Origin of the sequence: Streptomyces sp. NPDC021012 (genome assembly GCF_044333355.1) — a bacterium.
GTDB lineage: Bacteria > Actinomycetota > Actinomycetes > Streptomycetales > Streptomycetaceae > Streptomyces.
In genome coordinates this window covers 563,997-619,163 of sequence record NZ_JBIRQU010000002.1, presented here as the reverse complement: position 1 = coordinate 619,163, position 55,167 = coordinate 563,997, and the positions used below count along the sequence as shown (strand labels likewise).

Below are 55,167 nucleotides of genomic sequence, written 5' to 3'. Positions count from 1 at the left end.
GGACATCTCCCGCCAGGACATGGAGGAGTTCGCCCTGCGCTCGCACCGGCGGGCCGCCCGCGCCATCGACGAGGGCCGCTTCGACCGCGAGATCGTCGCGTACGGGGACGTCACCACCGACGAGGGACCGCGCCGCGACACCACCCTGGAGAAGATGGCCGGCCTGAAGCCGCTGGTCGAAGGCGGCCGGCTGACCGCCGCGGTCTCCTCGCAGGTCTCCGACGGCGCCTCCGCGATGCTCATCGCCTCGGAACGCGCCGTACGCGAACACGGACTGACGCCGCGCGCCCGGGTCCACCACCTGTCCGTCCGGGGCGAGGACCCGATCCGCATGCTGTCCGCCCCGATCCCGGCGACGGCGTACGCCCTGAAGAAGGCCGGGATGACGCTCGACGACATCGACCTGGTCGAGATCAACGAGGCCTTCGCCTCGGTCGTCCTCGCCTGGCTCAAGGAGACCGGCGCCGACCCGGAGAAGGTCAACGTCAACGGCGGCGCCATCGCCCTCGGCCACCCCCTCGGCGCGACCGGCACCAAGCTGACCACCACCCTCCTCCACGAACTGGAGCGCACCGGCGGCCGCTACGGCCTGCAGACGATGTGCGAGGGCGGTGGTCAGGCGAACGTGACGATCATCGAGCGCCTGTGACGTTCCCGAAGTCGGAGCCGAAGAGCTTCTGCCACACCGCGTGATCGGTGCGGGGACCGCCGGGGGTCTCCGCACCGTACTCGGCGATCTCGGCGTCGATGTCCAGCGGGAGGGTGGGGGAGGTCATCGTCGACAGCTCCTTGGCCACCGCGTGGTCGGGGACCAGCCAGCACACCTCGAACTCGATGCCGTCGGGGTCGCGGGCGTACAGCGCCTTGGTGGAGGCGTGGTTGCCGGCCCCGGTCAGGGCCCCCGCCTCCGCCAGGCGGGTCCGCATGCGCCGCAGCTCGGCGAGGGTGTCGACCTCCCAGGCCAGGTGGTACAGGCCGACGCGCCCGGTGGTGTGCCCGGCGCCGCGCTCGGGGGACTGGAACAGGCCGAGGTCGTGGTCGTTGGCGGAGCCCGACGCCTGGAGGAAGGCGGCCCCGGGGAAGGCCTGCGGCAGCGGCCGGAATCCGAGGACGTCGCGGTAGAAGGCGAGGCTGCGCTCCAGGTCGGAGACGAAGAGGACGGCGTGGTTCAGCCGCTGGACGGGCATGGCGGTTCCGTTCGGGTCGGATGCGGGTGGATCGGGTGGAGACGGATGTCCGCCGGGGTGACGGTACCCCGGCGGACATCCGTGTGAAGGGTCAGTCCACGGCGGGCAGGGCGCGGAGCGCGGCCCGTGCCTCGGCCATGAGGCGGTCGACCAGTTCGGCGCAGGACGGCAGGTCGTCGATCAGGCCCGCGACCTGCCCGGAGGCCATCACGCCCAGATCGGTGCGGCCGTCGACCATGGACGCCTTGAGCAGCATCGGGGTGTTGGCCGCCAGCAGGATCTGGCTCCAGGTCAGGTCCTTGCCGTGCTTCATGGCCAGGCCGTCCCGGACCATCTGCGGCCAGCTCATGCCGGACTCGCGCCGGAAGGCCGCCGCGTGCCGGACCGCGCGAAGGAGCGAGGAGGTCCGGCCCGAGCGCTCCAGCGCGTCGACGAGCTCCGTGCGCAGCATCCGGTGCGGCAGTCCGTCCACCTTCGTGGTGACGGTGACGTCCGTGACCGCCGCTTCGAGGTAGCGGGCCTTGACCGCGTCGGGGACGGTGCTGTCGGAGGTGAGCAGGAAGCGGGTGCCCATGGCGATTCCGGCGGCGCCGTAGGCCAGGGCCGCGACCAGGCCGCGTCCGTCGTGGAAGCCGCCGGCCGCGACGACCGGGATGTCCACGGCGTCCACGACCTGCGGGAGCAGGACGGTGGTGGCGACGCTGCCGGTGTGGCCGCCGCCCTCCCCGCCCTGCACGATCACCGCGTCGGCGCCCCAGGCCGCGACCTTCTCGGCATGCCGCCTGGCCCCGATGGAGGGGATGACGACGACCCCCGCGTCCTTGAGCCGGGCGATCAGCTCGCGGGACGGGGCGAGCGCGAAGGAGGCGACCTTCACGCCCTCGTCGATGATGATCCGCACGCGCTCGGCCGCGTCCCCGGCGTCCGCGCGCAGGTTCACGCCGAACGGCGCGTCCGTACGGGACTTCACCTCGCGCACCGCCGAGCGGAGCTGGTCGACGGTCATCGTCGCCGAGGCGAGGATCCCGAGCGCCCCGGCGTCGGCCGTGGCCGAGACCAGGCGGGGACCGGCCACCCATCCCATGCCGGTCTGCACGACGGGGTGGCGCACCCCGACGAGTTCGGTGAGCGGCGTCGCGAGGGTGGCGTCGCTCATGAGGGGACCTCCCGGTCGCGCAGCCCCTTCGGGTCGATCTCCTCGCGGATCAGCCGGAGTTCCTCGGCGGTGGGCTCGCGGGTGTACGGCACCTCGTCGGGCACGGTCAGCGCGAAGCCGGTGGCCGCCAGGACCTCCTCGACCGTGACGCCGGGGTGCAGCGAGCGCAGCCGCATGGTGCGGTCCGGGGTCTCGAAGTCGAAGACGCCGAGGTCGCTGATGACGTCCGGGAGCCGGTGGAAGCGGGTCGCGGAGGGGCCGGCGGCGGCCGCCCGGTCGTAGCCGACGCCGGAGACCATGTCGACCCGCTCGACGAAGACGCGCGTCGAGTGCTTGGGGACCCAGTAACTGGTCGGGTTGTTCAGGGTGTTGACCGGTGCGCCGCGCACGCCGAGGAGCTGGCGCTTCGGCCGCGCCCAGTCGCCGATGCAGCTGATGTTCTGGTTGCCGTACCGGTCGAGCTGGCTCGCGCCCATCATCACGTGCCGGCGCCCGGTGGAGACCAGGGCCAGGTGCTGCCGGTACGGCAGCCAGCCCTCCACCACCCGGGGCGCCGCGCCGACCGCCGGCACGTCGGCGACGAGGAGCGCCTCCCCGTCGGTCAGCAGCAGGTCGGGGGAGAAGGTGAGCTTCGCGAGGCGGGCGCCGATCATCGGGACGGTGCCCATGGGGCTGGCCAGGACCTCGCCCGCGTCCCGCCACGCCTCGGCGCAGGCGACGACGCAGTACTCGGCCCGCGTCGCGTTCGTCAGGGTGCCGCTCACGCTTCCTCCTTCTGGAAGGCCGCGACCGCGGCCTGGTAGGCGTCCTCGTCGCCGGACAGGAACCGGGCGGTGAACTCCCGCCAGGCCTCCGGGTCCTTGGCCGCCTTGACGTAGGCGCGCTGGAAGGCCTCGTCCCGGTCGTAGTCGGGGGCGCAGGAGGTGAAGTGCGCGCCGTTCGGGGTCTCGACGACTCCGTCGACGAACGCGCGCTTGAGCAGCAGCGACTGCGGCCCCGCGTCCTTGAGCAGCTCCGAGGTCTCCACGATCCGCTCGCAGGAGACGTACGCGGCGTCCGCGGCCTCGCAGAACAGGTCGTCGAAGTACGGGTCGGGGCCCAGGTACTGGCCGTTGCCCTGCGCGTCGGCGCGGTTGAGGTGGACGAGCGCGGCGTCCAGGTGCAGGGCGGGCACGGCGACGAGCTCCTCGCGGTCGTCGTACGGGGACGTGACCGTCCGCAGCGAGGGGTTGACGGTCATCACGTCCGAGGCGAGCCCGGCCCGGATGGGCATGAACGGCAGCCGGTGCACGGCAGCGGTCAGGCCCCACATGACCATCGCCTCGTCCAGCTCCACCAGTTCGAAGTCACCGCGCTGCCGGGCCGCGCCGAAGTGCGGCTCCAGCGGTATGGAGTCGAGGGTGGCGAAGGCCGCGACCAGCTTGCGGATCTTCCCGGCCGCGGCGAGCAGCCCGACGTCCGGGCCGCCGTACGAGACCACGGTCAGATCGGTGAGGTCGGAGCGCAGCAGCGCCCGGACCAGCGCCATCGGCTTGCGCCGCGAGCCCCAGCCGCCGATGCCGATGGTCATCCCGCTGCGGAGGCGGCCCACGACCTCCTCGGCGGTCATCGTCTTGTCCCTGCTCACGACTGCTGCTCCTTGTCCTCGCCGGAGGTGTCTTCCTTGCCGAAGGCGTCGCGGACCCGGTCGGCGACGCCGCTGAGGTTGGCCTCGAAGGTGAAGCCCTGCTCGAAGCGGTAGCTGCGGTGGACGTCCACCGGGTCGATGCCGTTGATCGCGGCCTTGGCGAGCCGGATCAGCTGTCCGTCCTTGGCGGCGATCTCCCGCGCGAGTGCGAGCGCCGCGTCGAGCAGCCGCTCGCGCGGGACGACCCGCCAGACCGAGCCGTGCCGGTGCAGCTCCTCGGCGGTGACCGTGCGCGAGGTGTAGTACAGGGCCCGCATCAGCTGCTGCGGGACGAGCCGGGCCAGGTGCGTGGCCGCGCCGAGCGCGCCCCGGTCCAGCTCGGGCAGGCCGAAGGTCGCGTCCTCGGAGGCGACGATCGCGTCGGCGTTGCCGACCAGGCCGATGCCGCCGCCGAGGCAGAAGCCGTGCACGGCGGCGATCACCGGCACCTCGCAGTCGTAGACGGCGGCGAAGGCCTCGTAACAGCCGCGGTTGGCGCCCAGGAGGGCGTCGTGCCCGGCCGTGCGCTGGATCTCCTTGATGTCGACGCCGGCGTTGAAGCCGCGGCCCTCCGCGGTGAGCACGACGCAGCGCACCTCGGGATCGGCTCCGGCGGTGCGGACCGCGGCGGCGAGGTCGTACCAGCCCTGTACGGGGAGGGCGTTGACCGGGGGGAAGTCGACGGTGACGACGGCGATGCCCTTGTCCGGGGCGGAGGTGGAGACACCCATGAGCAGATCAGCTACCTTTCCACCAAACGTTTGTTAGGTGGAAGATAGCAGCGGTTCGCGCGCTGCGGGAGGTGTCCCTTGCCAGTCACCATCGATCTGACGGGTTCGGTGGCCGTCGTCACCGGCGGCACGCGGGGCGTCGGCGCCGGGATCGCCAGAGCCCTGCTCGACGCCGGCGCGGAGGTCGTGACCTGCGCGCGCCGGGCCCCGGAGAAGCCCGTCGGGGCGGGCGGGCGCACGGCCCGCTTCCACCCCGTCGACCTGCGCGACCCGGCCGCCGTCGCGGACTTCTTCGCCGGGGTCCGCGACGAGCACGGCAGGCTGGACGTCCTGGTCAACAACGCGGGCGGAACCCCGTTCCGGATGCTCGGCGAGGGGAGCGCCGAGCAGCAGGCACGCGTCCTCGAACTGAACCTCGTCGCCCCGCTGACCGCCTCCCTCGCCGCGTACGAGGTGATGCGCCATCAGCCCGGCGGCGGCTCGATCATCATGATCGGCAGCGTCAGCGGCACCCGCCCCTCACCGGGCAGCGCCGCCTACGGGGCCGCCAAGGCGGGTCTGGACAACCTCGCCCGCTCCATGGCCGTCGAATGGGCACCGCGGGTACGCGTCAACACGCTCGTCCCCGGCATGGTGCGCACCGAACTCTCCCACCTGCACTACGGGGACGAGGACGGCGTCGCCTCCGTCGGCCGCACCGTGCCCCTCGGCCGGCTCGCCGAGCCCGAGGACATCGGCGACGCCTGCGTCTTCCTCGCCTCCGACCGGGCCGCGTACATCACCGGCGCCAGCCTGCTCGTGCACGGAGGCGGGGAGCGCCCGGCCTTCCTGGACGCGGCCACGGTCAACCACTGAACCCCCTCTCCCTCCCCCGATCCCTCACCGAAAGGCTCACACCATGACCGGACTGTGCAACGGACGCGTCGTCATCGTCACCGGGGCGGGCCGCGGGCTCGGCCGCGCCCACGCGCTCGCCTTCGCCGCCGAGGGCGCCAAGGTCGTCGTCAACGACCTCGGCGTCGGCCTCGACGGCACCGGGGGCGGCGCCGGGCCCGCCCAGCAGGTCGTCGACGAGATCATCGCGGCGGGCGGCGAGGCGGTCGCCCACGGCGGCGACATCGCGACGACGGAAGGCGCGGCCTCCCTCGTCACCACGGCCCTCGACGCCTTCGGCCGCCTCGACACCCTCGTCAACAACGCCGGCTTCCTGCGCGACCGCATGCTCGTCAACCTCGACGAGGACGACTGGGACGCCGTCATGCGCGTCCACCTCAAGGGCCACTTCCTGCCCCTCAAGCACGCCGCCGCGCACTGGCGGGCGGAGTCCAAGGCGGGCCGCGAGCCGATCGCGCGGGTCATCAACACCAGCTCCGGCGCGGGCCTGCTCGGCAGCGTCGGCCAGGGCAACTACGCGGCGGCCAAGGCCGGCATCGTCGGCCTGACCCTCGTCTCCGCGGCGGAGATGGGCCGCTACGGCGTCCAGGTCAACGCGATCGCCCCCGCCGCCCGCACCCGCATGACCGAGCAGACCTTCGCCGAGACGATGGCCGCGCCCTCGGGCACCGCCTTCGACGCCATGGCCCCCGAGAACGTCTCCCCCCTCGTCGTCTGGCTCGGCTCCGCCGCCTCCGCCGGCGTCACCGGCCGCGTCTTCGAGGCCGAAGCGGGCCGCATCACCGTGATGGAGGGCTGGCGCCCCGGCCCCACCGCCGACAAGGGCGCCCGCTGGACCCCGGCAGAGGCCGGCGAGACGACCCTGAAGCTCCTGTCCTCCTCCGAGCCCCCGCAGCCGGTGTACGGCGCCCGCTGACGCCGCCGCACGATCCCCACCCCGGCCGGACGGCGCCCTGAGCGGGCGGGCCCGGCCGGGTTTCCCGCTCAGCGGGAGCGGGCGCTCACGGGGCGCGGCGGCACCGGCCTAGCCTCGCCGGACAGCCGCAACCGCCCGCAGGAGGGACCCGCCATGCTCACGGACCGCCAGAGAGAAGAGGCGGCCGAGCTGCTCCGCTGCGCCGAAGAGGACGTCGTGCCGATCGCCCCGCTGACCGAGGCGTTTCCGGGGATCGACACCGAGGACGCGTACGAGATCCAGCTCGTCAACATCCGGCACAGGATCGCGGCCGGGGCGGAGGTGCGGGGTCACAAGGTCGGCCTGTCGTCGCCGGTCATGCAGCGGATGATGGGCGTGGACGAGCCGGACTACGGTCATCTGCTCCAGGAGATGGAGCTGAGGTCCGACCTCCCCGTCCGCGCCGCCCGCTACTGCCACCCCCGCATCGAGGTCGAGGTCGGCTTCGTCCTCGGGGACGACCTGCCGGGCGAGGGCTGCACCCCGGCGGACGTCCTCGCGGCCACCGAACGCGTCGTGCCCGCCCTGGAGCTGATCGACAGCAGGATCCGCGACTGGCGGATCACCATCGCCGACACGATCGCGGACAACGCCTCCTCCGCCGGATACGTCATCGGGGAGGGGCGGGACCCCCGCGAGCTCGACCTCGGGGCCATCGACGCCCGGCTGAGCAGCGGCGGCGAGCTCCTCGCCGAGGGGCGCAGCGACGCCGTGCTCGGCGATCCGGCCGTCTCCGTCGCCTGGCTGGCCCGTACCGTCGCCCGCTTCGGCGTGCCCCTGAAGAAGGGGCACGTGGTGCTGCCCGGCTCGTGCACCCGGGCCGTCGACGTGACGGCCGGGGCGACCTTCACCGCCGAGTTCGGCGGCCTCGGCTCCGTCTCCCTCTCGTTCATCTGAGGTGATCATGACCATCAAGACAAAGGCGACCGCCGCCATCGTCGGCTCCGGCAACATCGGCACCGACCTGCTGTACAAGCTCCTCCGCTCCGAGCACGTCGAACCCCGCTGGATGATCGGCGTCGACCCCGCCAGCGAGGGCCTCGCCCGCGCCGCCCGCGCCGGCCTGGAGGCCAGCCACGAGGGCGTCGACCGGCTCCTCGCCCAGGACGAGAAGCCCGACATCGTCTTCGAGGCCACCAGCGCCTACGTCCACCGGGCCAACGCCCCCCGCTACGCCGAACTCGGCATCAAGGCGGTCGACCTCACGCCCGCGGCCGTCGGGCCCGCCGTCGTACCGCCCGCCAACCTCCGCGAGCACCTCGACAAGCCCAACGTCAACATGATCACCTGCGGCGGACAGGCCACCATCCCCATGGTGTACGCGGTCTCCCGCGTCGTCCCCGTCGCGTACGCCGAGATCGTCGCCTCCGTGGCCTCCGTCTCGGCCGGCCCCGGAACCCGCGCGAACATCGACGAGTTCACCCGCACCACCTCGCGCGGCATCGAGACCATCGGCGGCGCCGAGCGCGGCAAGGCCATCATCATCCTCAACCCGGCCGAGCCGCCCGTCATCATGCGCGACACCGTCTTCTGCGCCGTCCCCGAGGACGCCGACCGGGACGCCATCGCCCTCTCCGTCAAGGAGATCGCCGAGCAGGTCGCCACGTACGTCCCCGGCTACCGGCTGCGCGCCGAGCCGCAGTTCGACGACCCGAGCCCTTCGAACGGCGGGACGGCCCGCGTCGCGATCTTCCTGGAGGTGGAGGGCGCCGGCGACTACCTGCCGCCCTACGCCGGAAACCTCGACATCATGACGGCCGCCGCCACCAAGGTCGGCGAGGAGTTCGCCAAGGCGATCCTCGCCCCCTAGGGGGCACCTTGCCGATCAGGCCGGGCTCGCGGCGGCCGGCACCGCGCCTCGCCGCGTCGTCGTCGGTCGCCATGGCTCCGCCCTTGTCTCCCTCCTCCGCCTTGCGATGCCGGCACCGGCCGCCGCTCCCCGATCCGGCCTGATCGACAAGGCACCCCCTAGCGCAAGGAGCACCCCCATGCCCTACTCGGACACCCTCGACATCCGGATCACCGACTCCTCGCTGCGCGACGGCTCGCACGCCAAGCGCCACCAGTTCACCGCCGAGGACGTACGGTCGGTCGTCGCCGCCCTCGACGACGCCGGCGTCCCGGTCATCGAGGTGACGCACGGCGACGGACTCGGCGGATCCTCCTTCAACTACGGCTTCTCCAAGACCCCTGAGCAGGAACTCATCAAGGTCGCCGTCGACACCGCGCGGCAGGCGCGGATCGCCTTCCTCATGCTTCCCGGGCTCGGCGTCAAGGACGACATCCGGGCCGCCCACGGCAACGGCGCGGACATCTGCCGCATCGCCACCCACTGCACCGAGGCCGACATCGCCGACCAGCACTTCGGACTCGCCCGCGAGAGGGGCCTGGAGACCGTCGGCTTCCTGATGATGGCCCACTCCACCACCCCCGAGAAGCTGGCCCGGCAGGGCCGCGTCATGGCCGACGCGGGCTGCCAGTGCGTGTACGTGGTCGACTCCGCCGGCGCCATGGTCATGGACGACGTCACCGACCGGGTCGAGGCCCTGGTCGCCGAACTCGGCGGCGACGCCCAGGTCGGCTTCCACGGCCACGAGAACCTGGCCCTCGGCACCGGCAACTCCATCGCCGCCGTCAAGGCCGGAGCCCTCCAGATCGACGGCTCCACCCGCCGGCTCGGCGCCGGCGCGGGCAACACCGCCGTCGAGGCCCTCGTCGCCGTCTGCGCCAAGATGGGCATCCGCACCGGCATCGACGTCCTGAAGATCATCGACGCGGCCGAGGACGTCGTCCGCCCCGTCATGGACGAGGAGTGCAAGCTCGACCGCCTCGCCCTGCTCATGGGCCACGCCGGCGTCTACTCCAGCTTCCTCAAGCACGCCTACCGGCAGGCCGAGCGCTACGGGGTCTCCGGCGCCGAGATCCTCCTGCGCGCCGGTGAACGCCGCCTCGTGGGCGGCCAGGAGGACCAGCTCATCGACATCGCCGTCGAACTCGCCGCACAGAACTGAACCCACGGAAACCAGGAGGGACGAGATGACTGCTCTCAACGACGAGGTCAGAATCATCGACACCGGCAGGCCGCCCGCGCGCTTCGCCCGCGGCTGGCACTGCCTCGGCCTCGCCGACGGCTTCAAGGACGGACAGCCGCACGAGATCGAGGCCTTCGGCACCAAGCTGGTGGTCTTCCAGGGGCAGGACGACGGACAGCTGCACGTCCTGAACGCCTACTGTCCCCACATGGGCGGCAACCTCGCCCAGGGCACCGTCAAGGGCGACGCCGTCGCCTGCCCCTTCCACGACTGGCGCTGGTCGGGCGACGGACGCTGCGCCGGCATCCCGTACGCCCGCCGCGTCCCGCCCCGCGCCAGGACCCGCGCCTGGACCTCCCTGGAGCGGAACAAGCAGCTCTTCGTCTGGAACGACCCCGAGGGCAACCCGCCGCCCCCCGAGGTCACCGTCCCCGAGATCGCCGGCGTCCACGGCCCCGAAGCCGACCAGTGGAGCGACTGGACCTGGAAGACCCTCCGCGTCGAGGGCGCCAACTGCCGCGAGATCGTCGACAACGTCGTGGACATGGCGCACTTCTACTACGTCCACTACGCGTTCCCCGAGTACTTCAAGAACGTCTTCGACGGGCACGTCGCCACCCAGTACATGGAGAGCAGCCCCCGCGGCGACATGGAACTGGGCACCCTCAGCTCCGGCCGCCTGCGCTCCGACGCCTCCTACTTCGGCCCCTCCTACATGATCGACCACCTCTACAGCGACGTCGGCGGCGGCGCGGAGATGGAGATCGTCCTCATCAACTGCCACTACCCGATCGACGAGAACAGCTTCCTGCTCCAGTACGGGGCGATCGTGAAGCGGCTCCCCGGGATGACGGACGAACAGGCCGCCGAGGCCGCACGGCTCACCGCCGAGGGCGCCACCGTCGGCTTCGAGCAGGACGTCGAGATCTGGAGGAACAAGACCCGGATCGACAACCCCCTGCTCACCGAGGAGGACGGACCCGTCTACCAACTGCGGCGCTGGTACGAGCAGTTCTACGTCGACGTCGCCGACGTCAAGGACGAGATGACCCGCCGCTTCGAGTTCGAGATCGACACCCAGCGCGCCAACGCCGCGTGGCGCGCCGAGGTCGAGGAGAACCTCGCGCGCCGCGCGGCGGAGACGGAAACCGGAGCCTGACATGCGAGCGGTGGAGTGCGCGGCCTGTGGCAACCAGGTCCTGTGCGAGAAGTTCAGCGTCGCCCACACCTCCGTGCAGTGGACGGCCGACGCTGCCGTCGCCTGCGCGGAGTTCCGCGACCGGGTGACCCCCGGCGGGACCACCGCGCGGATGCGGACCTGCCGGGCCCTGCGGGCGAGCATCGACCGCGCGGTCGAGGACGGCAGTCTGACGGTGAGCACCCTGGAGCCCCCGGAGGCCCTCGATGCCTGAGCCCACGACCGGCTCCCGCACCCACCGGCTGCGCGTCGTCGAGGTCATCGCCGAGACGGCCGACGCGCACTCCCTGGTGCTCCAGGCGCCACCGGAGAGCGCGGACCGCTTCGCGTACCGCCCCGGGCAGTTCCTCACCCTGAAACTGCCCGGAGCGGACGGGAGTCCGGCCGCCCGCTGCTACTCCCTCGCCAGCTCGCCCCACACCGGCGAGCCCCTGAAGATCACCGTCAAGCGGGTCGCCGGAGGGCACGGCTCCAACTGGGTCTGCGACCGGCTCGCGGCCGGGGACGAACTGGAGGTGCTGCCCCCGGCCGGCACCTTCACCCCCGACTCCCTCGACGGCGACCTGCTGCTCGTCGCCGGGGGGAGCGGCATCACCCCCGTCCTGTCGATCGCCAAATCGGTCCTGGTCGGGGGCCGGGGGCGGGTCGTGCTGCTGTACGCCAACCGCGACGAGTCCTCGGTCATCTTCCGCGACGAGCTGAGGGAGCTGACCGAGGACCACCCGGACCGGCTGCTCGTGATCCACTGGCTGGAGTCGCTCCAGGGCCTGCCCGTCGTGGAACCGCTGGCCGCCTCGCTCGCGCCGTACGCCGACCGCGAGGCCTTCGTCTGCGGCCCGCAGCCGCTCATGGACGCCGTCGAACAGGCCCTGCGGACGCTCGGCGCCTCCGGCGACCGCATCCACCGGGAACGGTTCTTCTCGTTGGGCACGGACGTCTTCGACGCCCCGGCGGTGCCGGTGGACGCGGCGGGGGAGGGCGGGGCCACGGCCGAGGTCGAACTCGACGGCGAGACCCGCACGGTCGCCTGGCCGTCGACGGCGCCGCTGCTCGACGTGCTCCTGGCCGCGGGCGTGGACGCCCCGTACTCCTGCCGGGAAGGCGCATGCAGCGCCTGCACCTGCCGGGTCGTGGCGGGCGAGGTCAAGATGCTCCGCAACGAGGTCCTGGACGACCAGGACATCGCCGAGGGATACGTCCTGGCCTGCCAGGCCCTCCCGCTCGGCGACCGGATCGAGATCACCTACTCCTGACGCTTCCGACGAGGAGACCGCCATGTCCCGAACCTGCCTGGTCACCGGAGCCGCCTCCGGCATCGGCGAGGCCACCACGACCCTGCTGCGGAAGCGGGGCCACACCGTCATCGCCGCCGACCTCACCGAAGGCGACATCCGCGCCGACCTGTCCACGCCCGAAGGCCGGGCCGCACTCGTCGCCCGGGCCCGCGAGCTGACCGGCGGCCGTCTCGACGCCGTCGTCTCGTGCGCGGGCGTCGCCCGTTTCGACCCGCTCACGATCAAGGTCAACCACTTCGGGGCCGTGGCCACGCTCGAAGGCCTGCGCCCGCTCCTCGCGGCCGGCACCGACCCGCGGGCCGTGGTCGTGGGCTCCGTCGACTCCGTCCACCCGACGGACCCCGCGATCGTGGACGCCGCGCTCGCCGGGGACGAGACGGCGGCGGTGGCCGCCTCCAGGGCGGCCGTCGACCGCGGCGAGGGACACCTCGTCTACTCCTCGTCGAAGGCGTCGGTCTCCCGCTGGGTCCGCCGCGCCGCCCCCACCGACGCGTGGGCCGGCGCGGGCGTCCCGCTCAACGCCGTGGCCCCCGGCGTGGTCGTCACACCCCTGACCCGGCCCCTGCTCGACGACCCGGAGATGCGGGGACTCGTCGAGCGGAGCGTGCCCATGCCCCTGCACGGCCACGCCCGCCCCGAGCAGATCGCCCCGCTCATCGCGTGGCTGGCCTCGCCCGAGAACGCCCTGGTGACCGGGCAGGTCGTCTTCGCCGACGGGGGCGCGGACGCGGTCCTGCGCGGCGACCGCACCTGGTGACGACCTGAACGAGGACACCAGGGCAAGACCCGTAGGGGCACCCGCACGGGTGCCCCTACTCCTGCCTCGCCTTGCATCCCGTACCCCTACCGAGGAGACCCCCGTGGACCCCCGTACGCTCGAACGCTCCGCCGTCCTCCCGGCCACCCCCGACGCCGTGTGGGCGGTCGTCGGAGACTTCGGCGCCCTCGCCGACTGGCACCCCCAGGTGCCGCCGTCCACCCTGGAGGACGGCGGCGACCCCGCCGTCCCCGGCGCCGTCCGGGTCTTCGCCGTCGACGGCGTGCCCGTCGCCAGGGAGCGCCTGCTCGACCGCGACCCGGCCGGCCGCTCGTACCGCTACACCCTCCTCGACCCCGTCGTGCTCCCGGTCCGCGACTACGTGGCGACGCTCGCCGTGCGTCCGCACCCCGACGGTGCCGAGGTCCGCTGGTCCGCCGCCTACCTGAGCGCGGACGACGTCGTCCCCCGGGTGGAGGCGGTCTTCGGGGACGGCACCTACGGCACCGGTCTCGCGGCCCTGCGGGCGCGCTTCACATCCAGTCGCTGAACCGCAGCCAGGCCATCATGTTGTCCATCGAGGGCTGCGCGAGCCCCGAGGAGGGCCCGCCGCCGGCCGACCGGTCCCGCTTCTCCGACTGACGGCCCGGCCCGAACATCGACTGCCACACCGACCGCGCGCAGCCGCGCACGGCCGGGGCGAGCCGCTCCATCTCCCGGTGGACACCGTGGCCGCTCACCGAGACCGCCGCGATCGCCCGGCCGGCCCCGCGCAGCGGGGCCGCCACGCAGAAGACCCCCCGGTACCCCTCCTCGTGGTCGAAGGCCACGCCGCGCTCCCGCGTCATCGCCAGCTCACGGCGGAAGGACTCGGGGCGGGTCAGGGTGCGCGGGGTGCGCGGCCGCAGCCCGTCCCGGATCACCCGCTCCACCGGCCCCGCGTCGCCGAAGGCCAGGATCGCCTTGCCCGAGGCCGTGCAGTACGCCGGCTGCCGGCCGCCCATGCGCGAGGGCACGACGGAATCGTCCGAGCCGCCGATCCGCTCCAGATAGACCACCTCGGAGCCGTCGAGCACGGTCAGGTGCACCAGATGGCCGGTGGACTCGTGCAGCGCGTGCAGATGGGGCAGGGCGGCCCGGCGGAGCCGGTTGTGGTGCGAGGCCATGGCCCCGAGCTCCAACATGCCCATGCCCAGCCGGTAGTCGCGGCCCTCGCGCTCCAACCAGCGCAGCTGCACCAGCTGGTCCAGGATGCGGTGCGCGGAGGAGCGGCGGATGCCCGAGCGCTGCACGACCTCGGTGAGGGTGAGCCGGGGCCCCGCGCTCTCGAAGGCGCTCAACACCTTCGCAGCCTTCTCCAGCAGGGACAGCGGCGCCATCCCGGCCTCGACAGCCTCGACAGCACTGGTCGTCATCGGCACCTCCCACACGGACAGCACAGCCGATCGACCCCTGGCTGGGTCCGTAATCTCCGGTATTGCGTGGAGATTGCCAGAGGATGACGGGAGCTGGGAAGAGGGAGTTCCGTCTCGGAACAGTAACGCGTAGGTTCCCTGTCGTCACGGCAGGACGAGACCGGATTCCGAGAGGGGCACCCATGCGCGACGAGGACGTCCTCACGGCGGTCCGCGCCCTCGCCCCCGCCCTGCGGGAGCGCGCGGCCCAGGCGGAGGCGCTGCGCCGGGTGCCCGACGCCTCCGTCGAGGAACTGGAGGACACCGGCTTCTTCCAGCTGCTCCGGCCCCGGGCGTACGGCGGACTCGCCGCCGACCCGGCCGTCTTCTACGCCGCCGTGCACGAGATCGCCAAGGCGTGCGGCTCGACCGGCTGGGCGGCCTCGGTCCTCGGCGTCCACCCCTGGTACGTGGCCCAGTTCGACCCGCGGGCGCAGGAGGAGGTCTGGGGCGCGGACCGCTCCACCCGGATCTGCTCCTCCCACGCCCCCACCGGGAAGGTCGCCGTCGTCGACGGCGGATACCGGCTCTCCGGCCGCTGGCACTTCTCCGCGGGCTCCGACCACGCCCGCTGGGCGCTCCTCGGCGGCGTCGTCGACGACCACGAGGGCCGCCCGGTCGACATGCTGACCTTCCTGGTGCCGCGCGCCGATTACCGCGTCGACGACGTGTGGGACACGGTCGGCCTGCGCGGCAGCGGCAGCAACGACGTCGTCGTCGAGGACGCCTTCGTCCCCGCCCACCGGGCGCTCGGCTACGGCCCGGTGACCGTGCTGCGCTGCCCCGGCCACGAGATCCACCCCGAACCGCTGTACCGGCTGCCGTACGCGGCCGTCTTCACCACCGCCATCTCCACCGCGATGGTCGGCATCGCCGAAGGCGCCCACGAGGACCAGGTCGCCGCCGCCCGCGAGCGCCTCGGGGCCCCGCACGGCCGCCGGGCCGCCGAGGACCCCTTCGCCCAGGTCCGCATCGCCCGCGCCGCCGGCGAGATCGACGCCGCCAGGCTGCAGCTCGCCCGCAACATGGCCGAGCTGTACGCCCTCGCGCGCGACGGCGCGGACATCCCCATGGAGCTGCGCGCCCGCGCCCGCCGCGACCAGGCCCTCGCCACCGAACGCGCCCTCACCGCCGTCGACCTGCTCATGGAGAACGCCGGCCGCGGACCGCTCCACGTCGGCGACGACGTCCTCCAGCGCGCCTGGCGCGACCTGCACACCGGCCGCGGCCAGGCCGCCAACGACGTGGACCGGGCGCTCGTCCTCTACGCCCAGGACGCCCTCGGCATGGACGTCCACGACCCCATGCTCTGACCCCGAGAGCCCTTCCCCGGGCGGGTTCCCGCTCAGTGGGAGCAGCGCATTTCGCTGCCGTACGGCACGCCGTACGGTCCTGGCATTCCCCCACCACGACCCGAAAGGGGATGCCCCATGGCCGATGACGTCCTGGCAGCGATCCGTGACCTCGCCCCCGCCCTGCGCGACCGCGCGGCCGAGGCGGAGGCGCTGCGCCGCGTGCCCGACACCTCCGTCAAGGAACTGGAGGACACCGGCTTCTTCCAGCTGCTCCAGCCCAAGGCCTTCGGCGGCCGCGCGGCCGACCCGGTGGTCTTCTACTCGGCGGTCAAGGAGATCGCCAAGGCCTGCGGATCGACCGGCTGGGTCGCCTCCGTGGTCGGCGTCCACCCCTGGCACGTCGCCCTCTTCGACCCCCGCGCCCAGCAGGAGGTGTGGGGCCAGGACCCCAAGACCCGCATCGCCTCCTCGTACGCCCCCACCGGCAAGGCCACCGCCACCGGCGGCGGCTTCCGGCTCTCCGGCCGCTGGCACTTCTCCTCCGGCTGCGACCACGCCCGCTGGGCGCTCCTCGGCTGCCTCGTCACCGACGGCGAGGGCAACCCGGTCGACATGCGCACCTTCCTGATCCCCCGGTCCGACTACCGGATCGACGACGTCTGGGACACCGTCGGCCTGCGCGGCACCGGCAGCAACGACGTCGTCGTCGAGGACGTCTTCGTCCCCGAGCACCGCGCCCTGAGCTTCGGCCCCGTCACCGCCCTGAGCGTGCCCGGCCACGAGACCAACCCCGAGCCGCTCTACCGGCTGCCGTACGCCGGCGTGTTCACCACCACCATCTCCACCCCGATCGTCGGCATCGCCGAGGGCGCCTTCGACTCGTACGCCGAGGCCACCCGGAAGCGGTTCCGCGTCTCGTACGGGCAGAAGGTCGCCGAGGACCCCTTCGCGCAGGTCCGGATCGCCCGCGCCGCCAGCGACATCGACGCGAGCTGGCTGCAACTGACCCGCAACATCGGCGAGATGTACGCCCTCGCCGAGCGCGGCGAGGAGATCCCGATGGAGCTGCGCACCCGCACCCGCCGCGACCAGGTCCTCGCCACCGAACGCTCGGTCGCGGCCGTCGACCTGCTGATGGAGAACTCCGGCGGCAGCGCCATGCGCACCGGCCCCGGCCCCGTCCAGCGCGCCTGGCGCGACGCCCACACCGGTCGCGGCCACGCCGCCAACGACCCCGAGCGGGCCCTCGTCATGTACGGGCAGAGCGCGCTCGGCATCGACATCCAAGACACCATGGCCTGAGAGGCGGAGACGATGGCAGAGCTCACCCACGCGTCGACCTCCCGCACCGCCAAGGCGGCCGGCCTCACCCTCCACTACCACGAGGCCGCACCCGACGGGCCGTCCGAGGCCCCCGTCGTCATCATGCTCCACGGCGGCGGCCCCGGAGCCTCCGGCTGGAGCAACTTCGGCCGCAACCTCCCCGTGTTCGCCGAGCACTTCCGCACGCTCCTTGTCGACCAGCCCTGCTTCGGCCGCTCCGACAAGCCGGAGCTCGACAAGGACTACTTCAGCTACAGCGCGGACGCCGTCGCCGCCCTCATGGACGAACTCGGCATCGAACGGGCGCACTTCATCGGCAACTCCCTCGGCGGCGGCACCTCCGTCCGCATCGCCCTGAACCACCCGGACAAGGTCGGCAAGCTCCTCCTGATGGGCCCCGGCGGGGTCTCCGTGAACCTCTTCGCCCCCGACCCGACCGAGGGCATCAAGCGGCTCTTCGAGTTCAACGCCTCGCCCGAGCCCACCCGGGAGCAGATGCGCGCCTTCCTCGGGGTCATGGCCCACGACCAGTCGATCGTCACCGACGAACTCGTCGAGGAACGCTTCGCCTCCGCCACCGACCCCGACACCCGGCTCGGCAGCGCCCGCATGGGTGCCTCCTTCGCGAACCCCGCCTGGGCCCGGGACACGATGCTCTGGCGCGAGGCCCACCGGATCACCCAGCCGGTGCTGCTCACCTGGGGCCGCGAGGACCGCGTGAACCCCCTCGACGGCGCCTTCGTCGCCCTCAAGACCATCCCCGACGCGCGCCTGCACGTCTTCCCGCACTGCGGCCACTGGGCCCAGACCGAGCGGGCCGACGAGTTCAACCGCCTCGCCGTCGACTTCTTCTCCCACTGAGAACCTTCACAGAAGAGGTGCACACCATGGACATCCGTGCTCTCGGCTACCTGCGCCTGGAGACCACCACCCTGGACGAGTGGCGGCGTTACGCGCTCGACGTCCTCGGCATGGTGGAGGCGACCGGCACCACCGAGGACACCCTCTGCCTCCGCCTGGACGACCGCGCCCACCGCATCGTCATCCAGGCCGGCGAGAGCGACCGGCTCCTCGCGGCCGGCTGGGAGGTGGCGAACGCCGCCGCGCTCGCCCGCGCCGCCGAGGAGCTGGAGGCGGCCGGCGTCGCCGTCAAGGCCGCCGACCCCGCCGAACTCGCCGAGCGCCGCGTCCAGGGCCTGATCCACGTCACGGACCCCGGCGGCAACCCCCTGGAGATCTACTGGGGCCAGGCCCAGGACCACACCGCGCTCGGCACCCCGTATGGCAACCGCTTCGTCACCGGGACCCCCGCAGGGGAGGAGTTGGGCCTCGGCCACGTCGTCCTCCCGGTGCCGGACATCGAGGCCGCGCTCGACTTCTACGAGAACCTGCTCGGCTTCCAGCTGCGCGACTCGATGAAGCTGCCCCCGCAGGCCGTCCCGACCGCCACCGAGCAGCGGGACTTCCACTGGATGCACTTCCTCAGCCCCAACCGCCGCCACCACAGCCTCGGCCTCTACCCCGGCGCCCTGCCCCCCGGCATCGTGCACTTCATGGTGGAGCTGGAGACCCTCGACGACGTGGGCCGCGGCCTCGACCGCATGCAGGAGGCGGGCATCCCCATCGCCTCCAGCCTCGGCCGCCACACCAACGACCGCATGGTCTCCTTCTACGCCCAGGCCCCCGGCGGCTTCCAGGTCGAGTACGGCTGGGACGGCCTCGTCGTCGACCCCGCCACCTGGGTCGCGAAGGAGATCACCGCCGACAGCTTCTGGGGCCACCGGTGGAACGGCTGATCCCGCCGTCCGAGTTCCGGGACGTCCTGGGCCGCTTCGCCAGCGGCATCACGGTGGTGGCGACGCTCGACGCCGACACCCTGGAACCGGTCGGATTCGCCTGCCAGTCCTTCGCCTCGCTCTCCCTCGACCCCCCGCTGGTCATGCTGGCCGTCGGCAGGAACTCCACCAGCTGGCCGAGGATCGAGCGGTCGGGCCGCTTCTGCGTCAACATCCTCGCCGAGGACCAGCAGGCCACCTGCGCCGCGCTGGGCCGCAGCGGCCCCGACAAGTTCGCCGGGATCCCCTGGAGCGCGGGCGAGCACGGCACCGTGCGCGTCGACGGGGCCCTCGCCCACGTGGAGTGCGAGCTCGACGCCGTGTACGAGGCCGGGGACCACTACCTGGTCACCGCGCAGGTGGTGGCGCTCGACGCGGGCGAGGACGGCCGGCCGCTGCTGTTCTTCCGCAGCCGCTACGCCGTGGGCGCGTTCTGATGCCCCTCGACGTCGAGAAGGCGCTCTCCGCGCCGCCGGTGCGCACCGAGGTCGGGTGGGACGAGCGCGACGTGCGGCTCTACCACCTGGCGCTCGGCGCGGGCGTTCCCGAGACCGACCCGCGCGAACTGCGCTACGTGTACGAGGGACACGAGCGGGGCCTCCAGGTCCTGCCCACCTTCGGCGTCGTCGCGGGCGGCGCCGGCGGCGTCGGCTTCCAGGTCTTCGACCTGCCGGGAGTCGACATCGACCTGGCGAAGGTGCTCCACGGCGGCCAGGAGATCGAGGTGCACCGCCCGCTGCCCACCGCCGCCCGCGCCACCGCGGTCACCCGGGCCACGGCCGTGTACGACAAGGGCAAGGCCGCCGTCATCGTCCAGGAGTCCACCCTCCTCGGCGAGGACGGCGAGCCCCTCCTCACCCAGCGCAACCAGATCTTCGCGCACGGCGAGGGAGGCTTCGGCGGCGACCGCGGCCCCTCCGAACGCCTCCCCGCGCCCGACCGCGCCCCCGATCTGGTGACCGAGATCCCCACGCTCCGTCAGCAGGCCCTGCTCTACCGGCTCACCGGGGACTGGAACCCGCTGCACGCCGACCCCGCCACCGCCCGCCGTGCCGGCCACGACCGCCCCATCCTGCACGGGCTCTGCTCCTTCGGGATGGCGGTCAAGGCGGTCACCGACCGCCTCCTCGGCGGCGACGCGAACGCCGTCGCCTCCTGCCGCACCCGCTTCGCCGGGGTCTTCTTCCCCGGCGAGACCCTGCGGCTGCGCGTCTGGGACACCTCCGACGGCTACCGCCTGACGGCCACGGCGGCGGACCGCGAGGACGCGCCGGTCCTCACCGACGCGCGGATCAGCGTCCGTTGAACCGACGCGCGGATCACCGCGCGCGATGACTCGGCGGCCGGGGCGGAGGACGGCCCGCCCCGGCCGCCGACCCACCTGATACGACCAGGGAGACCCGTATGAACGACCAGTGGGACCACACGTACGACGTGGTGGTCGTCGGCTCCGGCGCCGCCGGCATGGCCGCCGCCCTCACCGCCCGGCTGCGCGGCCTGACCGCCCTGGTGCTGGAGAAGACCGTGGTCTACGGCGGCTCGACCGCCCTGTCGGGCGGCGCGATCTGGGTCCCGGACAACTTCCACCTGGACGAGGCCGGGCTCGGGGACACCCCCGAGAAGGCCCGCGCCTATCTGGACGCCACCGTCGGCGACCGGGTCAGCGCCGAACGCAAGGACGCCTACGTCGCCCACGGACCGCGCATGGTGCGGGAGTTCCACGACCGCACGGACGTGAGGTTCGTCTACACCCCCGGCTACTCCGACTACTACCCCGAGCGGCTCGGCGGCTACCCGCAGGGCCGCTCGATCGAACCGCAGGTCTTCGACTTCAAGAAGCTCGGCGCCGAGCAGCGCGCCACCATGCGCCGCGCCGGCCTGCCCACGTACGGCCTCACCATCACCTCCAAGGACTTCCGGCAGCTGAACATGGTGGCGCGCACCTGGGCCGGTCGCCGCACCGCGCTCAAGGTCGGCGCCCAGGCGGTCGGGGCGAAGCTCACCGGCAGGGAACCGCTCTCCCTCGGCGAGGCGCTGATCGCCCGCATGCGGCACTCGCTCGACGCCCTCGGCGCGGACCTGTGGCTCTCCGCCCCGATGACCGGCCTCGTCGAGGAGGACGGCCGGGTCACCGGCGTCCGGATCACCAGGAACGGCAGGGAGGTCACCGTCCGGGCGACCGGCGGCGTCGTCCTCGCCTCCGGAGGCTTCTCCCACGACCAGCGGCTCCGCGAGAAGCACCTGCCCTCGCCCACCTCCACCGAGTGGAGCTCCGCCGCCGAGGGCCAGACCGGCGACGCCCTGGAGCCGGCCGTGGCCCTCGGCGCCGCGACCGACCTGATGGACAAGGTCTGGGGCGCGCCGTCGGTGGTGCCCCCCGAGGGGAAGCCGTTCTTCCTCGTCGCCGACCGCGGCGTTCCCGGCATGGTGATCGTCAACGCGGCGGGGGAGCGCTACGCCAACGAGGCCGCCCCGTACCACGAGTTCGTCGACGCCATGTACGCCAACGACAGGCCCGGGGCGAGCACCGTGCCGTCCTGGCTGATCCTCGACGCCACCTCCCGGGCCCGCTACATCTTCATGGGCCTCTTCCCAGGCCAGGCGTTCCCCAAGCCGTGGCTGGAGAGCGGCTTCGTCAGGAAGGCCGCCACCGTGGAGGAGCTGGCCGCGCGCATCGACGTCGCCCCGGAGCGGCTGCGCGCCACCGTCGACCGCTTCAACGGCTTCGCCCGCGCCGGCCGCGACGAGGACTTCCACCGTGGCGACAGCGTCTACGACCGCTACTACGGCGACCCGACGCTGCCCAATCCGAACCTGGCGCCGCTGGACAAGGGCCCGTACTACGCGATCCCCGTCCACCCGGGCGACATCGGCACCAAGGGCGGCCTCGTCACCGACGCCACGGCCCGCGTCCTGCGGGAGGACGGCACGCCCATCGACGGCCTGTACGCCTCCGGCAACGTCTCCTCCGCCGTCATGGGGGAGACCTACCCGGGCCCCGGCGCGACCATCGGCCCCGCCATGACGTTCAGCTGGCTCGCGGTCGACGACATCGCCCGTACGCGCTCCGCCGAGACGAGGTGAGCGTCCCGGTGACGGATCTGCGCGGCAGGACGGTGATCGTCACCGGCGCGGCCCGGGGCATCGGCGCGGAGGCCGCCCGGGTGGCCGTCGAGTCCGGCGCCCGGGTCGTCCTCACCGACGTACGGGAGGAGGAGGGGCGGGCGGCGGCCGAGAAGCTCGGCGGCCACGCCCGCTTCCTCCGCCACGACGTCACCTCCGAGGACGACTGGCGCGAGGCCGTCGCCTTCACGGTCGAGACCTTCGGCCGGGTGGACGGCCTGGTCAACAACGCCGGGATCTCCGGCGGTTCGCACCTCCTGGAGGAGCAGACGGCCGAGGCGTTCCGGCAGGTCCTCGACATCGACCTCACCGGCGTGTTCCTCGGCATGCGGGCCGTGATCCCGGCGATGCGGGAGAACGGCGGCGGCTCCATCGTCAACATCTCCTCCGCCGCCGGCCTCTTCGGCCTCGCCAGGACCGCCGGTTACGGCGCGGCCAAGTGGGGCGTGCGCGGGCTCACCAAGCTCGGCGCGGTCGAACTCGGAGCCGACCGGATCCGCGTCAACTCCGTACACCCCGGCATGATCCACACCCCGATGACCGCGCACGTCGGTATCGAGCGGGGCGAGGGGAAGTACCCCCACACACCGATGGGCCGGGTCGGCGAGCCCCAGGAGATCGCGCGGGCGGTCGCCTTCCTGCTCTCGGACGCCGCCTCGTACGTCACCGGCGCCGAACTGGCCGTCGACGGCGGGTGGACGACCGGCCCGACCCTCCGACCCACCGAGGAGAACCGCTGATGCCCGTCGATCTGACAGGAAAGGTCGCGCTGGTCACCGGCGCGGCCCGCGGCATGGGCGAGGCCGAGGCCCGCCTGTTCGCCGCCCTCGGGGCGAAGGTCGTCCTCACCGACGTCCTGGAGGCGGAGGGGGAGGCGACGGCCGCCTCCCTCGGCGCCGCCGCCCGCTTCGTCCACCACGACGTGACCGACGAGCACTCCTGGGAGGCCGCCGTCGCCGCCGCCCTGGACGCCTTCGGCCGCCTCGACGTCCTCGTCAACAACGCCGCGGTCTACTCCACCTCGCCCATCACCGAGGAGGACCCGGCCCGCCTGGAGGCGCTCCTCCGCGTCAACCTGATCGGCCCCTTCCTCGGCATCCGCGCCGTCGCGGGCGCGATGCGGGAGAGCGGCGGCGGCTCCATCGTCAACATCTCCTCGCAGGCCGGCCTCCAGGGCATCTGGGGCCACGGCGCCTACGGAGCCGCGAAATGGGGGCTGCGCGGCCTGACCAAGACGGCCGCCCTCGAACTCGGCCCGGACGGCATCCGGGTCAACTCCGTCCACCCCGGAGCCATCGCCACCGCGATGACCGCCCACCTCGACACCAAGGAGCATCCCGCCGCGCCCCTCGGACGCGTGGGGGAGCCCGAGGAGGTCGCCCGCCTCGTCGCCTTCCTCGCCTCCGACGACTCCTCCTACCTCTCCGGCGCCGAACTCGCCGTGGACGGCGGCGCGTCGGCCGGCCGCATGCCGCTCCTCACCCCGAAAGGAACCGACGCGTGAACCGGAACCCGAAAGGAGCGGACGCGTGAACCGACCCGACCCCGATGTCCAGGCCGTCATCGACCTGGCCACCGCCGGCTTCCCCCCGCTGGCGACGGAGATGACGGACATCGCCGAGGTGCGCGCCTTCTTCGCCGCCCGGCCCAGGCCGGCCGTCCCCCCGCCCCCCGTCGCCCGCGTCGCGGACGAGGACGCCGACGGCGTGCCCGTCCGCGTCTACGACCCGGCCGTCCACGAGACCGCCCCCGTGATCGTGTTCTGTCACGGGGGCGGCTTCGTCCTCTGCGACCTCGACAGCCACGACGCCTTCTGCCGCGACCTCGCCCGCGCCACGGAGGCGATCGTCGTCTCCGTCGACTACCGCCGCGCCCCCGAGCACCCCTTCCCCGCCGCCCCCGAGGACGCCTACACGGCCCTGCTGTGGACGGCTGCGGCCTTCCCCGGCCGCCGGATCGCCGTCGCCGGGGACAGCGCGGGCGCCAACCTCGCCACCGTCCTCACCCTGCTCTCCCGCGACCGGGGCGGCCCCGAGATCGCCTGCCAGGCGCTCTACTACCCGATGCTCGACCCCACCCGCTCCCGCCCCTCGCACCGGGAGAACGCGCGGGGCTACTTCCTCACCGCCGACCACCTGCGCTGGTACTGGGACGGCTACCTGCAGAACCCCGTGGACCGCACCAGCCCCTACGCGGCCCCGCTCGCGGGCGCCGACCTGTCCGGGCTCCCGCCGGCCCAGCTCGTCACCGCGGGCTTCGACCCGCTCAGGGACGACGGCCTGGCGTACGCGGAAGCCCTCACCGCCGCGGGCGTCCCCGTGGAGGCATGCCACCACGCCGGGATGTTCCACGGCTTCCTCTCCATGGCGGGCGCCCTGCCGGCGGCGGCCGAGGCCCGCGCGACCGCCTTCGCCGCCCTGCGTACGGCACTGCACGGGGAATGACGCACGTGAGCGCCCCGCCCCACCGGATCAGGTGGAGGCGGGGCGCCCACGTGCGTCACGGCCCGCGTCAGCCCCGTATCAGCTCGAACCCCTTGTACCCCGAGTCCGCGACGTCCGCGATGATCTCCCCGTACACCCCGAAGCCACCGATGAACGGCATGAACACCCGTGGCTTTCCAGGGATGTTGGCGCCCAGGTACCAGGAGTTCGCCGCCGGGAACAGCGTTGCCGCCGCCCGGTCGCGGCACTGCGCGACCCACTGCGCGACGGCCTCCTCGCTCGCCTCGATCGCGCGGTAGCCGTGCTCGTCCAGATGGCGCAGGCAGTCGGCGAGCCAGTCGCCGTGCTGCTCGGCGCAGAGCACCACGTTGGCCATGACGGACGGGCTGCCGGCACCGGTGAGGTTGAACAGGTTCGGGAAGCCGTCGACACCCAGGCCCAGATAGGTGCGGGGACCCCCGCTCCAGGCCTCCTTCAGGCTCCGGCCGCCCCGCCCCCGGACGTCCACCCGGTCGACCGCCCCGGTCATCGCGTCGAAACCGGTCGCGAACACGATCGCGTCCAGCTCCACCCGGGTGCCGTCGGCGAGCACGATCCCGGTGGCGTCGATCCGGTCGATCGGGTTCTCCCGCAGGCTGACCAGCTCGACGTCGTCACGGTTGAACGTCTCGTAGTAGTGCGAGTCGGTGACGATCCGCTTGGTGCCGATCGGATGGTCCGTGGGGACGAGGAGGTCGGCGGTGGCCGGGTCCTCGATGAGGGCGCGGACCTTCTCCTCCCAGAACGCGCGCGCCTCGTCGTTCGCCGCGCGGTCGGTGAGCTGGTCGGGGAACGTCTTCGAGTACAGCACGCCGCCCAGCTCCCAGCGCTCCTCGAACGCGGCCCGCCGCTCCTCGGCGGACACCTCGAACGTCGCCGACGGGTGCGCCGCGTGCGGCGAGCCGCCGCCGCTGAGCCGGGAGAGGCGCCGCCGCTCGGCGTAACCGGCCTTCTGCCGGCGACGCGTCTCCTCGTCCAGGGGCTTGTTGCCCGCGGGGATGCTGAAGTTGGCGCTGCGCTGGAACACGGTCAGGTGCGCCGCCTGCTCGGCGATCGGCGGGATCGCCTGGATGCCGGAGGAGCCGGTGCCGATCACGCCGACGCGCAGTCCGCCGAAGTCCACGCCCTCGTGCGGCCAGGCGCCCGTGTGGTACGTGGCTCCCGCGAACTCCCCGGCCCCCGGGATGTCCGGCACGTGCGTGCTGGAGAGGCAGCCGACGGCGAACACGCAGAACCGGGCCGACACCACCTCCCCGCCGTCCGTGCGCACCGTCCAGCGCAGCGTCTCCTCGTCCAGCTCGGCCGAGGTCACCGAGGTGGCGAAGGTGTAGCTGCGGCGCAGGTCGAAACGGTCGGCGACGTGGCGCAGATAGCGGATGATCTCCGGCTGCGCGGCGTACTTCTCGCTCCAGTCCCACTCCTGCTGGAGCTCCTCGTCGAAGGAGTACGAGTAGTCCACGGACTCCACGTCGCAGCGGGCGCCCGGGTAGCGGTTCCAGTACCAGACCCCGCCCACGTCGTCCCCGCGCTCGAAGCCGCGCACGCTGAAGCCGAGACCGCGCAGCTTGTGCACGGCGTACAGACCGGTGACGCCGGCTCCGATGACGACGACATCGACGGATTCGGTGTTGCTGTCGTTCACGTTCGTACTCCTCATCGGGTGGTGGTGTTCTCCGCCAGCCGCCGCAGCGCCTTCTTGTCGACCTTGCCCGCCGCGTTGTGCGGCAGGGCCGGCACGGAGCGGAAGGCGCGCGGGACCTTGAAGTTGGCCAGCCGCTCACGCGTGTACGAGGTCAGCTCGACCGCGTCGACCGGGGCTCCGGACGTGGTCACGCAGTACGCGACGCCGATCTCACCGAGCCGTGCGTCGGGCGCGCCGACGACCGCGGCGTCCAGGACGGCCGGGTGGCCGCGCAGTACCTGTTCGACCTCCGCCGGGTACACGTTGAACCCGCCGACGACGAACATGTCCTTGAGGCGGTCGGTGATCCGCAGGAAGCCGCGCTCGTCGAGGACGCCGACGTCCCCGGTGCGGAGCCAGCCGCCCGCGTCGACGGCCCGGGCGGTGGCCTCGGGGTCGTCGAGGTAGCCGTGCATCACGTGGTAGCCGCGGGTGAGGATCTCGCCGGGCTCCCCGGGCGGGGCGTCGACGCGCAGCTCCGTGCCCTCCAGCGCCGTGCCGGAGGTGCGGGCCAGGGTCTCCGGCGACTCGTGCGGCGGGCAGATCGCGACCACGCCCGTGGACTCGGTGAGCCCGTACGCGGTGCTGACGCTCCGCGCGCCGAGGGTCGTCCGGATCTCCTCGATGAGCGCGGCGGGGATGTTCGCCGCTCCCGTGACCGCCATCCGCATCGAGGTGAGGTCGTACGCCGCGCGCTCGGGGTGGTGGACGAGGGAGGTGAAGATCGTGGGCGCGCCGGTCAGGACGGAGATCCGCTCGTCCTGGAGCCGGGCGAGGACGGCATCCGCGTCGAAGACCCGCTCCGGGACGATCGTGGCACCGCGAAGGAGGCAGGCGAGGATGCCGGCCTTGTAGCCGAAGGTGTGGAAGAACGGGTTGACGAGGAGGTAGCGGTCGCCGCGCCGGAGGGTCACCGTGCGGGCCCAGGCGTCGTACACGCGCAGGTTCTGGCCGTGGGTGGTGGGCACGCCCTTGGGGCGGCCGGTGGTGCCGGAGGTGAAGAGGATGTCGGCGGTGTCCTCGGGGCGCACGGTGGCGGTACGGGCCCGCCGCTCGTCCCCGGTCACCCGGTCCGCACCGGACAGGAAGTCCGGCCAGTCACCGGAGTGCAGGGTCACCGTCCGGTCCAGGAGCGGGAGTTCCTCCCCCGAGGCGGCGAGCAGCGCCCGGTAGTCCGTCCCCAGGAAGTCGTGCTCGGTGAAGAGCAGCCGGGTGCGGGAGCGGCGCAGGATGTCGGCGGCCTCGGCCGCCTTGTAGCGGGTGTTCACCGGGACGAGCACCCCGCCGGCCGCCACCGCGCCCAGCGCGGCCACCACCCAGCGCGCGCTGTTGGGCGCCCACACGGCGACCGGGTCGCCCGGGCGCACCCCTTGCGCGATCACCGCGCGCGCGACCCGGTCGACCCGGTCGCGCAGCTCCGCGAACGTCCAGCGCTCCTCGCCGAAGACGAGGGCCTCCTCATCCCCGTACCGCTCCGCGGCCCAGTCCGCGAGCCTGGCGATGGTCTGCGCGCCCCTCATGATCTGTCACGTCCTCCCTGCTGCCCCGACCCCCCGGGCGGGGCGCGGGCGGTGGAACCACAGCGGAGGGGAGCCTGTCAGGGAGGGGCGGTCCGGCGCAGGGGCCGGTTCCCGCTCACCGGGAAGGTGGCGGGACTTCTTCCGGCACCGGGACCCCTTCCGGTGAAGCGGGAGGGAAGCGGTCAGCGCACGATCAGACCGGGTACGACCTTCGCCAGTTGCTCGAAGGACAGGACACCCTCCCGCACGAGGGCCGGGACGTCGCCGGTGAGGTCGACGATCGACGACGACACCGGGCCGGCGGTCCTGCCGCCGTCGAGGTACACCGACACGGAGTCCCCGAGCATCCCGAGGGCCGCGTCGCAGTCCTCCGGCGAGGGCCGGTCGGTGAGGTTCGCGCTGGAGACGGCCATCGGACCGGCTGCGGCGAGCAGGTCGAGGGCGAGGGGATGATCGGGCATCCGCACGGCCACCGTGCCGCCGGTCTCGCCCAGGTCCCAGGAGAGCGAAGGTCGGTGGCGGAGCACCAGCGTCAGACCGCCCGGCCAGAACGCCTCGATCAGCGCCTCGGCCGTCTCCGGCAGGTCGACGACCAGGTCGTCGAGCGCCTCCCGCGAGCCGACGAGCACGGGGGAGGGCTTGTGGCGGCCCCGCCCCTTCGCGGCGAGGAGACCGGCGACGGCCCGCGGATCGAAGGCGTCGGCGCCGACACCGTAGACGGTGTCCGTCGGCAGGACGACGAGCCGCCCCTGTCCGAGCGCCGCCACCGCCGCGTCGATGCCGGCCCGGCGGGCCGAGGGATCCGAGCAGTCGAATCGCTGTGTCATGAGGTCGTGCACTCCGCGTTCTCGACGCCGTGGGAGGTGACAAGCCGGGCGTTGCCCTCGGCGAGCTGGTAGGCCAGGCCCACGACGGCCACCTCGCCCGTCCGCACCTGCTCGGACAGGACGCGGGAACGGTCCATGAGCAACTGCGCCGTGTGCCTTATGTGTTCGTCGATGATGTCGCTGTCCTCCGTCAGACCGGCTGCGCGGGCCGCCAGGATGCTCGGCGTCACCCGCTCCACCACGTCCCGTACGAATCCGGCCGCCGGAAGTCCGTCCTCCACCGCGGTCCGGGCCGCGGCGACGGCGCCGCACGAGTCGTGCCCCAGGACGACGACGAGCCGGCAGCCGAGCACGCTCGTGGCGTACTCGATGCTGCCCAGCACCTCGGCCCCGAGGACATGGCCGGCGGTCCGCACGACGAACAGGTCGCCCAGCCCCTGGTCGAAGATGATCTCGGCCGCGAGGCGCGAGTCGGAGCAGCCGAGGATGACCGCGAACGGCTCCTGTCCGGGGGCGAGCTGCGCACGACGTGCGGCGTCCTGATTGGGGTGGTCGGGGGTCCCGGCGACGAAACGCGCGTTGCCGGCGAGCATGGCGTCGAGAGCGACTGAGGGAGAGGTTCGAGGCATGCGACCCACTGTAACGAGCCATTCTCGGCCTGTCCCCGGCCGGTCGGGGACGGCCCGCCGGACCAGGGCCTCAGACGACCGACAGGACGATCTTTCCGGTGGTACGTCCCAGCTCACCGAGCTCATGGGCCTTCGCGGCCTCCGCGAGCGGCAGGACGGTGTCGACGACCGGGCGGAGCGCGCCGCCGTCCACGAGGGCGGTGATCTCGCGCAGGCCGAGGTGGTCGGGCTCGACCATGACCCAAGCGGCATGCAGGCCGTCGGGGGCGGCGGGCACGTCGTCCGGGCCGGGAAGGGTGATGAGCCGGCCCCCGGTCCGCAGCACCTTAAGGGAACGCTCGGCCGTCTCACCGCCGAGGCCGTCGAGGACGACGTCGACGTCGGAGACGAGGTCCTCGAACGGGGTCTCGCGGTAGTCGATCACCTCGTCCGCGCCGAGCTCCCGGAGCAGCCCGTGCTTGGCGGCGCTGGCCGTGCCGATGACGTACGCGCCGCGTGCCTTGGCGATCTGGACGGCGAAGTGGCCCACGCCGCCGGCCGCGGCATGCACCAGCACCCGCTCGCCGGGCCGTACGTCCGCCGCGTCGACGAGGGCCTGCCAGGCGGTCAGCGCGGCGAGCGGCAGGGCCGCGGCCTCCACGTGGCTGAGGGACGCCGGCTTCGGCGCGAGGTGACGGGCCGGTGCGACGACGTACTCCGCGTACCCGCCGGCCTGCCGGGGGAACAGCGGCATGCCGTAGACCTCGTCGCCCGGGCGGAGGTGCCCGACGCCCGGCCCCACCGCCTCGACCGTGCCGGAGACGTCCCAGCCGACGGCCGGCAGCGGGCCCCATTCGATGAGGCCGCCGCTCGCGCGGGTCTTCCAGTCCACCGGGTTCACACCGGCGGCGTGCACCCGCACGAGCACCTCGTTCAGGCCCGGCTCCGGGCGCTCCACCTCGCGCTCCACGAGCTGCTCCGGACCGCCCCACCGCTCCACGACCACCGCACGCATGCTTTCCGCCTCGTTCCTTCTCGGTCGGCTTCCGCCGGGACCTCTCCGGCGGCGACCCGTTCACGATCCCGTCTCCCGGCTCCTCCTGGTGTTGGCCGCCTGGCCACTATGTGCCAGGATTTGGCCATGGACGACACGACACCGGACGAGACGGCTCCCCGGGTGCACCGCGTCGCGGTGCTCGCCCTGCCCGGGGTGCCGCCCTTCGAGCTCGGCATCCCCTCCCGCGTCTTCGGCAGCGCCGAGGGCACCGGGGGCCGCCCCCTGTACGAGGTCACCGTCTGCACCGCCGACGGCGCGCCCGTCCCGAGCGACGCGGGTTTCGTCGTCCAGCCGGCGGCGGGCCCCGAGGCGCTCGCCGCGGCCGACACCGTCGTCGTCCCGCCGACGCACGCCATGCCGGAGCTGGGGCGCGGCGGCCCGCTGCCGCCCGAGGTCGCCGCGGCCATCGCCGGGATCCGGCCCGGCACCCGTCTGGTGTCCATCTGCTCCGGGTCGTACGTGCTCGCCGCCGCGGGTCTGCTCGACGGGCGGCCGGCCACCACCCACTGGAACCTGGCCCCGGAGTTCCGGCAGGCGTATCCCGGGGTCAAGGTCGACGAGGACGTGCTCTTCGTCGACGACGGCGACGTCCTCACCTCGGCCGGCGGGGCGGCCGGGGTCGACCTGTGCCTGCACATGGTCCGCCGCGACCACGGTGCCGCGGCCGCCAACCGGGCGGCCCGCATGTGCGTCGTACCGCCGTGGCGGGACGGCGGGCAGGCCCAGTTCATCGACCGGCCGGTGCCCGAGCCGACCCTCGCCAGCACGACCGCGACCCGCGCGTGGGCCCTCGAACACCTCGGGGAGCCGCTCACCCTCGGCCGGCTCGCCGAGCACGCCCGGATGAGCCTGCGGTCGTTCACCCGGCGGTTCCGGGACGAGGTCGGGATGACGCCCGTGCAGTGGCTCACGGCACAGCGCCTGGAGCTGGCCAAACAGCTCCTGGAGACCACCGACCTCCCCATCGACCTCGTGGCGCACCGGGCGGGCATCGGCTCCGGCAACTCCCTGCGCGCGCACATGCGGACGGCCTTCGGCATCTCGCCCGCCGCCTACCGGCGCGCCTTCGGCACCGCCGATCCCGCGGCTACGGGGTGAGCCAGCCGCGCAGCAGACGGCTCACGGCCGGCATGGCCGCGTAGGTCATCAGCACGTTGAAGACGCAGGCCGTGATCGCGGCGCTGAGCAGGAGGGGGAGCGCCGTCAGGCGGGGCACGAGGAACAGGCCGCCGAGCACGGAGATCGGGTAGATCGCCAGGGTCGCGCTGAGCGCCATCTTCCACCGGGGCGGCGCGGGACGCGTCGAACCCGGCTTGGCGAACCAGGTCTCCATGCCGGTCAGCTCGCGGCGCGCGATCTCGGTGTGGTGGTGCCCCTCGCAGTCGGCGAACCAGGCCGCCCGCTCGGGCGACTCCTGCCAGGTCCGGCAGGCCTCCGAGTCCCGGAACCGGTGCACGAGGAACCAGGGTGCGTCGCCGCCGGATGAGCGGAAGAGGCCGTACCCGAGATGGCCGGGGAAGGCGGCCGCGGTGTCGAGGATGCCGTGCGCCCACTGCTCGAAGGCGGCTTCGTGACCCGGCTCCACCCGGCGGGCTATCAGGAGGGTCACCTCGCCGGTGTCGGCGGGGACGGTGGCGTGTTCAAGGCTGACCGCGGTCACATGCACTCCTCATGATCGCGCCGCGCCCGCCCACACTTTACGCGCACATCGGCGGATCACCAGCCGAAGCGGCGGTCGACCACCGCGGCGAACTCCTCGAAGCTCAGGACGCGGTCGCCGTTCTGGTCGGCCTCGTCGAAGAGGGCGGCGGAGTCGTCGACGTCCCCGACGCCCCAGAAGGGGATCGCGCCCTGGGCCGCCAGGGTGGGCCCCTTCTCCCGCAGTGCCCGGATGACCTCGGTGCGGGTGAGCGTGCCGTCCCGGTCGAGGTCGAGCGCGTCGAAGAGGATGCGGGCCTTGTCGCTCATCACGTGTCCTGTCCGGTGGGGCCGGGCGCGGGTGCGGCCGGCGCGTCGTGTGGGGGAGGACGCGCCGGCCGCACCTCGGGTTGCCTCCCGGCCGGCGCGGCGGTCGCGTACTCCCTGGACGCTCGATTCCATCGCCACGACGATGGAATCGAGCGTGGAAGGCTATTCCGAGGCGCGGAACGGTTGTACAGTCGATTCATGAGCAAGGCGGAAAGGGCAGTCATGGACGAGATCGACCGGGCCATCCTGCGGGAGCTCCAGACCGACGGGCGCATTCCCTACGCGGAGCTGGGACCCAAGGTGGGGCTGTCGCCGTCGGCGGCCCGGCAGCGCCTGCAGAGGCTGATCGACGCCAAGGCGGTCCAGGTCGTGGGGGTCACCGACCCCGTGGCCATGGGCAGCCAGGCGATGGCACTCCTCGGCGTCCGTGTCGACGGCGACTCCCGGGCGGTGGCCGACGCGCTGTCGCGCCATCAGGAGGTCGTCTACACCGTTCTCACCGCCGGCACCTTCGACCTGTTCGTCGAGGTCGTCTGCCGTCGCCCGGCCGAACTCCTCGACTTCGTCAACGACGTCGTGCGCCCGGTCGAGGGCGTCACGGCCGTCGAGAACTTCCCCTACTTCGGGATCCACACCCACCGCTTCCTCTGGGACGTCGGCTGACGGTCCCGCTCGCACCGAACGTTCCGCAGGCGCCGTACCCCACCGACAAGGACCAGACCAGCCATGCCCTCTCCCCAGTCATCCGGCGTCGACTTCTTCGCCCGCGAGGCACTGCCGGCCCCGCGGGTGACGGAGACCGACGCGCGGCGCATCGCCGCCGAGGTCTTCGGGCTCGCCGCGCACGCCGAATCGCTGGGCAGCCAGCAGGACACCAACTTCCTGCTGCGCGGACCGGACGGGGCGCCCGCCGCCGTACTCAAGATCGCCAACCCGGCGTTCAGCACGACCGAGATCGAGGCCCAGGACGCCGCCGCCGACCTCATCGCCGCCGCCGACCCCGCCCTGCGCGTGGCGACCGTCCTCCGCGACCGCGACGGCGCGCGGCAGGCCGCCACGGTCGACACCGCCGAAGGACCGCTCACCGCGCGCCTGCTGCGCCACCTGCCCGGAGGGGCCCTCTCCGGGCCCCGCCACCTCCCGCCGCGCACGGTGGCGGCGATGGGGGCCGTGGCCGGCCGGGTGAGCACCACGCTCCGCGACTTCCGGCACCCCGGACTCGACCGCGTCCTCCAGTGGGACATGCGGCACGCGGACCGGGTCGTGGACCTGCTGCTCCGCCACGTGCCGGACCCCGCCCACCGCGCCGCCGTCGAGGCCGCCACCGCCGAAGCCTGGGCCCTCGTGCGCGAGGTCGGCGACGGGCTGCCCCGCCAGGCCGTGCACCTGGACCTCACCGACGACAACCTGATCCGCTCGACGGGCAGCCCGCTCCCCGTCCCCGACGGGATCATCGACTTCGGCGACCTGACGCACACCTGGGCCGTCTCCGAGCTCGCGGTGACGCTGTCGTCCGTGCTGCACCACAGCGGCGCCGAACCCCACCACGTGCTCCCCGCCGTCCGGGCCTTCCACGCCGTCCGCCCCCTGTCCGCCGACGAGACCGAGGCGCTCTGGCCGCTCGTCGTGCTGCGCGCCGCCGCCCTCGTCGTCAGCGGCCGCCAGCAGGCCGCCGTCGACGGGGACAACGCCTATGTGAACGCGGCACTGGACCGGGAACGGCGGATCTTCGAGCAGGCCACCGAGGTGCCCACGGCCGTGATGACCGGCCTGATCGCCGACGCGCTCGGATCGCCCCGGCGACCGGCCCCCTCCCTCCCGGCCTTCGGACCGCTCGTGGCGGACCTCGCCGCATCCGGTACGGAGCCGCTCGACCTCTCCGCCGAGTCCGACGCGCTGGACCACGGCGCCTGGCTGGAGCCCGGCACGGAGGACCGGCTGGCGGCCGAGCTGCTCGACCGCGGCGCCGACGCCGTGACCACCGCCTACGCGCAGCCGCGCCTGAGCGCCTCCACCGTGCTGTCGGCCGACTCGCCGGCGACGGTCCCCACCGGCATCGACCTCTGGCTCGGCGCCCCCTCGGAGCTCCGGGCCCCGCACGACGGCGAGATCGTCCACGCGTCACCCGGCCGGGCCACCCTCACCTGCGGCTCCCCGCTCCTCCTCGATCTGGCGTGGAACGACGCCGCCACCTCCTGCCCGCCCGCCGGCACCGCGCTGCGCGCCGGCGACCGGCTGGCCGCCCTGCCCTCCCGCACCCGCCTGCGCCTCACCCTCCGGCACCGGCACGGGCCCGAGGTCCCCGCCCTGGTCAGGCCCGAGTACGCCGCGGGCTGGCTGGCGCTCACCGCCGACCCCGCGCCCCTCGTCGGCGCGCCGACCACCGACGGCCGGTCCCAGGAGGACCTGCTCGCCCGTCGCGACGCCGCGTTCGCCACGGTGCAGGAGCACTACTACGGCAACCCGCCCCGGATCGAACGCGGTTGGCGCCACCACCTGGCCTCCACCGACGGCCGCGCCTACCTCGACATGGTCAACAACGTCACCCCGCTGGGCCACGCCCATCCCCGCGTCGAGCGGGCCGTGGCACGGCAGTTGCGGCGTCTGAACACCAACTCCCGGTTCCACTACGCGGCGGTCGTCGAGTTCTCCGAACGGCTCGCCGCCCTGCTGCCCGCGCCGCTCGACACGGTGTTCCTCGTCAACTCCGGCTCGGAGGCGGTCGATCTGGCCGTCCGGCTGGCCATCGGAGCCACCGGCCGCCACGACGTCGTCGCCCTGCGCGAGGCGTACCACGGCTGGACGTACGCCTCGGACGCCGTGTCCACCTCGATCGCCGACAACCCCAACGCCCTCGCCAGCAGGCCCGACTGGGTCCACACCGTGGACTCGCCCAACCCCTACCGGGGGCGCCACCGCGGCGAGGACGCGAAGGCCTACGCGACCGAAGCCGTCCGGGCCGTCGAGGAGCTCGCGGCGGCGGGCCGGGCGCCGGGCGCGTTCATCAGCGAGTCCTTCTACGGCAACGCCGGCGCCGTCGCGCTGCCCGACCGGTACCTCGCCCAGGTGTACGCGGCGGTGCGGCGCCACGGCGGACTGACCGTCGCGGACGAGATCCAGGTCGGATACGGCCGCCTCGGCTCCTGGTTCTGGGGATTCGAGCAGCAGGGCGTGATCCCCGACATCGTCACCGTCGCCAAGGCGATGGGCAACGGCCACCCGCTCGGCGCGGTGATCACCTCGCGGGCCGTGGCCGAGAGGTACCGCGACCAGGGGTACTTCTTCTCCTCCACCGGTGGCAGCCCCGTCTCCAGCGTCGCCGGCCTCACCGTCCTCGACACCCTCCGGGACGAGGACCTCCAGGGCAACGCGGTCCGCGTCGGCACCCACCTCAAGGCCCGCCTCGAGGAACTCGCGGAACGCCACCCCCTCGTCGGCGCCGTCCACGGAGCCGGCCTCTACCTCGGCGTCGAGCTCGTACGCGACCGCGTCACCCTCGAACCCGCCCCCGAGGAGACCACGGAACTCTGCGACCGCATGCTCGACCTGGGAGTCATCGTCCAGCCGACCGGCGACCACCAGAACGTCCTCAAGATCAAGCCGCCCCTGTGCATCGACCGCGCGGCCGCCGACTTCTTCGCCGACACCCTCGACCGCGCCCTCACCGAACTCCGGTGACCCTCCCCGGGTAGTACGGGCGGTTGTGGGCGGCCACCGGCGCCGACTGGAAGGTCCAGGCGCCGGCGGCCGGGGCGCCGTCCGGCAGGACGGTGCGGAGGTCGCGGCCCAGGTCGCCGTCCGGGGCGTGCACCGCGAGGAGGGTGCGCCCGGAGTGCCCGGGGGCGCTCAGGTCGTACCAGCCGTAGGGCTGGTAGACGTTCATCGGCCCGGCGAGCAGACGGCCCTCGCGGTCGGTTCCGTAGCCGGTGACCGGGGCGGAGTTGGCGGCGACGGCGGTCAGGCCGTCCAGTCGCGCCGTGAGGTCGAGCAGGGGGGCCGTGCCCTTCTCCAGACTCTCGTCCGGGCCGACCCCGGCGGCTTTGCACCGCACGGTCCACGTCCGGCCTTCGGGCCCGTTGAGGGACGGCAGGTCGACCTCGAACCAGCCGGGGTACTTGGGCTCCGCGTAGAGCTCGCGTCCGGCCCTGATCGCGAACGGGTTGTCGCACACGACGTGGAGCCGGGCGATGCCCAGGAGCTTCGTCTGGTCCCAGCCCCGCGCGTACTCGGCGTAGGTCAGCCGCGGCAGGCGGTCCGCCTCGGCCGTCGGGAAGGCGATGACGTTGAACTCGATCTCCTGGGTGACGCCGCCGCCGAACGCGTACTGCGCGAAGTACAACTGGTAGTTGAGGGAGACCAGTGCCCGTCCGTCGTCGAACGTCGCCGCCGTCAGGTCCGGATGGTACTTGGACAGCAGCGCGCGGACCGGGTCCGGATCGACCAGCCAGTCGACACCGACCTGGTGCAGGGCCCCGTAGTGGAAGGGGAGCTGGAAGGGCTCGGGCACGGGAGGCAGCGGAAGCGGGCTCATGCGGGGGCTCCTGGGGCGGTCGGGTCGAGGAGGGTGAGGGGGCGGTCGCGGGCCGTCAGGTCCGCCTCGACGCGCTCGGCGCTGCGCAGCGCCAGCGCGGCCATCGTCAGCGTCGGATTGGACGTGGCCACCGAGGGCATGCTGCCGCAGCCGACCGCGTACAGGCCCGGGTGGTCCCAGCAGCGCTGCCAGGCGTCCACCACCGACGTGGCGGGCGAGTCGCCCATGATGTGGGTGCCGGCGGCATGACCGGCCCCCCGGTAGCCGTACGTGCGGCCACGGTGCTCGAAGCGGCCCGGCCAGGCCGCCGGCGGCGCGTAGTCCGTGTGGTCCTCGGCGCCGAGCAGCTCGAAGACCTGCTCCGAGACGGCCCGGGCGGCGGCCATCCCCTCCTTGACGTGCTCGTCGAGGTCATAGGTGACCAGGGGCCGGGGGAGGCCCAGCGCATCACGCTCGGAGGGGTGGAGCGTGACCCGGTTCGCGGGGTCGGCACCCTGCTCCATCTCGAACTGGAGGGCGAACTGGCGGCGGAGCCTGTCCCCGACCGCCTCCCTCAACTCCGCCCCGAGAAGACCCCGTTCGCCGAGGAAGTGCTCCACGTCCGTCTCGACCGGACCCTTCGCCCAGGTCCAGCCCCACGTCCCGAACTCGACGCGGAACGGCGCCCGCAGCCGACGCTCCGGACCGGCGCGGAAGCCCTCGAAGCCGGAGACGGAGCCGGGACCCCGGTACGACCCGGCATGCTCGCCCCCGGGCAGCAGCCCCCAGGTCAGCAGCACCGGATGGTCCATCAGGTTGCGGCCGAGCTGACCGCTGCCGTCCGCGAGCCCCGACAGGAGCAGCAGCCGGGCGTTCTCCACCGCGTGCGCGGCGAGCACGACGACATCGGCATGCGCCACGGACGCCTCGCCGTCGTACGAACGGTACTCCACGCCCGTGGCGCGCCCCCGCCCGTCGACGAGGACCCGGCTGACCACGGACCGGTCCCGGAGCGTCACCGAAGCGCTCCACCGCCCCTGGGTCTTGAGCGGGGTGTACTTCGCATGCGACGGGCAGTACGGGATGCAGCTCGCGTTGCCCACGCACCGGCTGCCCGGATCCGGCCGCCCGCCCCGCCCGCGCGGAACGTAGCCGCGGCCGCCGTCGTACCGGGGATCGGGGACGCCGTTGCGCGCGTGCGGGGTGCCGACCACCCTCAGCTCGACCTCCCGCAGCGCCACGGGGTCCTTGACGCGCCTGCCGTCGAGACGGGCCGCGAGGAGGCGGTCAAGCCGGGCGGCGGGCAGGGGCCGCATGGGGAAGACGTAGCCCTCGGGGAAGCGCAGACCGAGCCGCGCGCGCTGCTCGTCGGCGTCGGCGGCCACGCCCAGGTGCTCCTCGGCCGCCCGGTAGTGGGGTTCGAGCTCGTCGTACGTGAGCGGCCAGCTCCGCCCGTACCCGAAGGACCCGGTGTCGAAGTCCTCCGGCAGCATGCGGGGCGCGAGACCGGTCCAGACGTTGCCGGTGCCGCCGTTGGCGCGGACGTACCCGCTGGCGTACGGGAGCGGGCCGTCCTGCAGCAGATGACCGGCCGCCCGGAACCCCGAGGGCCCGTCCGTGCCGACGAGGTCCGAGACCTCCGGCGCGGAGGCCTCCGGACGGGGCCGGTACGGCGACCCCGGCAGCCTCCCGGCGGCCGTCAGGTACGCGGTGAGCGGATCGGCGGCCGGTCCGCGGCCGCCGGGGTCCGCCGCGCCCGCCTCCAGGACGAGCACGCGCCGGCCGCGCCGCCCGAGCCGGTGCGCGACGAGCGAGCCGGCGACACCCGCACCCACCACGATCACGTCGTACCGCGTCACCGCGCGCCCCCCTCGGCCCAACTCCCGTACCCTCCGGGAGCGGCGGCGGGGGCCGTCAGACCGGCCGCCTTCCACACCAGGCCCTCGGCGTAGGCGCGCGGGGAGACCAGTCTCGGCGGCGGGCCCGGCCAGCTGCCCGTGTACCAGAGGTACGCGACCGCCCGAGCCCCCGCCGCCGACTCGCCTCCGGGCGGCGGGAGTTCGGTTATCTCCTCCAGCTCCCGCAGCAGCCGCCCGTACCGCTCGGAGCCGAGCTCCTGCTCCGCCACCGCCCGGTAGGCCTCGATGAGTCCGGTGGCCGCCAGGTCCTCCGCGGCGAAGCCCGTCAGCCGCGCCGACAGGGCCGTGAATCGCTGTGTCTCGTCCGTCATGGGCACGCGGGCATCGGTGCCCCGCCGCCCGCCGGGCCATGCCCCGCGCCCCCGGAACGGCTTGATCGTGACGGCGAGCGCTCCCCCGCACGACTGGCGCCTGGCGGCCCTCCGTTCGAAGTTCGACGGGGTGCTCGTTCAGCGGCGGACCGTCCATGCGGGAGCGGCAAGTGGCGACTTCGCGCCATCATGCGCCCGCGCCGCACGAGAGCGTCTCCGACGCCACCGCGTTCACTACTCTCGGCATCCATGAATGCCAGTCCGATCACCGGCGGTAGCCGGTGCGTGGTGCCGAGGGCGAGCCGGCGACTCCGATGAGACGACTCTGGAGGCAGACGCTCTCCTTCCCGCCGACCGTGCGGCTGCTCATGGCGAACCAGTTCGCGATCAACCTCGGCTTCAACATGCTGATGCCGTACCTCGCCTCCCACCTGGCGGGCGATCTCGGCCTCGCCGCCTGGGCCGTGGGCCTCGTCCTCGGCCTGCGCCACTTCTCCCAGCAGGGCATGTACCTCCTCGGCGGCACGATCGCCGACCGGGTGGGGTACAAGGCGCCGATCCTGGCGGGCTGCCTCCTGCGGACCGTGGGCTTCGGGATGCTGGGCTGGGTGGAGAGCCTCCCCGCGCTGATCCTCGCCTCCCTCGCCACCGGCTTCGCCAGCGCCCTGTTCAACCCCGCCGGCCGCGCCTACCTGGCCGCCGAGGCGGGGGAGCGGCGCGTCGACGCCTTCGCCGTCTTCAACGTCTACTACCAGGCCGGGATGCTCCTCGGACCGGTCGTCGGGCTCGGCCTGCTGGCCGTCGACTTCCGTCTGGTGTGCGCCGTCGCGGCCGCGGTGTTCGCCGGCCTCTCGGTGCTCCAGTGGCGGGCCCTGCCCGCCCGGCGCGGCCCGGAGACCGGCACCGCGCCGGGCGGGGTCGCCGCGCAATGGCGGGAGGTGGCCGCCAACCGGCCCTTCGTCCTGTTCGCCGTGGCCATGGCCGGCTCCTCCGTCCTGGCCTTCCAGACCTACATGGCCCTTCCGCTCGTCGCCGCCGAGACGCTCGGCACCGACGGCCCCCTCGTCACCGGCGGACTCTTCGTCGTGTCCTCGGCCGTGGCCGTCGTCGGGCAGCTGCGCCTGACCGCGTGGGTGAAACACCGGTGGAGCGTCCGGCAGGCACTCGTACGGGGCCTCTCGCTCATAGGTCTTGCGTTCGTCCCGCTCGCGCTGTTCCCCCAGGGGACCGTCGCGGCCAGGAGCGGCTGCCTGGGCGTGGCGGCGGTGCTCCTCGCCACGGGATCGGCCGTGGTCTACCCCTTCGAGATGGACATGGTGGTGGCGATGGCCAGGGGCCGCCTCGTCGCCACGCACTACGGGCTCTACAGCACCGTCTCGGGCCTGGGCATCACCGGCGGCAACTTCGCCGTCGGCGCCCTGTGGGACGCCGCGCGCCACGAGGAGTTCCTGGTGTGGGGAATGCTGGCCTCCCTCGGCCTGGCGTCCGCCGCCGCGGTCGCGGCGCTGGCCCGGGTGGGCCATCCGGCCGTACGGCCGCCGGAGACCGCACCGGTCTGATCCCCCTACCGGGCCTGCCGCCCCGCCCGCGAACGGCCTGTTCACGCACGGTGGGCGGGGTGTCGGATCCCCCGGGCCCGGAGATACTGCCGGGAGGATGTCACACCGACGCGGGAGGTCCACCGTTGCGGGAGACGAACGACACGGACGGCGGTCCGGGCGCTTCACGGGGCAGCCGGATCCGGTGGCAGGTCGTGACGCTGCTGTTCGCGGCCGTGGTGATCAACTACATCGACCGGTCGAGCCTGTCCGTGGCCCTTCCGGCCGTCTCGCGCGACCTCGGCCTCGACGACGGCGTGTCGGGTCTGATCCTCGGAGCCTTCTTCTGGACGTACGCCGCCTTCCAGATACCGACCGGGCGCCTGGTCGACCGGCTGGGCGCACGCGCGGTACTGGCCGTCGCCGCGCTGAGCTGGTCCCTGGCCACCGCGCTCACCGGCCTGGCGGCCACCGGCGCCTGGCTGCTCGGGTTCCGGCTGCTCCTCGGCGTCGCGCAGGCGGCCCTCTTCCCCGCGGCGACCAGCTGTGTGGAGCGCTGGTTCCCCCGGGACGAACGGGCGCTGGCGAGCGGGGTCTACGACAGCGGGGCCCGGGTGGGCACCCTGCTCGCCATCCCCGTGTTCTCCGCGCTGATCGCCGGGCTGGGCTGGCGGCTGGCCTTCGCCGTGGTGGGGCTCGCCGGCGTGATCTGGACGGCGGTGTGGTGGCGCTTGTTCCGCGACGAACCGGCCCGCCACCCCGGCGTGTCCGAGGCGGAGCTGCGCCGGATCGACAGACCCGACCCGGCGGGGGACGGCACGGCACGGGACGCGACGGCGAACCCCGGATGGAGCACGCTGTTACGCAGCCGGACGGTCTGGGGCGCGGTCGTCGCCGTCGTCGCCCAGTCGTACGTCATCTACTTCTTCATCACGTGGTTCCCCTCGTACCTCATCGACGCCCGGGGGTTCACCCTGCTCAAGTTCGGCCTCCTCGGGGCGGTTCCCGCGCTGGCGGCCGTCGCGGGGAACTGGCTCGGCGGATGGGTCTCGGACGCCCTGGTGCGCCGCGGCAGGACGGTCACCTTCGCCCGGAAGAGCTGCGGCGCGGGAGGCCTGCTGGTCTCGGCCTCGGTGGGGGCGGCGGCGGTCGTCCCGGGGGCCGGAGCGGCCCTCGCCCTGCTGTCGCTGTCCTTCGCCGGGGTGTCGTTCGCGACGTCCGTCCTGCTGACGATCCCCGCCGACATCTCGCCGCCCGGATCGTCGGTGGCGGGCACGCTCCAGAGCGTCCAGAACACGTTCTCCGGCATCGCCGGCATCACCTCCCCGCTGGTGATCGGCTACCTGAAGGGAGCGACGGGATCGTTCGTCCCGGGACTGCTGTCGGCCGCGTTCGTCGCCGTACTGGGCTGTCTCGCGCTGCTGTTCCTGGTGGACCGCATCGATCAGGACGTCCTGCGCGAGGGCGCGAGGCGTTCTTGCGAGCCGCGCCGGACCCGGCCACGCTGGGTTCCCGGGGCGGAACGACAGAAGCCGGGTGAAGTCCGGCAGCCTTGAGCGAACTGGGACGAAGGAGAGCCTGTGCTGGACGACGCCATTCCCGAGATCGCGCGCACATGGATCGACGACAGGGCCTTCGCGGTCTTCGCGACCCTGAGACCGGAGGGGCAGCCGCACCTCTCGGTGGTGTGGTGCGCGACCGACGGGGACGAGGTCCTCGTCAGCACGCTGCGCGACCGGATCAAGTACCGGCACCTGGCCCGGGACCCCCGGGCCACGCTGCTGGTGTACCCCCGGGACAACCCGAACTCGTACGTGTCGCTGGAAGGCACGGTCGTCCTCCAGGAGGAGGACGCCGCGGAACTCATCCAGAAGTTGTCGATGAGGTACAAGGGCCGCGCCTACCCGGACGACACCGGCGCCGAACGGGTGACGGTGAGGCTGCGGCCCGAGCGCGTCTTCGTCAGGGAGCTTCCGGCGGCAGGCCGGTGACCGGCAGCTGACGGCCCGAGCGGGCGGCCTCGACGGCGAGGGCGGCGACCAGGGCCGCCGCATGCGCCTCGCCGAGGCCGGCCGCGCGGGGCGGCTTGCCGCTCGCGCAGCACTCGGCGAAGTGCTCGTGCAGGCCGACGAATCCGGCGTCGTCGTCGTCGAGGACCTCGACCCGGGTCTCCGGCGCGTCGGCCGCGGCGCTCTCGGTGCGGAAGTACCGCTTGTCGAACCGGCCGCGGTCGAACGCCGCCGAGCCCGCCGTGCCCACGATGTCGAGACTGCCGAACGGGATGTGCGCGTCGCTGATCCAGGAGCCCTCGACGGTTCCCACGGCCCCGCTGGGGAAGCGGAGCAGTACCGTCGCCGCGTCGGCCACCTGGTTGCGGCCCGGATGGGTCATGGCGGTCACGGCACTGGGCCGCTCGTCGAGCATCCACATGATCTGGTCGATGCCGTGCACGAGCGACTCCATGATGATGCCGCCGCTGCGGGAGTCGTCCCACAGCCAGGCGCCCTCCCGGTCCCGCAGGCTGTACATGCGGTGGTAGGCGTGGGCGACGGCGCCGAACTCGCCCGTCCGCACCCGCTCGTGCAGCGTCCGCAACTGGGGGACGAACCGGAAGTGGTAGGGCACCATCACCGTCAGCCCCCGCTCCGCCGCCAGCCGCTCCAGGGCCGGGATGCGCTCCGGGCGCAGCCCCACCGGCTTCTCGATCACGAGGTGCTTGCCCGCGCGCAGCACCGCCTCGGCGATGTCCAGATGGGTGTCCGGAGGCGTGCAGACGATCACCGCGTCGACGTCCGGGTCTGTGAGGGCGTCGTCGAGGCGGTCCGTCACCCGGGGCGAGCCGAAGACGGCGGGCAGGCGGGTGGGCTGCCCGGGTTCGACGACGACACGGACGAGTTCGGACCGGTCGACGCGGCGCAGGACACGGGCGTGCCGCCCGGCGGACCAGCCGCTTCCGACGATCGCGCAGTGGATCATGCCGTTCCTCCTGTGGACGTACCGGGACCGATGACGAGGGCTTGGGCCGCGCGGGCGGCTCGGGCGGCGATGAGCTCGGCGGTCAGTCCCGCGCCGTGCAGGAGTTCGCCGTAGTCGCCGGAGCCGGGGGACGCCGTGAGGTCGCAGCGCAGGAGCCGGGGGAGCGGCGGACCCCCGTGCGCCTCACGGGTGACGAGGGCCTCCGCGAGGGTGGCGGCGAGCGCGCCAGGGCCGGTCTGGTCCTCGCAGGCGAGCACCAGGGAGTACGGCCGGAGCAGCTCGGCGAGCCCGTCGGGCGCCGGGGCGAGCCGGCCGATCTCCAGGGCGGAGGCGGCGATCCCGTACCGCTCGCCCAGCAGCCGCGCGGCCCGCTGCGCCTGTTCGCACAGGGCGCCCTGGGCGCACAGCAGGACGGGGCCGTCCCGCCGGGCGAGCCATCGCGCCGGCGCCCAGGCCTCGGCGGTGCCCGCGGGAGGGTCGAGCGTGACGGGTCGGCGGACGAGGCGGACCCAGCGGGGTCCCGGACGGGCGGCGCAGTACGCGGCCAGGGCGCGCGCCCCCGGCGCGTCGGAGGGGGCGACGACCTCGACGCCCGGCAGGGCGCGGACGAGAGCGGCGTCCTCGGTGGCGTGGTGCTGCACGCCGTCGCGCCCGGCGCTCAGTCCGGTCATGCCCGCGAGGACGGTCACATCGGCCTGGTGCAGGGCGACGAGGGAGCGCAGCGGCTCCAGCGCGCGCAGGGACAGGAACGACGCGAAGCCCGCGACGACCACCCGCAGCCCGGCCCGTGCCAGGCCGAACGCGGCGGCGACGGCGGTGGCCTCGGCGATGCCGGCGTCGACCACGCGCTCCGGGTGGAGCCGGGCGAACTCCCCGAGCCGGAAGGAGAGCGTGGCGTCGCAGGTGACGACGACGAACGGCTCGGGCCGCCGGAGGAGCTCCTCGCACAGGGCGCCCGTGAACGCCTCCAACTGGGTCTCGGCCGAGGCCGGGGCGCTCATCCGCGGCCCGCCTGCCGCTCGGTGTACATCCGGAAGTCGGGCGAGGCGACGTCCGTCGCGAGGGGGACGTGGACGAGCGTCGGACCCTCGGCCGCGAGCGCCACCTTGAGGACGGCCTCGAAGGACACCTCGTCCCGCACCCTGTGGGCCTGCCAGCCGAACCCCCGGGCCACCGCCGTCCAGTCCGTGGGGGCGAAGGACGCCACGAGCCGGGGATCGCCCAGGCTGACCGAGGACACCCGGTTGAGCAGGCCGAAGGCGTTGTCGTCGAGGAGGACGAACACCAGGCGGGCCCCGGTGCGGACGGCGGTCTCCAGCTCCTGGCAGGCCAGCGCGAACCCGCCGTCGCCGCCGATGCCGATGACGGTCCGCTCCGGCCGCGAGAGGGCCGTCGCGATCGCCGCGGGCAGCGCGTAGCCGATGCTTCCGCTGCCGCGCGGCGCGATCACGGACCGCCCGGCCGTACGGCAGCGGAAGTGGGCTCCCGCCCAGCTGCATGCGCGGGACGCGTCGGCGACGACGGCGGTGTCGTCGGGGCACAGCTCGGTCAGGGCGTGGACGAGGGCGCCGGGCGACGGGCTGATGCCGTCCTGCGGAGGGTCGAGCAGGGCGCCCGTCGTGCCCGTCCAAGGGGGCGAGCCCCGCCACCCGGCCGCGTCCAGCGCCTCGCCCAGATCGTCCAGGGCAGCCCCCGCGTCGGCATGCAGGGCGTGTCGGGGGGTGAGGATGCGGCCGAGCTCCTCCTCGTCGACGTCCACCTGGACGCAGACGGCGCCGGGGCCCGGCAGCCGCCCGTACCCTGTGGACTTGTCGCCCGCCTTGCTGCCGATCCACAGCACCACGTCGGCGCGTTCGGCGAGGGCGTTGGCGGCCGCCGACCCCTTCGCGCCGACGACGCCGATGCTGTGGGGGTCGGTCTCGGCCAGAACGCCCTTGCCGTTGAAGGTCGTTCCCACGGGGATGCCGAACCGGTCGGTGAAGTCCGCCAGTTGCCCGTACGCCCCGGAGAGCTGCACGCCGCCGCCCGCGACCAGCAGGGGACGCTCGGCGGTCATGAGCAGGCGCGCCACCTCGGCCAGCTCCCGGCGGTCGGGGCGGATCCGGACGGGGAAGCGTCCGGCCGCGAGGGCTCCGTCGAGGGGGACTTCGAGCGGTCCCCCGTACGGTGCGGCGAGCAGGTCGGACGGTACGTCGAGGTGGACCGGTCCTGGGCGCCCCGAGACCGCGAGGCGGACCGCGCGGGCGGCCAGCTCCGGCAGCCGGGCCGCGTCCGGTACGGCGAGGGTGGCCTTCACCGCCGGCCGGAACATCTCCTGGTGCCGGCACGCCGCCGTGCTCCACCGGCCCTCCTGCGCCGCGGGGACGCCACTGGTGAGCGCGACGAGCGGAACGGAACTGTTGAAGGCCTCGTGCAGGGCGGGCAGGAGCAGCGGGGAGCCGATCCCGCCGGGGGCGTCCACGACGGCGACCCCGCCGGTGAACCTGGCGCAGGCGTCCGCCATGTACCCCGCGGCGGTCTCGCTGCGGGCCATCACGTGCCGCACCCCGGCACGGCGCACGGCGGCGTACCACGGCAGCGTGGACTCGCCGGGCAGGCCGAAGAACATCTCCACTCCCGCGCCGCGCAGGGCGTGGACCAGTACGTCCGATCCGGTGCGCATCACGAACTCCTCCCGGGGACAGCGGGCCCCGTCACGGGGCGGGCAAGACGGTCGAGGGCCCGCCGCAGGGCCTCGGTCAGGTGCTCCTCCGCCGCGGCGAGGACGGCGTCGTCGGGGATCCAGCTCATCGGTACGGGGCGCTCCTCCACGGCCGGGACGCCCCTGCCGCGCTTCGTGGCGGCCCACAGCACGGCCGGACCCGCCGTGGTGTTCAGCAACGTGCCGATCGTGTCGTCGAGTCGTGCAGCGTCGTGCCCGTCCACGGCGGCGAACGCGGGTGCGGCGGCGCTCAGCATCCGCCGGGTGGCGTCGCCCGGGGGGACGGCGCCGCCGGACTGGTAGCCGTTGGCGTCCACGACGAACAGGACGTTGCGCAGACCGGCGCGGACCGCCCACTGGATCCCCTCCAGGGCGATGCCGGACTGGAGTTCGCCGTCGCCCAGGACCACGGCGACGCGCCCCGTGCCGCCGAGCAGCGAAAGGCCGTGGGCGAGCCCCGCCGCCGCGGGCACGGCGAGGCCGAGGGACCCGCTGGTCATGCCCACCGCCGGCAGGAAGGACAGATTGGGGTGCCCCTGGTAGGCGCTGCCCGGAGCGGCGTAACTCCCGTCCCCCCGCCAGCCGGTGACCGCAGCGTACAGGGCCGGGGCCGCGTGCCCCTTGGACAGGACGAGCCGGTCGTGGTCGGGGGTCTCCTCCCCGGGACCGGCGAGCCGAAGCCGCTCGGCGAGGACTGCCAGGACGTCGGCCACCGAGAGGCAGGAGCCGAGGAAGCCCCAGCGGGCGGCCCGCACCGCGCGTACCGAGGCCAGCCGGACGCGCAGCGCCCGGGCCTCGACGCGGAGCAGGTGCCGCGGGTCGTACGACGGCTCAGTCATCGGCGGTCCCGTTCCGCTCGCCGCCGGTCAGATTGACCAGGACCGGTTCCTCGCGCCGGATCTCCCCGCGCGCGGCGAGCTGAGCGGCGCCCGCGAGGGCGGCCGCCGCGGCGAAGCAGACGTCGATGCCCTCGTCCTGCGCCAGCCAGCGGCGCGCGTCGATCATCTCCGCGTCGGACACGGCGGCGAAGGAGCCGCCCGTCCCGGTGGTGATGGCGCGCATGTGCGGATAGGTGTTGGTGGGGTCCCCGCGCAGGATCGCCTTGGCGAGCCCCTGCGGGCGGCGCAGGACGTGGTGCGGCAGGATGCGGTCGCTGCCTTCCCTGGCGGCGTTCCACATGGGGGCGCAGCTGCGCTGCTGCACGCACACGAAGCGGGGCATCCTCCGCAGCCTGCCCATCTCCAGGTACTCGCGGGCGCCCTTGTGCGCGCCGTAGACCCCCATGCCGCTGCTGATGGCCTGCACGACCACCGCCGGCTCCTCGGGCATCTGGTCGTACGCCTCCAGGTAGGCCAGCTTCAGGCCCTCGCGGCGGGCGGAGTTGAAGAATCCGCCCTCGAAGACCAGGCCGTGTTCGTCGGCGTAGGCGCGGCCCGCCTTGGCGGCGCCGACGAAGTCGTCGTCGACGACGTGCAGGGTGACCCCGGGGTGGTCGGTGTACTGGTGCCGGTCGACGAAGTCGCGTCCCGCGAAGAGGTGGGCCCGCAGGCCCCGGGTGAACGGCAGGCCCCAGGCGAAGGAGCTGGAGCTGTTGCCGGTGGAACTGGCCACGAACTCGTCCACCCCCAGCTCCTGGAACACCGCCAGGACGCAGGCGGCCATGCGGTCCTTGGTGGTCCGCGTCGCGTTCCCCGTCTCGTCCTTCAGATAGAGCCGGTCGAGCCCGATGCGCGCGCCGAGGGCGCGGGCGTGGACGCACGGGGTGTTGCCGTCCCCGATGTGCAGGACGGACTCGGGCCGGCGCAGGGGGAGCAGATCGAAGTAGCGGGCGCCGGGGACGGTCTCCTCCTCGTGGACGGTCGCCGCCTTCAGGTCGTAGACCGGGTCGAGGAGTCCGCCGCAGTCGCAGGACGGTTCGGCGGCGGCGTACGGGCGGCTGCGTCCGCAGCGGACGCAGACCGCGTGGACGGTCTTCCCGCTCGCCCCGAAGGGCGCGGGAGACCGCCGGAGCGGGCGGGTCATGAGTTCTCGCCTCCTTCGGGCGGGCGGACGTCGGCTGGTGACACGACGTGGAGTCCGCCGCCGGGGGTCAGCCCGCGCCGGCGCCCGGTGCGCTGGTCCTCGGACAGCAGGACCACGTTCATGTGGTTCGGCAGATGGGTGTCGTCGAATCCCAGGACGTGGCCCAGGAGGGTGCCGTCGGCCTCGCGCACGGCGTCCCCGACGCAGAGCAGCCCCGCGTCGAACGCGGCGAAGCCCAGGTAGGCGACCTCGTCGACCCGGTCGCTGCCGGGCGGTGGCGGGGCCGGGGTGGTCATCAGCTCGTGCACGGCGCCCGCGCACACCGCGCGGGTCTGCCAGCGCTCCAGCCTCATGCCGCGCGCGAGGCGGCGGTGCTCCATGACGGCCACCCAGGTTCCGGTCATCGGGGCGCGCGGCCAGCGCCGGGCGTCGGGCAGATCGGGCACGGCCTCCGTGAGCCGGTGGTGCCGCAGCCCGGCGCCCACCCGCTCGGCGGCCTGACCGTCGTACGCGGGCACGGTCGTCCACGGGAAGGCGGCCACGACGGAGCCGGAGACGCGTTCGCCCGCGGCCGCCGGGGCGGGGCCGATGCCGTGCCACGCCGGATACCGGGCCGCCGCCACCGAGGCGGCCCGGCGCAGCGCCGCCTCACGGGCGGCCCCCGGGACGGTCCCGGGAGAACCCCCGGAGGGGGCGGTCACCAGAGTCAGGGGGGCCTGTCCGGTACGCGCGGCACCCAGGGCGCGGACGAGCTCGTCGGCGGTGAACGCGACGTGTTCGTCCGCGTCTTCTCCACCCGGGCCGGGCCCGGGCAGGGCGAGGGAAGGATGATCGGCCAGACAGGTCCGCCCGTTCAGGGCGGGACTGCGCCGCACCCAGGGGGCGGGCACCTCGCACGGCCCCGGCAGGCCGCGCACCAGGATCCGGTCCGGCTCGCCCTCGACGGCGGTGAGCTGTACGGCCGACCACGCCACCAGCTCCGCGGCGTGCCCGTACAGCAGGGGCAGGACCGCCCCGGCCGTCCCTGACCCGTCGTCGAGCAGCAGCGCCGTCCCCGAGGCGGAGCCCACGGCCGCCGCCGCGAGCACCGGACCGTCCTGCGCGGCCACCGCCGCGAGGAGCGCCTCGGCGAGCCACACCGGTTCGCGCACGGCCCTCGGATCGTCGCGGACTCCGGCGTACAGCACGGTCCGTGCCGCGGCGTCGGTGACGAAGCGGTCCCTACGGCCGGGCAGGCGGACGATGCGGAACCGGCCCGACGCGGTCGGTTCGACGCGGCCGGTACGGCCCCGGTGCAGGGCGATCGGCTCGGAGGGCCGGTCGTCGGGCGCGTCGAGCCGGTCGAGCGCGGGCGGGTCGACGAGCGCCGCCAGACAGACGGCGTCCGGCGGCCGGGCGCCGGGTCCGGGCGGGGCGGCGGGCCCCAGGACCGCGCCGGCGTAGGCGACGACGACGGGATCGTTGCTCAGCAGCCTGACCCGCCGGGCGCCCACGGAGAGGTCGACGGCGTGGTCGGGCGGGGCGCCGAGCGTCGAAGCGAGGAGTTCGAGGGTGTCACTGTCCTGCACAGCGGCGGTCACGCGTCCTCCGTTGAGTCGTTCGATGACGTGGGAGTCGTTCGATGACGTCGTGGGACGGGCACCGGTGACGGCGGTGCCGGCGGGGGTCAGGCGAACCAGTGGTCGGGGACCGTGACGCCGAGGCCGGGCTCGGAGGGCAGGCTCAGGCGTCCGTCGCGGACCTCGAAGCCCCCCTGGGGGCCGTGGTCGGGATCGAGGATGACGAGGGAGAAGTAGTAGTCGCAGCCGTCGGCCAGGCAGGGCAGGGTGAGCATCTGGTGCAGCGCTGCGGTCGTGCCGAGGCGCGACTCCTCGAACGCCCCGGCGTAGCCGTAGACCCCGGACAGGGCCGCCGCGGCGGCGATCCGCCCGGTGGCGCCGTAGCCGCCGAGCTTGCCGATCTTGAGGCTGATGACGTCGTAGCAGCCCTCGGCGAGCAGGCGGCGGGCGTCGGCGGGCGTACGGCAGCCCTCGTCGGCGCACAGGCGGACGCCCGAGGAGTCCCGCAGACGGCGCAGCGGCTGCGACTGCTCGGGCGGGAAGGGTTGTTCCACGAAGTCGATCGGGATGTCCGCCACCGCTTCAAGGAGTCGGGGAAGCGTCAGCGGGTCCGCCGTGCAGTTGAAGTCGAGCCGGAGGGTGATGTCGTCGTGGCGGCCGGCGAGGGACGCGATCCGGGCCGCGTCCGTGCGCCAGTCCCGTACGCCGGTCTTCACCTTGAAGATCCGGTAGCCCTCCTCGTACCGGGCCCGGACCAGGTCCGCCTCCTCGGCCACGTCCTGGGCCGACACGGAGTACGACAGACCGAGATCGGCGCGGCGCGGTCCGCCGAGAAGGGTGTAGACGGGGACGCCGAGGCTGCGTGCGGCCAGGTCGTAGAGCGCCATTTCCACGGCGCTCTTCGCTCCCGGATTTCCGACGATGGCGGCGTCCACGGCGGCCGTGATGCCGTTGAGATCCAGAACGTCCCGGCCGATCAGAATCCGGCCGATGACGTTTTCGGCCACCTGGCAGATTCCCTCCGGTGTTTCCGAGGAGAATTGTGCCCAAGTCGCGGCCTCGCCGTATCCGCAGACCCCCTCGTCGCTCCGGATGCGCAAGAAGGCATTGGTCACCGAATCGATCAGCGAATCGTTCCCCATTTCCTGTTTCTCGCGAGTGGGAAGGACTCGGACCGTGGCCGAAATATGCTCTATTCGCACGTATCGTCCCCTGGTGAGATGGCATGGTATGTGGGGGTTGGTGACCTTACGCTCCACTCCGACTTCCCTTACGGTAGAACGGCCCACGGCTCACTGGAAGGGCGCACCAAAAGAGCGCACGGTAGGCACGAAGGGGAGCACATGAAAATTCTCGGCATCAACGCGATCTTCCATGACCCCGCAGCCGCACTGGTCGTCGACGGTGAAATCGTCACCGCGCAGGAGGAAGAGCGGCTGACGCGGAAAAAGGCTCGAAAGACCCCCGTTCCGTTCAACCGCTGGGAACTTCCGGAGTTTGCCGCGGCGAGCTGTCTGGCCGAATCCGGACTGTCCATGAGGGATCTCGACGCCGTCGTCTACTCCTACGAGCCGTCTCTCGTGCCGGAACCGGACCTCAGTGAACCGAGGGGCTTCTGGGAACAGGTCCACAAGACCTACGCCCAGACGACACCCGAATTCCTGCACAGGATGTTCCCCGACCTCGATCCGGCCAAGGTCACCTTCGTCCCCCACCACTTCGCCCACGCCGCCTCGGCCTACCTGGCGGCCCCGTACGACAGCTGTGCGGTCCTCGTCCTCGACGGCCGCGGCGAACTGGCGACGCACCTCGCCGGCCGCGCCGAGAACGGCGTGCTGACCGTCCTGGCCGGTCAGCAGCTGCCCCACTCGCTGGGCCACCTGTACGAGGACGTCACGGAACACCTCGGCTTCCGCCGGTCCGCCGACGAGTACAAGGTGATGGCCCTGGCCGCCTACGGCCGGCCGGCCTATCTGCGCCGCTTCCGGGAGCGGGTGCGCGCCACACCCGACGGCACCTTCGTCGTCGAACCCCTCGGCCTGGACGAACTGATGCCCCGCCGACTGCGCGGCGAGAAGATGGAGTCCCACCACGCGGACCTCGCCGCCAGCGTCCAGCGACGCCTCGAAGAGGTCCTCCTCGACCTCGCGCGCTGGCTCAAACAGCAGACCGGGGAACGGAACCTGGCCATCGCCGGAGGCGTGGGCTTCAACTGCGTGGCCAACTCCCGCATCGTCCGCGACGGCCCCTTCGAATCCGTCTGGATCCAGCCCGCGGCCGGAGACGCGGGCACCGCGCTCGGCGGCGCCCTGTACGCCGCCCAGGCCGCGGGCGACCCCGTCAAGCACATGACCACCGCGGCCCTGGGGCGCGGCTGGAGCGACGCGGAGACGGAGGCCTGGCTCCAGGCCAACCGGATCTCCTACTCGCGCCCGGCGGACGTGGCCTCGGTGGCGGCCCGCGCGCTCGCCGACAACAAGGTCATCGGCTGGTTCCAGGGCCGCAGCGAGTTCGGTCCCCGCGCCCTGGGTCACCGCAGCATCCTGGCCAACCCCTGCTACCCCGGCAACCTCGAACGCCTCAACGACATCAAGGGCCGCGAACAGTTCCGGCCCGTCGCCCCGATGGTCCTCCTGGAACGCGCCGCGGAGATCTTCGACGGGCCGCTGCCCAGCCCGTACATGCTCTTCACCCACCAGGTCCGGCCCGACTGGGCCGAGCGCATCCCGGCCGCCCTGCACGTGGACGGCAGCGCCCGCATCCAGACCGTCGACGCGGCCGACGAACCCGTCGTCGCCCGCATGCTGAAGGAGTTCGAGCGGGAGACGGGCGTCCCGGTCGTCATCAACACCAGCTTCAACGTGGCCGAGATGCCCATCGCGGACCACCCGCGCGACGCCGTCGCCTGCTTCGCCACCACCCCGATGGACCTCCTCGTCCTCGGGCCGTTCGTGCTCCGCCGACGCGACCTCGCGGCGGACTGACGATGGGCACGGCGCCGTTCGACACCGAGGTGTTCCACCGTGCGCTGGACGGCGCCTGCCGGACCGCGGGCGTGAGCGCGGAGGGAGCCGAACTGCTCCACATCACGGTGAACGCCGTCTTCCGCCTCCGCTCGGCCCCCCTCGTCGTCCGCATCGCGGGCCCCCAACTGGCCACGGAGGACGCCACCCGCATCGTGGACCTGGCGCGGTGGCTGGAGGAGCAGGGCCTGCCCACCGTGCGGCTCGCCGCGCTCCCCGTCGACCAGCCCGTCATCACGGCGAACGGGATGCCCGCCACGTTCTGGCGCTACCTCCCCCAGCGCCCGGGACACGAGCCGACCGCATCCGAACTGGCCGGACCCCTCCGCCGGATCCACGCACTCGACCCGCCCCCCTTCCCCCTGCCCGAGTGGAACCCCCTGCGCGTGGCCCGCGCCCGGCTCCGCCGGGCCCCGGACGACATCCCGCCCGACGACCTCGCCTTCCTCCACGGCCTCGCCGACCGCCTGGCGGACGAACTGCCCCGCCTTCCCCACGCGCTCCCGCGCACGGTCATCCACGGCGACGCCCACATCGGCAACATGCTGCGCGCGCCCGAGGGACACGCCGTCCTGTGCGACCTGGACTTCATGTGCCTCGGACCGCCCGAATGGGACCTGGCCCCCGAACTCATCGGCTGCCTGCGGTACGGACGCCCCTGGGCGGACTACCGACGCCTCGTCGACGCGTACGGCTTCGACCTCCGTGACTGGGACGGCCTGCCCACCCTGATCCGCGTCCACGCGCTCAACGTGCTCACCGTGGTGCTGCCGATGCTGCGCACCCACCCCTCCTTGCGCGCCGAATGGCGCCGGCGCATCGGGGCCCTGCGCGACGGCGTCAGGACGGGACCGTGGGTGTCGTACCGGACCGTCATGTGAACCCGACGGTGCCCCTGCCCGCGTGTCCGGGCAGGGGCACCGTCCCGTTCATCCCACCCGGGCCGTACGGGCGAGGGCGTCCCGGGCCGCTTCCTCGGCGAGGGCGCGGTCCTCCGGGACGAGGCCGATGCGGGTGCGGCGGTCGAGGAGGTCGGAGACGTCGAGGGCGCCTTCGTGGCGGACGGCCCACAGCAGTTCGGCGCGGGTGACGGGGTGGCCGGGGACGACGGGCTCGGCGAGCTCGGGATCCCGGAGACCGAGGGCGTGGACGGCCGGTGCCTCGGTGCCGTAGCGGTGGACGAGGCGGGGCGGGACGTCGAGCCCGGCGAGGGTCCCGGGCCGGGCGGCGCCGACGAGGGGCAGGGACGCGGTGCGGCACGTGCCGGCGGTCAGGCCGCGCGCGGCCACGGCGGCGTCGACGGCGTCCTCGGCCATGCGGCGGTAGGTGGTCAGCTTGCCGCCGACGACGGTGACGATCCCGTCGGGCGAGGTGAGCACGGCGTGCTTGCGGGAGATGTCGGCGGTGCGGCCCTCCGGGTCCCGGGTGTCGAGCAGGGGCCGCAGTCCGGCGAAGGCCCCGACCACGTCGGAGCGCTGGACGGTGACGTCGAGGGCGGAACCGAGGACGTCGAGGAGGAAGCCGATGTCGGTCTCGGGGACCTCCGGCACGTCGGGGACGTCGCCGTCGACGGGCTCGTCGGTGAGGCCCACGTACACGCGCCCGTCGCCCTGGGGCAGGACCAGGACGAAGCGGTTCGTCTCGCCGGGGATCGGGATGTGCAGGCCGGCGGAGAGCCGCCCGAGGGTCTCGGAGCGCAGGACGAGGTGGGTGCCGCGCGAGGGCCTCAGGCGTACGTCCTCGACGAGGCCGCCCGCCCAGACCCCGGTCGCGTTGACGACCGTACGGGCGCGGACGCGCAGCTCCTGGCCGGTGGTCTCGTCGCGCACCAGCGCGCCGTCGCCGTGGAGTTCCAGGGCCCGGGCGCGGGTGAGGACACGGGCGCCGTGGGCGGCGGCGGTGCGGGCGATCGCGGTGACCAGGCGGGTGTCGTCGGAGAGCTTGCCGTCCCAGGAGAGCAGGCCGCCGCGCAGCCCGACCGGGCGCAGGGCCGGGGCGAGGTGGCGGGTCTCGACGGCGGACAGCGTGCGCGGCTGCGGCAGCGTGCGGCGCGAGGTGCGGGCGCCGACGCGCAGCAGGTCGCCCGCGAGGAATCCGGCGCGGGCGAGGGCGGCCTGACCACGGCTGACGAGCGGGGTGAGGGGCAGTACGAAGGGCTGGGCGCGCACCAGGTGGGGGGCGGTGCGCTCCATGAGGATGCCGCGCTCGACGGCGCTCTCGTGGGCGACGTCGAGCTGTCCGGACGCGAGGTAGCGCAGCCCGCCGTGGATCAGTTTCGAGCTCCAGCGGGACGTGCCGAACGCGAGGTCGTGGGCGTCGATCGCGGCGACGCTCAGTCCGCGGGTGGCGGCGTCGAGCGCGGCTCCGGCTCCGGTCGCGCCGAGGCCCACGACCAGGACGTCGACGGCGTCGCCGTCGGCGAGCCGGTCCAGTTCGCGCCGGCGCCGCTCGGCGTTCAGCGAGGATCCGGGCAGGGCGGTGCCGCTCGTGGGGTGCACGGGGTTCATGGCGTGAGGGTCCTCTCGAGGAGGGTGCGCAGCTCGTCCAGGAAGGCGGCTTCGCT

At 73.5% G+C, this 55,167-nt stretch carries 54 protein-coding genes (2 of these 54 running past the window's edge); 29 read left to right on the top strand and 25 right to left on the bottom strand.

All coding sequences use genetic code 11. The features are described from left to right. Window positions 1-649 carry the 3' portion of an acetyl-CoA C-acetyltransferase gene (locus ACH4TP_RS08175; RefSeq protein WP_389224761.1) on the top strand. 509 nt of this gene lie to the left of the window's left edge, so 649 of the gene's 1,158 nt are visible here — the last part of the coding sequence; its start codon lies beyond the left edge, outside the window; the stop codon is at window positions 647-649. Here ACH4TP_RS08175 and ACH4TP_RS08170 read toward each other — a convergent pair. From ACH4TP_RS08170 to ACH4TP_RS08150, 5 genes are all read right to left on the bottom strand, one after another. Further along, window positions 633-1,187: a VOC family protein gene (locus tag ACH4TP_RS08170; RefSeq protein ID WP_398436474.1), complete on the bottom strand. Its 555-nt coding sequence runs from the start codon at window positions 1,185-1,187 to the stop codon at window positions 633-635. The genes ACH4TP_RS08175 and ACH4TP_RS08170 overlap by 17 nt on opposite strands. A 91-nt stretch (window positions 1,188-1,278) precedes the next feature. Continuing rightward, window positions 1,279-2,343 (bottom strand): NAD(P)H-dependent flavin oxidoreductase, encoded by a 1,065-nt coding sequence (locus ACH4TP_RS08165; protein ID WP_389224764.1) that lies wholly within the window; start codon window positions 2,341-2,343, stop codon window positions 1,279-1,281. Continuing rightward, window positions 2,340-3,107, bottom strand: a complete 768-nt coding sequence (locus tag ACH4TP_RS08160; protein ID WP_398179220.1) for a CoA-transferase subunit beta — start codon at window positions 3,105-3,107, stop codon at window positions 2,340-2,342. Before ACH4TP_RS08160 ends, ACH4TP_RS08165 begins: the two co-directional genes overlap by 4 nt. Beyond that, window positions 3,104-3,952, bottom strand: a complete 849-nt coding sequence (locus tag ACH4TP_RS08155; RefSeq protein WP_398180740.1) for a CoA transferase subunit A — start codon at window positions 3,950-3,952, stop codon at window positions 3,104-3,106. Before ACH4TP_RS08155 ends, ACH4TP_RS08160 begins: the two co-directional genes overlap by 4 nt. Before the next feature lie 14 nt (window positions 3,953-3,966). Next, a complete protein-coding gene (locus tag ACH4TP_RS08150; RefSeq protein WP_398436472.1) occupies window positions 3,967-4,740 on the bottom strand; it encodes an enoyl-CoA hydratase family protein in 774 nt (257 codons plus the stop codon). Between the two features lie 78 nt (window positions 4,741-4,818). Between ACH4TP_RS08150 and ACH4TP_RS08145 the strand changes: the two genes are divergently transcribed. The 10 genes from ACH4TP_RS08145 (at window position 4,819) to ACH4TP_RS08100 (ending at window position 13,421) form a co-directional block, all read left to right on the top strand. After that, window positions 4,819-5,595: an SDR family oxidoreductase gene (locus ACH4TP_RS08145; protein ID WP_398179226.1), complete on the top strand. Its 777-nt coding sequence runs from the start codon at window positions 4,819-4,821 to the stop codon at window positions 5,593-5,595. A gap of 43 nt (window positions 5,596-5,638) precedes the next feature. Continuing rightward, on the top strand, window positions 5,639-6,550 hold the full coding sequence (locus ACH4TP_RS08140) for an SDR family oxidoreductase (RefSeq protein WP_389224772.1): 912 nt from the start codon (window positions 5,639-5,641) through the stop codon (window positions 6,548-6,550). Between the two features lie 153 nt (window positions 6,551-6,703). After that, window positions 6,704-7,486, top strand: coding sequence for a 2-keto-4-pentenoate hydratase (locus tag ACH4TP_RS08135; RefSeq protein WP_398436469.1), 783 nt, complete (start codon window positions 6,704-6,706; stop codon window positions 7,484-7,486). Between the two features lie 7 nt (window positions 7,487-7,493). Then, a complete protein-coding gene (locus ACH4TP_RS08130; RefSeq protein ID WP_389224776.1) occupies window positions 7,494-8,399 on the top strand; it encodes an acetaldehyde dehydrogenase (acetylating) in 906 nt (301 codons plus the stop codon). A gap of 178 nt (window positions 8,400-8,577) precedes the next feature. Further along, window positions 8,578-9,600 (top strand): 4-hydroxy-2-oxovalerate aldolase, encoded by a 1,023-nt coding sequence (gene dmpG, locus ACH4TP_RS08125; protein ID WP_389224778.1) that lies wholly within the window; start codon window positions 8,578-8,580, stop codon window positions 9,598-9,600. A 25-nt stretch (window positions 9,601-9,625) separates the two neighbouring features. Beyond that, complete coding sequence (locus ACH4TP_RS08120) at window positions 9,626-10,780, top strand: Rieske 2Fe-2S domain-containing protein (RefSeq protein ID WP_398179233.1); 1,155 nt, start codon at window positions 9,626-9,628, stop codon at window positions 10,778-10,780. 1 nt (window position 10,781) lies between these two features. Next, the gene (locus ACH4TP_RS08115; RefSeq protein ID WP_398436467.1) at window positions 10,782-11,033 is read left to right on the top strand and encodes a hypothetical protein; all 252 of its coding nucleotides are present in this window, start codon (window positions 10,782-10,784) and stop codon (window positions 11,031-11,033) included. Next, window positions 11,026-12,072: a 2Fe-2S iron-sulfur cluster-binding protein gene (locus ACH4TP_RS08110; protein WP_398436465.1), complete on the top strand. Its 1,047-nt coding sequence runs from the start codon at window positions 11,026-11,028 to the stop codon at window positions 12,070-12,072. Before ACH4TP_RS08115 ends, ACH4TP_RS08110 begins: the two co-directional genes overlap by 8 nt. Window positions 12,073-12,094: 22 nt before the next feature. Further along, on the top strand, window positions 12,095-12,871 hold the full coding sequence (locus tag ACH4TP_RS08105) for an SDR family oxidoreductase (RefSeq protein ID WP_389224785.1): 777 nt from the start codon (window positions 12,095-12,097) through the stop codon (window positions 12,869-12,871). Window positions 12,872-12,974: 103 nt separating this feature from the next. Continuing rightward, window positions 12,975-13,421, top strand: coding sequence for an SRPBCC family protein (locus ACH4TP_RS08100; protein WP_398436464.1), 447 nt, complete (start codon window positions 12,975-12,977; stop codon window positions 13,419-13,421). Here the strand turns inward: ACH4TP_RS08100 and ACH4TP_RS08095 are convergent. Then, window positions 13,405-14,286, bottom strand: a complete 882-nt coding sequence (locus tag ACH4TP_RS08095; RefSeq protein ID WP_398436462.1) for an IclR family transcriptional regulator — start codon at window positions 14,284-14,286, stop codon at window positions 13,405-13,407. The two genes, ACH4TP_RS08100 and ACH4TP_RS08095, sit on opposite strands and share 17 nt — an antisense overlap. 182 nt (window positions 14,287-14,468) lie before the next feature. Between ACH4TP_RS08095 and hsaA (ACH4TP_RS08090) the strand changes: the two genes are divergently transcribed. The 10 genes from hsaA (ACH4TP_RS08090) (at window position 14,469) to ACH4TP_RS08045 (ending at window position 24,345) form a co-directional block, all read left to right on the top strand. Continuing rightward, window positions 14,469-15,638 (top strand): 3-hydroxy-9,10-secoandrosta-1,3,5(10)-triene-9,17-dione monooxygenase oxygenase subunit, encoded by a 1,170-nt coding sequence (hsaA, locus tag ACH4TP_RS08090; protein ID WP_398436460.1) that lies wholly within the window; start codon window positions 14,469-14,471, stop codon window positions 15,636-15,638. A 117-nt stretch (window positions 15,639-15,755) separates the two neighbouring features. Then, complete coding sequence (gene hsaA, locus ACH4TP_RS08085; protein WP_398179248.1) at window positions 15,756-16,922, top strand: 3-hydroxy-9,10-secoandrosta-1,3,5(10)-triene-9,17-dione monooxygenase oxygenase subunit; 1,167 nt, start codon at window positions 15,756-15,758, stop codon at window positions 16,920-16,922. 12 nt (window positions 16,923-16,934) lie between these two features. Then, on the top strand, window positions 16,935-17,804 hold the full coding sequence (hsaD, locus tag ACH4TP_RS08080) for a 4,5:9,10-diseco-3-hydroxy-5,9,17-trioxoandrosta-1(10),2-diene-4-oate hydrolase (protein ID WP_389224795.1): 870 nt from the start codon (window positions 16,935-16,937) through the stop codon (window positions 17,802-17,804). A 26-nt stretch (window positions 17,805-17,830) separates the two neighbouring features. Beyond that, a complete protein-coding gene (locus tag ACH4TP_RS08075) occupies window positions 17,831-18,739 on the top strand; it encodes a VOC family protein (protein ID WP_389224796.1) in 909 nt (302 codons plus the stop codon). Next, window positions 18,727-19,215 (top strand): flavin reductase family protein, encoded by a 489-nt coding sequence (locus ACH4TP_RS08070; protein WP_398179252.1) that lies wholly within the window; start codon window positions 18,727-18,729, stop codon window positions 19,213-19,215. The genes ACH4TP_RS08075 and ACH4TP_RS08070 overlap by 13 nt, the downstream gene beginning before the upstream one ends. Continuing rightward, on the top strand, window positions 19,215-20,084 hold the full coding sequence (locus tag ACH4TP_RS08065; protein WP_398436458.1) for a MaoC/PaaZ C-terminal domain-containing protein: 870 nt from the start codon (window positions 19,215-19,217) through the stop codon (window positions 20,082-20,084). The genes ACH4TP_RS08070 and ACH4TP_RS08065 overlap by 1 nt, the downstream gene beginning before the upstream one ends. 98 nt (window positions 20,085-20,182) lie before the next feature. Continuing rightward, entirely contained in the window at window positions 20,183-21,862 is a 1,680-nt protein-coding gene (locus tag ACH4TP_RS08060; RefSeq protein WP_398436456.1) for an FAD-dependent oxidoreductase, read from the top strand. 8 nt (window positions 21,863-21,870) lie between these two features. Beyond that, on the top strand, window positions 21,871-22,641 hold the full coding sequence (locus ACH4TP_RS08055; RefSeq protein ID WP_398436454.1) for a glucose 1-dehydrogenase: 771 nt from the start codon (window positions 21,871-21,873) through the stop codon (window positions 22,639-22,641). Then, window positions 22,641-23,405 (top strand): glucose 1-dehydrogenase, encoded by a 765-nt coding sequence (locus ACH4TP_RS08050; protein ID WP_398436452.1) that lies wholly within the window; start codon window positions 22,641-22,643, stop codon window positions 23,403-23,405. Before ACH4TP_RS08055 ends, ACH4TP_RS08050 begins: the two co-directional genes overlap by 1 nt. 25 nt (window positions 23,406-23,430) lie before the next feature. Beyond that, the gene (locus ACH4TP_RS08045; protein WP_398436451.1) at window positions 23,431-24,345 is read left to right on the top strand and encodes an alpha/beta hydrolase; all 915 of its coding nucleotides are present in this window, start codon (window positions 23,431-23,433) and stop codon (window positions 24,343-24,345) included. Window positions 24,346-24,412: 67 nt separating this feature from the next. Here the strand turns inward: ACH4TP_RS08045 and ACH4TP_RS08040 are convergent, their stop codons facing one another. From ACH4TP_RS08040 to ACH4TP_RS08020, 5 genes are all read right to left on the bottom strand, one after another. Then, complete coding sequence (locus ACH4TP_RS08040) at window positions 24,413-26,026, bottom strand: flavin-containing monooxygenase (protein ID WP_398179270.1); 1,614 nt, start codon at window positions 26,024-26,026, stop codon at window positions 24,413-24,415. 11 nt (window positions 26,027-26,037) lie between these two features. Beyond that, window positions 26,038-27,585 carry a FadD3 family acyl-CoA ligase gene (locus ACH4TP_RS08035; protein WP_398436449.1) on the bottom strand — a complete coding sequence of 516 codons (1,548 nt, stop codon included), beginning with the start codon at window positions 27,583-27,585 and terminating at the stop codon, window positions 26,038-26,040. Window positions 27,586-27,767: 182 nt separating this feature from the next. Then, window positions 27,768-28,412, bottom strand: a complete 645-nt coding sequence (locus ACH4TP_RS08030) for an L-threonylcarbamoyladenylate synthase (RefSeq protein ID WP_389224814.1) — start codon at window positions 28,410-28,412, stop codon at window positions 27,768-27,770. Next, window positions 28,409-29,041, bottom strand: coding sequence for a carbonic anhydrase (locus ACH4TP_RS08025; protein WP_389224816.1), 633 nt, complete (start codon window positions 29,039-29,041; stop codon window positions 28,409-28,411). The genes ACH4TP_RS08030 and ACH4TP_RS08025 overlap by 4 nt, the downstream gene beginning before the upstream one ends. Before the next feature lie 70 nt (window positions 29,042-29,111). Then, the gene (locus ACH4TP_RS08020; protein ID WP_389224818.1) at window positions 29,112-30,035 is read right to left on the bottom strand and encodes an NADP-dependent oxidoreductase; all 924 of its coding nucleotides are present in this window, start codon (window positions 30,033-30,035) and stop codon (window positions 29,112-29,114) included. Between the two features lie 126 nt (window positions 30,036-30,161). On the opposite strand from ACH4TP_RS08020, the gene ACH4TP_RS08015 reads away from it, so the two are divergent. Next, window positions 30,162-31,175 carry a GlxA family transcriptional regulator gene (locus ACH4TP_RS08015; RefSeq protein ID WP_398436447.1) on the top strand — a complete coding sequence of 338 codons (1,014 nt, stop codon included), beginning with the start codon at window positions 30,162-30,164 and terminating at the stop codon, window positions 31,173-31,175. Here the strand turns inward: ACH4TP_RS08015 and ACH4TP_RS08010 are convergent. After that, window positions 31,165-31,737 carry an antibiotic biosynthesis monooxygenase gene (locus ACH4TP_RS08010; RefSeq protein WP_398436445.1) on the bottom strand — a complete coding sequence of 191 codons (573 nt, stop codon included), beginning with the start codon at window positions 31,735-31,737 and terminating at the stop codon, window positions 31,165-31,167. The genes ACH4TP_RS08015 and ACH4TP_RS08010 overlap by 11 nt on opposite strands. A 56-nt stretch (window positions 31,738-31,793) precedes the next feature. After that, window positions 31,794-32,045: an EF-hand domain-containing protein gene (locus ACH4TP_RS08005; protein WP_398179280.1), complete on the bottom strand. Its 252-nt coding sequence runs from the start codon at window positions 32,043-32,045 to the stop codon at window positions 31,794-31,796. Between the two features lie 222 nt (window positions 32,046-32,267). Between ACH4TP_RS08005 and ACH4TP_RS08000 the strand changes: the two genes are divergently transcribed. Beyond that, window positions 32,268-32,708 carry an Lrp/AsnC family transcriptional regulator gene (locus ACH4TP_RS08000; protein ID WP_389224913.1) on the top strand — a complete coding sequence of 147 codons (441 nt, stop codon included), beginning with the start codon at window positions 32,268-32,270 and terminating at the stop codon, window positions 32,706-32,708. A gap of 63 nt (window positions 32,709-32,771) precedes the next feature. Continuing rightward, the gene (locus tag ACH4TP_RS07995; RefSeq protein ID WP_398436443.1) at window positions 32,772-35,723 is read left to right on the top strand and encodes an aminotransferase; all 2,952 of its coding nucleotides are present in this window, start codon (window positions 32,772-32,774) and stop codon (window positions 35,721-35,723) included. Here ACH4TP_RS07995 and ACH4TP_RS07990 read toward each other — a convergent pair. The 3 genes from ACH4TP_RS07990 to ACH4TP_RS07980 are packed head-to-tail and all read right to left on the bottom strand — an operon-like array spanning window position 35,707 to window position 38,785. Continuing rightward, window positions 35,707-36,576, bottom strand: a complete 870-nt coding sequence (locus ACH4TP_RS07990; protein ID WP_398436441.1) for a hypothetical protein — start codon at window positions 36,574-36,576, stop codon at window positions 35,707-35,709. The two genes, ACH4TP_RS07995 and ACH4TP_RS07990, sit on opposite strands and share 17 nt — an antisense overlap. Beyond that, window positions 36,573-38,414, bottom strand: a complete 1,842-nt coding sequence (locus ACH4TP_RS07985; RefSeq protein ID WP_398436438.1) for a GMC family oxidoreductase — start codon at window positions 38,412-38,414, stop codon at window positions 36,573-36,575. The genes ACH4TP_RS07990 and ACH4TP_RS07985 overlap by 4 nt, the downstream gene beginning before the upstream one ends. Beyond that, a complete protein-coding gene (locus ACH4TP_RS07980; RefSeq protein WP_398179292.1) occupies window positions 38,411-38,785 on the bottom strand; it encodes a hypothetical protein in 375 nt (124 codons plus the stop codon). Before ACH4TP_RS07980 ends, ACH4TP_RS07985 begins: the two co-directional genes overlap by 4 nt. Before the next feature lie 314 nt (window positions 38,786-39,099). Between ACH4TP_RS07980 and ACH4TP_RS07975 the strand changes: the two genes are divergently transcribed. The 3 genes from ACH4TP_RS07975 (at window position 39,100) to ACH4TP_RS07965 (ending at window position 42,314) form a co-directional block, all read left to right on the top strand. Further along, the gene (locus tag ACH4TP_RS07975; RefSeq protein ID WP_398436437.1) at window positions 39,100-40,344 is read left to right on the top strand and encodes an MFS transporter; all 1,245 of its coding nucleotides are present in this window, start codon (window positions 39,100-39,102) and stop codon (window positions 40,342-40,344) included. 125 nt (window positions 40,345-40,469) lie between these two features. Then, entirely contained in the window at window positions 40,470-41,879 is a 1,410-nt protein-coding gene (locus ACH4TP_RS07970) for an MFS transporter (RefSeq protein WP_398436435.1), read from the top strand. A 24-nt stretch (window positions 41,880-41,903) separates the two neighbouring features. After that, the gene (locus ACH4TP_RS07965; protein WP_398179301.1) at window positions 41,904-42,314 is read left to right on the top strand and encodes a PPOX class F420-dependent oxidoreductase; all 411 of its coding nucleotides are present in this window, start codon (window positions 41,904-41,906) and stop codon (window positions 42,312-42,314) included. Here ACH4TP_RS07965 and ACH4TP_RS07960 read toward each other — a convergent pair. From ACH4TP_RS07960 to ACH4TP_RS07930, 7 genes are all read right to left on the bottom strand, one after another. Further along, window positions 42,286-43,299 (bottom strand): Gfo/Idh/MocA family protein, encoded by a 1,014-nt coding sequence (locus tag ACH4TP_RS07960; protein ID WP_398436433.1) that lies wholly within the window; start codon window positions 43,297-43,299, stop codon window positions 42,286-42,288. The genes ACH4TP_RS07965 and ACH4TP_RS07960 overlap by 29 nt on opposite strands. Then, the gene (locus ACH4TP_RS07955) at window positions 43,296-44,300 is read right to left on the bottom strand and encodes a hypothetical protein (RefSeq protein ID WP_398436430.1); all 1,005 of its coding nucleotides are present in this window, start codon (window positions 44,298-44,300) and stop codon (window positions 43,296-43,298) included. The genes ACH4TP_RS07960 and ACH4TP_RS07955 overlap by 4 nt, the downstream gene beginning before the upstream one ends. Then, complete coding sequence (locus ACH4TP_RS07950; RefSeq protein ID WP_398436428.1) at window positions 44,297-45,961, bottom strand: thiamine pyrophosphate-binding protein; 1,665 nt, start codon at window positions 45,959-45,961, stop codon at window positions 44,297-44,299. Before ACH4TP_RS07950 ends, ACH4TP_RS07955 begins: the two co-directional genes overlap by 4 nt. Further along, window positions 45,961-46,839, bottom strand: a complete 879-nt coding sequence (locus tag ACH4TP_RS07945) for a hypothetical protein (RefSeq protein ID WP_398436426.1) — start codon at window positions 46,837-46,839, stop codon at window positions 45,961-45,963. The genes ACH4TP_RS07950 and ACH4TP_RS07945 overlap by 1 nt, the downstream gene beginning before the upstream one ends. Then, window positions 46,832-48,022 (bottom strand): pyridoxal-phosphate dependent enzyme, encoded by a 1,191-nt coding sequence (locus ACH4TP_RS07940; RefSeq protein WP_398436424.1) that lies wholly within the window; start codon window positions 48,020-48,022, stop codon window positions 46,832-46,834. Before ACH4TP_RS07940 ends, ACH4TP_RS07945 begins: the two co-directional genes overlap by 8 nt. Further along, a complete protein-coding gene (locus ACH4TP_RS07935; RefSeq protein WP_398436423.1) occupies window positions 48,019-49,602 on the bottom strand; it encodes a DUF6917 domain-containing protein in 1,584 nt (527 codons plus the stop codon). The genes ACH4TP_RS07940 and ACH4TP_RS07935 overlap by 4 nt, the downstream gene beginning before the upstream one ends. Before the next feature lie 86 nt (window positions 49,603-49,688). Next, on the bottom strand, window positions 49,689-50,723 hold the full coding sequence (locus ACH4TP_RS07930) for a mandelate racemase/muconate lactonizing enzyme family protein (protein WP_398179322.1): 1,035 nt from the start codon (window positions 50,721-50,723) through the stop codon (window positions 49,689-49,691). Between the two features lie 201 nt (window positions 50,724-50,924). Between ACH4TP_RS07930 and ACH4TP_RS07925 the strand changes: the two genes are divergently transcribed. After that, window positions 50,925-52,565, top strand: a complete 1,641-nt coding sequence (locus tag ACH4TP_RS07925; RefSeq protein WP_398436421.1) for a carbamoyltransferase — start codon at window positions 50,925-50,927, stop codon at window positions 52,563-52,565. Between the two features lie 2 nt (window positions 52,566-52,567). After that, window positions 52,568-53,485: a phosphotransferase enzyme family protein gene (locus ACH4TP_RS07920; RefSeq protein WP_398436419.1), complete on the top strand. Its 918-nt coding sequence runs from the start codon at window positions 52,568-52,570 to the stop codon at window positions 53,483-53,485. A 48-nt stretch (window positions 53,486-53,533) separates the two neighbouring features. Here ACH4TP_RS07920 and ACH4TP_RS07915 read toward each other — a convergent pair whose 3' ends face one another. Both ACH4TP_RS07915 and ACH4TP_RS07910 read right to left on the bottom strand, forming a co-directional pair. Further along, window positions 53,534-55,111 (bottom strand): glycerol-3-phosphate dehydrogenase/oxidase, encoded by a 1,578-nt coding sequence (locus tag ACH4TP_RS07915; RefSeq protein WP_398436417.1) that lies wholly within the window; start codon window positions 55,109-55,111, stop codon window positions 53,534-53,536. Then, window positions 55,108-55,167, bottom strand: partial view of a TetR/AcrR family transcriptional regulator gene (locus tag ACH4TP_RS07910; RefSeq protein ID WP_389224836.1) — the end only. 540 nt of this gene lie beyond the right edge of the window; the window shows 60 of its 600 coding nt (coding positions 541-600); the start codon falls outside the window, past its right edge — the gene reads right to left on this strand; the stop codon is at window positions 55,108-55,110. Before ACH4TP_RS07910 ends, ACH4TP_RS07915 begins: the two co-directional genes overlap by 4 nt.

Coding starts and splice junctions, on each gene's coding strand:
- ACH4TP_RS08170 (WP_398436474.1), bottom strand. CDS start 1,187: ATGCCCGTCCAGCGGCTGAACCACGCCGTCCTCTTCGTCTCCGACCTG.
- ACH4TP_RS08165 (WP_389224764.1), bottom strand. CDS start 2,343: ATGAGCGACGCCACCCTCGCGACGCCGCTCACCGAACTCGTCGGGGTG.
- ACH4TP_RS08155 (WP_398180740.1), bottom strand. CDS start 3,952: ATGACCGCCGAGGAGGTCGTGGGCCGCCTCCGCAGCGGGATGACCATC.
- ACH4TP_RS08150 (WP_398436472.1), bottom strand. CDS start 4,740: ATGGGTGTCTCCACCTCCGCCCCGGACAAGGGCATCGCCGTCGTCACC.
- ACH4TP_RS08140 (WP_389224772.1), top strand. CDS start 5,639: ATGACCGGACTGTGCAACGGACGCGTCGTCATCGTCACCGGGGCGGGC.
- ACH4TP_RS08135 (WP_398436469.1), top strand. CDS start 6,704: ATGCTCACGGACCGCCAGAGAGAAGAGGCGGCCGAGCTGCTCCGCTGC.
- ACH4TP_RS08130 (WP_389224776.1), top strand. CDS start 7,494: ATGACCATCAAGACAAAGGCGACCGCCGCCATCGTCGGCTCCGGCAAC.
- dmpG (WP_389224778.1), top strand. CDS start 8,578: ATGCCCTACTCGGACACCCTCGACATCCGGATCACCGACTCCTCGCTG.
- ACH4TP_RS08120 (WP_398179233.1), top strand. CDS start 9,626: ATGACTGCTCTCAACGACGAGGTCAGAATCATCGACACCGGCAGGCCG.
- ACH4TP_RS08115 (WP_398436467.1), top strand. CDS start 10,782: ATGCGAGCGGTGGAGTGCGCGGCCTGTGGCAACCAGGTCCTGTGCGAG.
- ACH4TP_RS08110 (WP_398436465.1), top strand. CDS start 11,026: ATGCCTGAGCCCACGACCGGCTCCCGCACCCACCGGCTGCGCGTCGTC.
- ACH4TP_RS08105 (WP_389224785.1), top strand. CDS start 12,095: ATGTCCCGAACCTGCCTGGTCACCGGAGCCGCCTCCGGCATCGGCGAG.
- ACH4TP_RS08095 (WP_398436462.1), bottom strand. CDS start 14,286: ATGACGACCAGTGCTGTCGAGGCTGTCGAGGCCGGGATGGCGCCGCTG.
- hsaA (WP_398436460.1), top strand. CDS start 14,469: ATGCGCGACGAGGACGTCCTCACGGCGGTCCGCGCCCTCGCCCCCGCC.
- hsaA (WP_398179248.1), top strand. CDS start 15,756: ATGGCCGATGACGTCCTGGCAGCGATCCGTGACCTCGCCCCCGCCCTG.
- hsaD (WP_389224795.1), top strand. CDS start 16,935: ATGGCAGAGCTCACCCACGCGTCGACCTCCCGCACCGCCAAGGCGGCC.
- ACH4TP_RS08075 (WP_389224796.1), top strand. CDS start 17,831: ATGGACATCCGTGCTCTCGGCTACCTGCGCCTGGAGACCACCACCCTG.
- ACH4TP_RS08065 (WP_398436458.1), top strand. CDS start 19,215: ATGCCCCTCGACGTCGAGAAGGCGCTCTCCGCGCCGCCGGTGCGCACC.
- ACH4TP_RS08060 (WP_398436456.1), top strand. CDS start 20,183: ATGAACGACCAGTGGGACCACACGTACGACGTGGTGGTCGTCGGCTCC.
- ACH4TP_RS08050 (WP_398436452.1), top strand. CDS start 22,641: ATGCCCGTCGATCTGACAGGAAAGGTCGCGCTGGTCACCGGCGCGGCC.
- ACH4TP_RS08035 (WP_398436449.1), bottom strand. CDS start 27,585: ATGAGGGGCGCGCAGACCATCGCCAGGCTCGCGGACTGGGCCGCGGAG.
- ACH4TP_RS08030 (WP_389224814.1), bottom strand. CDS start 28,412: ATGACACAGCGATTCGACTGCTCGGATCCCTCGGCCCGCCGGGCCGGC.
- ACH4TP_RS08025 (WP_389224816.1), bottom strand. CDS start 29,041: ATGCCTCGAACCTCTCCCTCAGTCGCTCTCGACGCCATGCTCGCCGGC.
- ACH4TP_RS08020 (WP_389224818.1), bottom strand. CDS start 30,035: ATGCGTGCGGTGGTCGTGGAGCGGTGGGGCGGTCCGGAGCAGCTCGTG.
- ACH4TP_RS08015 (WP_398436447.1), top strand. CDS start 30,162: ATGGACGACACGACACCGGACGAGACGGCTCCCCGGGTGCACCGCGTC.
- ACH4TP_RS08005 (WP_398179280.1), bottom strand. CDS start 32,045: ATGAGCGACAAGGCCCGCATCCTCTTCGACGCGCTCGACCTCGACCGG.
- ACH4TP_RS08000 (WP_389224913.1), top strand. CDS start 32,268: ATGGACGAGATCGACCGGGCCATCCTGCGGGAGCTCCAGACCGACGGG.
- ACH4TP_RS07995 (WP_398436443.1), top strand. CDS start 32,772: ATGCCCTCTCCCCAGTCATCCGGCGTCGACTTCTTCGCCCGCGAGGCA.
- ACH4TP_RS07990 (WP_398436441.1), bottom strand. CDS start 36,576: ATGAGCCCGCTTCCGCTGCCTCCCGTGCCCGAGCCCTTCCAGCTCCCC.
- ACH4TP_RS07980 (WP_398179292.1), bottom strand. CDS start 38,785: ATGACGGACGAGACACAGCGATTCACGGCCCTGTCGGCGCGGCTGACG.
- ACH4TP_RS07975 (WP_398436437.1), top strand. CDS start 39,100: ATGAGACGACTCTGGAGGCAGACGCTCTCCTTCCCGCCGACCGTGCGG.
- ACH4TP_RS07960 (WP_398436433.1), bottom strand. CDS start 43,299: ATGATCCACTGCGCGATCGTCGGAAGCGGCTGGTCCGCCGGGCGGCAC.
- ACH4TP_RS07955 (WP_398436430.1), bottom strand. CDS start 44,300: ATGAGCGCCCCGGCCTCGGCCGAGACCCAGTTGGAGGCGTTCACGGGC.
- ACH4TP_RS07950 (WP_398436428.1), bottom strand. CDS start 45,961: ATGCGCACCGGATCGGACGTACTGGTCCACGCCCTGCGCGGCGCGGGA.
- ACH4TP_RS07945 (WP_398436426.1), bottom strand. CDS start 46,839: ATGACTGAGCCGTCGTACGACCCGCGGCACCTGCTCCGCGTCGAGGCC.
- ACH4TP_RS07940 (WP_398436424.1), bottom strand. CDS start 48,022: ATGACCCGCCCGCTCCGGCGGTCTCCCGCGCCCTTCGGGGCGAGCGGG.
- ACH4TP_RS07930 (WP_398179322.1), bottom strand. CDS start 50,723: ATGGGGAACGATTCGCTGATCGATTCGGTGACCAATGCCTTCTTGCGC.
- ACH4TP_RS07925 (WP_398436421.1), top strand. CDS start 50,925: ATGAAAATTCTCGGCATCAACGCGATCTTCCATGACCCCGCAGCCGCA.
- ACH4TP_RS07920 (WP_398436419.1), top strand. CDS start 52,568: ATGGGCACGGCGCCGTTCGACACCGAGGTGTTCCACCGTGCGCTGGAC.
- ACH4TP_RS07915 (WP_398436417.1), bottom strand. CDS start 55,111: ATGAACCCCGTGCACCCCACGAGCGGCACCGCCCTGCCCGGATCCTCG.